At 68.9% G+C, this 54,836-nt stretch carries 56 protein-coding genes (2 of these 56 running past the window's edge); 32 read left to right on the forward strand and 24 right to left on the reverse strand.

Features of this window, described 5'->3' with window-relative positions; translation table 11 throughout:
- The 5 genes from BP05_RS12475 to BP05_RS12495 form a co-directional block, all read left to right on the forward strand.
- Positions 1–443, forward strand: the 3' portion of a protein-coding gene (locus tag BP05_RS12475) for an ATP-binding protein (RefSeq protein WP_496363926.1). Its footprint begins 2,173 nt before the window's first position; 443 of the gene's 2,616 nt are visible here — the last part of the coding sequence; its start codon lies beyond the left edge, outside the window; it ends in the stop codon at positions 441–443.
- A 105-nt stretch (positions 444–548) separates the two neighbouring features.
- Positions 549–914 (forward strand): DUF4242 domain-containing protein, encoded by a 366-nt coding sequence (locus BP05_RS12480; protein ID WP_496363928.1) that lies wholly within the window; start codon positions 549–551, stop codon positions 912–914.
- A gap of 46 nt (positions 915–960) precedes the next feature.
- Positions 961–1,233 carry a DUF4242 domain-containing protein gene (locus BP05_RS12485; RefSeq protein WP_496363930.1) on the forward strand — a complete coding sequence of 91 codons (273 nt, stop codon included), beginning with the start codon at positions 961–963 and terminating at the stop codon, positions 1,231–1,233.
- Between the two features lie 16 nt (positions 1,234–1,249).
- The gene (gene mddA / locus BP05_RS12490; protein WP_496363932.1) at positions 1,250–2,029 is read left to right on the forward strand and encodes a methanethiol S-methyltransferase; all 780 of its coding nucleotides are present in this window, start codon (positions 1,250–1,252) and stop codon (positions 2,027–2,029) included.
- Between the two features lie 149 nt (positions 2,030–2,178).
- Positions 2,179–2,766, forward strand: coding sequence for a TIGR03118 family protein (locus BP05_RS12495; protein ID WP_496363934.1), 588 nt, complete (start codon positions 2,179–2,181; stop codon positions 2,764–2,766).
- A 162-nt stretch (positions 2,767–2,928) separates the two neighbouring features.
- Here BP05_RS12495 and groL read toward each other — a convergent pair whose 3' ends face one another.
- Positions 2,929–4,569, reverse strand: a complete 1,641-nt coding sequence (gene groL, locus BP05_RS12500) for a chaperonin GroEL (protein WP_496363936.1) — start codon at positions 4,567–4,569, stop codon at positions 2,929–2,931.
- A gap of 58 nt (positions 4,570–4,627) precedes the next feature.
- Complete coding sequence (groES, locus tag BP05_RS12505) at positions 4,628–4,915, reverse strand: co-chaperone GroES (protein ID WP_496363938.1); 288 nt, start codon at positions 4,913–4,915, stop codon at positions 4,628–4,630.
- A gap of 564 nt (positions 4,916–5,479) precedes the next feature.
- Here groES and BP05_RS12510 point away from each other — a divergent pair.
- From BP05_RS12510 to fis, 11 genes are all read left to right on the forward strand, one after another.
- On the forward strand, positions 5,480–5,875 hold the full coding sequence (locus BP05_RS12510; protein WP_496363940.1) for a helix-turn-helix domain-containing protein: 396 nt from the start codon (positions 5,480–5,482) through the stop codon (positions 5,873–5,875).
- Between the two features lie 89 nt (positions 5,876–5,964).
- A complete protein-coding gene (locus BP05_RS12515; RefSeq protein ID WP_496363942.1) occupies positions 5,965–7,716 on the forward strand; it encodes an endonuclease in 1,752 nt (583 codons plus the stop codon).
- A 98-nt stretch (positions 7,717–7,814) separates the two neighbouring features.
- On the forward strand, positions 7,815–8,150 hold the full coding sequence (cutA, locus tag BP05_RS12520) for a divalent-cation tolerance protein CutA (protein WP_496363944.1): 336 nt from the start codon (positions 7,815–7,817) through the stop codon (positions 8,148–8,150).
- Positions 8,151–8,177: 27 nt separating this feature from the next.
- A complete protein-coding gene (locus tag BP05_RS12525) occupies positions 8,178–10,514 on the forward strand; it encodes a protein-disulfide reductase DsbD family protein (protein WP_496364444.1) in 2,337 nt (778 codons plus the stop codon).
- Complete coding sequence (locus BP05_RS12530) at positions 10,511–11,110, forward strand: TlpA family protein disulfide reductase (protein WP_496363946.1); 600 nt, start codon at positions 10,511–10,513, stop codon at positions 11,108–11,110. The genes BP05_RS12525 and BP05_RS12530 overlap by 4 nt, the downstream gene beginning before the upstream one ends.
- Before the next feature lie 156 nt (positions 11,111–11,266).
- Positions 11,267–11,704: a type II 3-dehydroquinate dehydratase gene (gene aroQ / locus BP05_RS12535; protein WP_496363948.1), complete on the forward strand. Its 438-nt coding sequence runs from the start codon at positions 11,267–11,269 to the stop codon at positions 11,702–11,704.
- Positions 11,705–11,759: 55 nt separating this feature from the next.
- Positions 11,760–12,239, forward strand: coding sequence for an acetyl-CoA carboxylase biotin carboxyl carrier protein (accB, locus tag BP05_RS12540; RefSeq protein ID WP_496363950.1), 480 nt, complete (start codon positions 11,760–11,762; stop codon positions 12,237–12,239).
- Positions 12,240–12,337: 98 nt separating this feature from the next.
- Entirely contained in the window at positions 12,338–13,705 is a 1,368-nt protein-coding gene (accC, locus tag BP05_RS12545) for an acetyl-CoA carboxylase biotin carboxylase subunit (RefSeq protein ID WP_496363952.1), read from the forward strand.
- Between the two features lie 205 nt (positions 13,706–13,910).
- The gene (gene prmA / locus BP05_RS12550) at positions 13,911–14,834 is read left to right on the forward strand and encodes a 50S ribosomal protein L11 methyltransferase (RefSeq protein WP_496363954.1); all 924 of its coding nucleotides are present in this window, start codon (positions 13,911–13,913) and stop codon (positions 14,832–14,834) included.
- A gap of 32 nt (positions 14,835–14,866) precedes the next feature.
- Entirely contained in the window at positions 14,867–15,610 is a 744-nt protein-coding gene (locus tag BP05_RS12555; protein WP_496363956.1) for a DUF3426 domain-containing protein, read from the forward strand.
- 133 nt (positions 15,611–15,743) lie between these two features.
- Complete coding sequence (gene fis / locus BP05_RS12560) at positions 15,744–16,016, forward strand: DNA-binding transcriptional regulator Fis (protein WP_496363958.1); 273 nt, start codon at positions 15,744–15,746, stop codon at positions 16,014–16,016.
- 30 nt (positions 16,017–16,046) lie between these two features.
- Here the strand turns inward: fis and BP05_RS12565 are convergent, their stop codons facing one another.
- Genes BP05_RS12565 through BP05_RS12580 form a run of 4 tightly spaced genes read right to left on the reverse strand, consistent with a single transcriptional unit; the run spans position 16,047 to position 18,873 of the window.
- Positions 16,047–17,021 (reverse strand): phosphatidate cytidylyltransferase, encoded by a 975-nt coding sequence (locus BP05_RS12565; protein ID WP_496363960.1) that lies wholly within the window; start codon positions 17,019–17,021, stop codon positions 16,047–16,049.
- Positions 17,018–17,665: a lysophospholipid acyltransferase family protein gene (locus tag BP05_RS12570; protein WP_496363962.1), complete on the reverse strand. Its 648-nt coding sequence runs from the start codon at positions 17,663–17,665 to the stop codon at positions 17,018–17,020. Before BP05_RS12570 ends, BP05_RS12565 begins: the two co-directional genes overlap by 4 nt.
- An 18-nt stretch (positions 17,666–17,683) precedes the next feature.
- Positions 17,684–18,247, reverse strand: a complete 564-nt coding sequence (locus tag BP05_RS12575; protein ID WP_496363963.1) for a hypothetical protein — start codon at positions 18,245–18,247, stop codon at positions 17,684–17,686.
- A gap of 8 nt (positions 18,248–18,255) precedes the next feature.
- On the reverse strand, positions 18,256–18,873 hold the full coding sequence (locus BP05_RS12580; protein WP_496363965.1) for a CDP-alcohol phosphatidyltransferase family protein: 618 nt from the start codon (positions 18,871–18,873) through the stop codon (positions 18,256–18,258).
- Positions 18,874–19,089: 216 nt separating this feature from the next.
- Here BP05_RS12580 and purH point away from each other — a divergent pair, with 216 nt between their 5' ends.
- Both purH and purD read left to right on the forward strand, forming a co-directional pair.
- Positions 19,090–20,676, forward strand: coding sequence for a bifunctional phosphoribosylaminoimidazolecarboxamide formyltransferase/IMP cyclohydrolase (gene purH, locus BP05_RS12585; RefSeq protein ID WP_496363967.1), 1,587 nt, complete (start codon positions 19,090–19,092; stop codon positions 20,674–20,676).
- A 203-nt stretch (positions 20,677–20,879) separates the two neighbouring features.
- A complete protein-coding gene (gene purD / locus BP05_RS12590; RefSeq protein ID WP_496363969.1) occupies positions 20,880–22,172 on the forward strand; it encodes a phosphoribosylamine--glycine ligase in 1,293 nt (430 codons plus the stop codon).
- Between the two features lie 97 nt (positions 22,173–22,269).
- On the opposite strand, the gene BP05_RS12595 is transcribed toward purD, so the two are convergent.
- Positions 22,270–22,563 (reverse strand): hypothetical protein, encoded by a 294-nt coding sequence (locus BP05_RS12595; RefSeq protein ID WP_496363971.1) that lies wholly within the window; start codon positions 22,561–22,563, stop codon positions 22,270–22,272.
- Positions 22,564–22,666: 103 nt separating this feature from the next.
- A complete protein-coding gene (locus BP05_RS12600; protein ID WP_496363973.1) occupies positions 22,667–24,445 on the reverse strand; it encodes a diguanylate cyclase domain-containing protein in 1,779 nt (592 codons plus the stop codon).
- A 264-nt stretch (positions 24,446–24,709) separates the two neighbouring features.
- Here BP05_RS12600 and BP05_RS12605 point away from each other — a divergent pair, with 264 nt between their 5' ends.
- Together BP05_RS12605 and BP05_RS12610 are read left to right on the forward strand one after the other, a co-directional pair.
- Entirely contained in the window at positions 24,710–27,325 is a 2,616-nt protein-coding gene (locus BP05_RS12605) for a hybrid sensor histidine kinase/response regulator (protein ID WP_496363975.1), read from the forward strand.
- A 141-nt stretch (positions 27,326–27,466) separates the two neighbouring features.
- Positions 27,467–28,270, forward strand: a complete 804-nt coding sequence (locus tag BP05_RS12610) for an isocitrate lyase/PEP mutase family protein (RefSeq protein ID WP_496363977.1) — start codon at positions 27,467–27,469, stop codon at positions 28,268–28,270.
- 3 nt (positions 28,271–28,273) lie between these two features.
- Here the strand turns inward: BP05_RS12610 and BP05_RS12615 are convergent, their stop codons facing one another.
- Positions 28,274–28,795: a hemerythrin domain-containing protein gene (locus BP05_RS12615; protein ID WP_496363979.1), complete on the reverse strand. Its 522-nt coding sequence runs from the start codon at positions 28,793–28,795 to the stop codon at positions 28,274–28,276.
- 82 nt (positions 28,796–28,877) lie between these two features.
- Positions 28,878–29,801: a diguanylate cyclase domain-containing protein gene (locus tag BP05_RS12620; protein WP_496363981.1), complete on the reverse strand. Its 924-nt coding sequence runs from the start codon at positions 29,799–29,801 to the stop codon at positions 28,878–28,880.
- A 179-nt stretch (positions 29,802–29,980) separates the two neighbouring features.
- On the opposite strand from BP05_RS12620, the gene BP05_RS12625 reads away from it, so the two are divergent.
- Positions 29,981–30,379: a response regulator gene (locus BP05_RS12625; RefSeq protein WP_496363983.1), complete on the forward strand. Its 399-nt coding sequence runs from the start codon at positions 29,981–29,983 to the stop codon at positions 30,377–30,379.
- Positions 30,380–30,395: 16 nt separating this feature from the next.
- Here BP05_RS12625 and BP05_RS12630 read toward each other — a convergent pair whose 3' ends face one another.
- A complete protein-coding gene (locus BP05_RS12630) occupies positions 30,396–30,956 on the reverse strand; it encodes a DUF4136 domain-containing protein (RefSeq protein WP_496363985.1) in 561 nt (186 codons plus the stop codon).
- Positions 30,957–31,262: 306 nt separating this feature from the next.
- Between BP05_RS12630 and BP05_RS12635 the strand changes: the two genes are divergently transcribed.
- Together BP05_RS12635 and BP05_RS12640 are read left to right on the forward strand one after the other, a co-directional pair.
- Positions 31,263–31,475: a hypothetical protein gene (locus tag BP05_RS12635; protein ID WP_496363987.1), complete on the forward strand. Its 213-nt coding sequence runs from the start codon at positions 31,263–31,265 to the stop codon at positions 31,473–31,475.
- Between the two features lie 188 nt (positions 31,476–31,663).
- Positions 31,664–32,692, forward strand: a complete 1,029-nt coding sequence (locus tag BP05_RS12640) for a CorA family divalent cation transporter (protein WP_496363989.1) — start codon at positions 31,664–31,666, stop codon at positions 32,690–32,692.
- 2 nt (positions 32,693–32,694) lie between these two features.
- Here BP05_RS12640 and BP05_RS12645 read toward each other — a convergent pair whose 3' ends face one another.
- Together BP05_RS12645 and BP05_RS12650 are read right to left on the reverse strand one after the other, a co-directional pair.
- Positions 32,695–32,907, reverse strand: a complete 213-nt coding sequence (locus tag BP05_RS12645) for a hypothetical protein (RefSeq protein WP_496363991.1) — start codon at positions 32,905–32,907, stop codon at positions 32,695–32,697.
- A 58-nt stretch (positions 32,908–32,965) separates the two neighbouring features.
- The gene (locus BP05_RS12650) at positions 32,966–33,175 is read right to left on the reverse strand and encodes a hypothetical protein (protein WP_496363993.1); all 210 of its coding nucleotides are present in this window, start codon (positions 33,173–33,175) and stop codon (positions 32,966–32,968) included.
- A 178-nt stretch (positions 33,176–33,353) separates the two neighbouring features.
- On the opposite strand from BP05_RS12650, the gene BP05_RS12655 reads away from it, so the two are divergent.
- Complete coding sequence (locus tag BP05_RS12655) at positions 33,354–33,668, forward strand: hypothetical protein (RefSeq protein WP_496363995.1); 315 nt, start codon at positions 33,354–33,356, stop codon at positions 33,666–33,668.
- Between the two features lie 16 nt (positions 33,669–33,684).
- Here the strand turns inward: BP05_RS12655 and BP05_RS12660 are convergent, their stop codons facing one another.
- Positions 33,685–34,515 carry an NYN domain-containing protein gene (locus BP05_RS12660; RefSeq protein ID WP_496363997.1) on the reverse strand — a complete coding sequence of 277 codons (831 nt, stop codon included), beginning with the start codon at positions 34,513–34,515 and terminating at the stop codon, positions 33,685–33,687.
- 155 nt (positions 34,516–34,670) lie between these two features.
- On the opposite strand from BP05_RS12660, the gene BP05_RS12665 reads away from it, so the two are divergent.
- The gene (locus BP05_RS12665; protein WP_496363999.1) at positions 34,671–36,803 is read left to right on the forward strand and encodes a catalase; all 2,133 of its coding nucleotides are present in this window, start codon (positions 34,671–34,673) and stop codon (positions 36,801–36,803) included.
- A gap of 3 nt (positions 36,804–36,806) precedes the next feature.
- Here BP05_RS12665 and BP05_RS12670 read toward each other — a convergent pair whose 3' ends face one another.
- Together BP05_RS12670 and BP05_RS12675 are read right to left on the reverse strand one after the other, a co-directional pair.
- Positions 36,807–37,688 (reverse strand): pseudouridine synthase, encoded by an 882-nt coding sequence (locus BP05_RS12670; protein ID WP_496364001.1) that lies wholly within the window; start codon positions 37,686–37,688, stop codon positions 36,807–36,809.
- A gap of 49 nt (positions 37,689–37,737) precedes the next feature.
- Positions 37,738–38,814, reverse strand: a complete 1,077-nt coding sequence (locus tag BP05_RS12675) for an SDR family oxidoreductase (protein ID WP_496364003.1) — start codon at positions 38,812–38,814, stop codon at positions 37,738–37,740.
- Positions 38,815–39,010: 196 nt separating this feature from the next.
- Here BP05_RS12675 and BP05_RS12680 point away from each other — a divergent pair, with 196 nt between their 5' ends.
- From BP05_RS12680 to BP05_RS12690, 3 genes are all read left to right on the forward strand, one after another.
- The gene (locus BP05_RS12680; protein WP_496364005.1) at positions 39,011–39,220 is read left to right on the forward strand and encodes a hypothetical protein; all 210 of its coding nucleotides are present in this window, start codon (positions 39,011–39,013) and stop codon (positions 39,218–39,220) included.
- The gene (locus BP05_RS12685; RefSeq protein WP_496364007.1) at positions 39,189–39,833 is read left to right on the forward strand and encodes a DNA-3-methyladenine glycosylase; all 645 of its coding nucleotides are present in this window, start codon (positions 39,189–39,191) and stop codon (positions 39,831–39,833) included. Before BP05_RS12680 ends, BP05_RS12685 begins: the two co-directional genes overlap by 32 nt.
- A 99-nt stretch (positions 39,834–39,932) precedes the next feature.
- Complete coding sequence (locus BP05_RS12690) at positions 39,933–40,454, forward strand: DUF6622 family protein (RefSeq protein WP_496364009.1); 522 nt, start codon at positions 39,933–39,935, stop codon at positions 40,452–40,454.
- A gap of 67 nt (positions 40,455–40,521) precedes the next feature.
- Here the strand turns inward: BP05_RS12690 and BP05_RS12695 are convergent, their stop codons facing one another.
- From BP05_RS12695 to BP05_RS12725, 7 genes are all read right to left on the reverse strand, one after another.
- Positions 40,522–41,481 (reverse strand): SOS response-associated peptidase family protein, encoded by a 960-nt coding sequence (locus BP05_RS12695; RefSeq protein ID WP_496364011.1) that lies wholly within the window; start codon positions 41,479–41,481, stop codon positions 40,522–40,524.
- A 90-nt stretch (positions 41,482–41,571) separates the two neighbouring features.
- A complete protein-coding gene (locus BP05_RS12700; RefSeq protein WP_496364013.1) occupies positions 41,572–42,282 on the reverse strand; it encodes a DUF429 domain-containing protein in 711 nt (236 codons plus the stop codon).
- Positions 42,283–42,343: 61 nt separating this feature from the next.
- Positions 42,344–43,198 (reverse strand): ribonuclease H-like domain-containing protein, encoded by an 855-nt coding sequence (locus tag BP05_RS12705; protein WP_496364015.1) that lies wholly within the window; start codon positions 43,196–43,198, stop codon positions 42,344–42,346.
- 232 nt (positions 43,199–43,430) lie between these two features.
- Positions 43,431–45,866, reverse strand: coding sequence for a DEAD/DEAH box helicase (locus tag BP05_RS12710; protein WP_496364017.1), 2,436 nt, complete (start codon positions 45,864–45,866; stop codon positions 43,431–43,433).
- A 135-nt stretch (positions 45,867–46,001) separates the two neighbouring features.
- Positions 46,002–46,580, reverse strand: a complete 579-nt coding sequence (locus BP05_RS12715; protein WP_496364019.1) for a hypothetical protein — start codon at positions 46,578–46,580, stop codon at positions 46,002–46,004.
- 308 nt (positions 46,581–46,888) lie between these two features.
- On the reverse strand, positions 46,889–47,269 hold the full coding sequence (locus BP05_RS12720; RefSeq protein ID WP_496364021.1) for a hypothetical protein: 381 nt from the start codon (positions 47,267–47,269) through the stop codon (positions 46,889–46,891).
- On the reverse strand, positions 47,266–47,733 hold the full coding sequence (locus BP05_RS12725) for a hypothetical protein (RefSeq protein ID WP_496364023.1): 468 nt from the start codon (positions 47,731–47,733) through the stop codon (positions 47,266–47,268). Before BP05_RS12725 ends, BP05_RS12720 begins: the two co-directional genes overlap by 4 nt.
- A gap of 208 nt (positions 47,734–47,941) precedes the next feature.
- Between BP05_RS12725 and BP05_RS12730 the strand changes: the two genes are divergently transcribed.
- The 3 genes from BP05_RS12730 to BP05_RS12740 all read left to right on the forward strand — a co-directional run bounded on the left by BP05_RS12730 (position 47,942) and on the right by BP05_RS12740 (position 53,533).
- Positions 47,942–51,235 (forward strand): bifunctional diguanylate cyclase/phosphodiesterase, encoded by a 3,294-nt coding sequence (locus BP05_RS12730; protein WP_496364025.1) that lies wholly within the window; start codon positions 47,942–47,944, stop codon positions 51,233–51,235.
- Positions 51,236–51,306: 71 nt separating this feature from the next.
- On the forward strand, positions 51,307–51,453 hold the full coding sequence (locus BP05_RS12735; RefSeq protein ID WP_496364027.1) for a hypothetical protein: 147 nt from the start codon (positions 51,307–51,309) through the stop codon (positions 51,451–51,453).
- A 31-nt stretch (positions 51,454–51,484) separates the two neighbouring features.
- Complete coding sequence (locus BP05_RS12740; RefSeq protein WP_496364029.1) at positions 51,485–53,533, forward strand: hypothetical protein; 2,049 nt, start codon at positions 51,485–51,487, stop codon at positions 53,531–53,533.
- A 437-nt stretch (positions 53,534–53,970) separates the two neighbouring features.
- On the opposite strand, the gene BP05_RS12745 is transcribed toward BP05_RS12740, so the two are convergent.
- Positions 53,971–54,438, reverse strand: a complete 468-nt coding sequence (locus BP05_RS12745; RefSeq protein ID WP_496364031.1) for a hypothetical protein — start codon at positions 54,436–54,438, stop codon at positions 53,971–53,973.
- 392 nt (positions 54,439–54,830) lie between these two features.
- On the opposite strand from BP05_RS12745, the gene BP05_RS12750 reads away from it, so the two are divergent.
- Positions 54,831–54,836, forward strand: partial view of a hypothetical protein gene (locus BP05_RS12750; RefSeq protein WP_496364033.1) — the 5' end (the start) only. It continues 375 nt past the right edge of the window; only the first 6 of its 381 coding nucleotides appear in the window; it begins with the start codon at positions 54,831–54,833; the stop codon falls past the right edge of the window.

The following is a 54,836-nucleotide window of genomic DNA, read 5'->3' on the forward strand; positions in this document are numbered from 1 at the left end:
CGTTCGCATTGCAATTCGCCGGCCAATGGCGCGAAGCCGCGGAGGCATGGCACGCGCTGGGCTGTCCGTACGAGGAGGCACGCGCACTGGCGGAGGGCGACACGCAGGCGCAGTTCAATGCGCTGGCCGCGTTCGAACGCCTGGGCGCGGCACCGATGGCCGAGCGCCTGCGCCGGCAACTGCGCGATTCCGGCGTGCGCGGCATGCCGCGCGGGCAACGCGCGTCGACCCAGGCCAATCCGCATGCGCTGACCGCGCGCGAGATCGAAGTGCTGCGCCTGCTGTGCGATGGCTTGCGCAACGCGCAGATCGCCGAGCGCCTGAGCCGCTCGGTGCGCACGGTGGACCACCACGTGGCCGCCATCTTCGCCAAGCTCGGGGTGAGCACCCGCACCGAGGCGATGGCCGCGGCCCTGGCCGCCGGCATCCAGCCGCCAAAATAGGCAGCCGCCGCGCGCAATCTGGGCAAGCCTGCCGACGCCGTGCCGTTGCCGTCTCCGTAGCCTTCGGATCGCAGCATTCCGCTGCTCCCCCAACGGAGACCCCCGATGAAACCCCTCTCGATCAAGCCGCTGCGGCTGCTGGCCTGCATCGCCCTGTATGGCATCACGATGTCCGGCCTGGCCCTGGCCGATGCCGCGAACGCCGCCACCAGCCAGCACCGCTACGTCATCCAGCGCACCTTCCCGCAGGGCGCGCTCACTGGCCTGGATGCGGCCGCCAAGGCCAAGGTCAACCAGACCAACGCCCGCTTCGGCGTGAAGTGGCTGATGTCGTTCGCCAACGGCGACAAGACCAAGACCTTCTGCATCTACGAAGGCCCGACCGAGGACGCCATCCGCCTGGCCGCCGCGGCCAACCATCTCCCGGTGGATTCGGTCACCGAAGTCCCGGTCACGCTGGAAGCCAAGTAAGCCATCGCCCGCGGCCGTGGGCCGCTCATCTGCTGGAGACAACGACATGACCCGCTACGTGATCGAACGCAACTTCCCCGCCGGCCTGCACATCCCGGTGAACGACGAAGGCGCGCAGGCCTGCCTCGGCGTCGTCGACGCCAATGCCAGGGACGGCGTGACCTGGGTGCATTCCTACGTGAGTGCCGACAAGACGAAGACGTTCTGCGTCTATGACGGTCCCAACCCCGAGGCCATCCGGCGCGCCGCCGGCAGCACCAACCTGCCGGTGGAACGCATCACCGAGGTCCGCGTGCTCGACCCTTACTTCTACCGCTAGTCATCCGAGGCCCGCCATGTCCCGCCTGCTTGCCCTGCTGTACGGCGCCGCGTGCTACGCGGTGTTCCTGGCGACCTTCGTGTACGCCATCGTCTTCGTCGCCGGCTTCGGCCCGCTCAAACACATCGACAACGGCAGCCAGGCGCCCTTCCTGGCGGCGCTCGGCATCGACCTGGCACTGCTCGGCCTGTTCGCGGTGCAGCACAGCGGAATGGCGCGTCCGGCCTTCAAGCGATGGTGGACGCGCTTCGTGCCCGCGCCGATCGAACGCAGCACCTTCGTGCTCGCCAGCAGCCTCGTGCTGATCCTGCTGTTCTGGCAGTGGCGGCCATTGCCGCAACTGGTATGGAACGTCGATGCCGTCGCCGCGCGTTGGGCCTTGGTCGCCCTGTCGGGACTGGGATGGCTGCTGGTGCTGGCCGGCACGTTCGTCATCAACCACTTCGAGCTGTTCGGCCTGCGCCAGGTGTGGTTCCACGCGCGCAAGCGCATGGCGATGGACGAGCCGTTCGTCACCCGCGCGTTCTATCGCATCGTGCGGCACCCGCTGATGCTGGGCTTCCTGATTGCCTTCTGGGCCACGCCGACGATGACGCTGGGGCACGTGCTGTTCGCGGCGGTGACCACGGGCTACATCCTGGTCGCGGTGAAGTTCCTCGAGGAACGCGACCTGGTTGCGCTCTACGGCGACACCTACCGCGAGTACCAGCGCCGGGTGCCCATGCTGCTGCCGTGGCCGAAGCGACGCGCTGCCCCGGAAACCGGCGCAACGGCGCCACAGCCTGCGCAGCAATGATCGGTTCGCGTGGCGCACCGCATCCGCACGGGTGCGGTGCGCCGCGCGCAGTCATGCGGTCGCCGCGATCTTTCGCAGGCGGATGAAGGGGAATCGCCCGAGACCGCGCTGTGCCAGCACCTCGCGCGCCGCGATCTCGCCCGCCCTCCATGAAGCCCTGCGTCTCCAGTGCACAGTGTTCGCCGGCGAAATTCCACGCCCGAATCGACGTGTTCGACAGTACGTTCCAGCCGGTGCAACTGCCACCTGGCGCATTCACCGACCCAGGCATCCCCGGCGGCTTCGCGCCATTCGGCATCCAGGCCATCGGTGGCGACATCTACGTCACTTATGCCAAGCAGGACGCCGCCATGGCTGACGAGGTGGTCGGGCCGGGACTGGGCTATGTCGACGTCTACACGCCCAACGGAGCACTGATCCGGCGCGTGGCCAGCCGCGGACGCCTCAATGCGCCCTGGGGCATCGCGCTGGCGCCGGCGCGGTTCGGCACCTTCAGCAACGCACTGCTGATCGGCAACTTCGGCGACGGCCGCATCAACGCCTTCGAGCCGGTGTTCGGTTTTCCGATGGGGCCATTGCGCGACAGCCGGATGCGTCCGATCGAAATCGAAGGCCTGTGGGGCATCGCCTTCGGCAATGGCTTCGCCAACCAGCCGGTGAACACGCTGTTCTTCGCCTCGGGCCCGGACGACGAGGAGCATGGGCTGTATGGACGACTCGACCTGATCGAGCGATGAGCCAGGAGCCGCTCCGCGGCACGACGCATCGGCCAAAAAGAAAAGCCCTGCATCGCTGCAGGGCTTTTCCCGATTCGGACTCCGCCGCGTTGAGCCGCCGCTCCACGGCGGCTCCAACGCGGCGAGTTATCCGGCGGCTTCAGCCGCACGGATAACAGGAACTTAGAAGTCCATGCCGCCCATGCCGCCCATGCCGCCGGCGCCCGGCATCGCCGGTTCGTCCTTCTTCGGCAGCTCGGCGACCATCGCTTCGGTCGTGATCATCAGGCCGGCGATCGACGCGGCGTTCTGCAGCGCGGTGCGGGTGACCTTGGTCGGGTCGAGGATGCCGGCTTCGAGCATGTCGACGTACTCGCCGGTGGCGGCGTTGTAGCCGAAGGCGCCCTTGCCTTCGATGACCTTGTTGAGGATGACCGACGGCTCTTCGCCGGCGTTGGTCACGATCTCGCGCAGCGGCGCTTCCATCGCGCGCAGGGCGATGGCGATGCCGTGGTTCTGGTCTTCGTTGATGCCCTTCAGGCCGGCGATCGCCGCCTTGGCGCGCAGCAGCGCGACGCCGCCGCCCGGGACGATGCCTTCTTCCACGGCAGCGCGGGTGGCGTGCAGCGCGTCTTCGACGCGGGCCTTCTTTTCCTTCATCTCGACTTCGGTAGCGGCGCCGACCTTGATGACGGCCACGCCGCCGGCCAGCTTGGCCACGCGCTCCTGCAGCTTCTCGCGGTCGTAGTCCGAAGAGGTCTCTTCGATCTGCGCCTTGATCTGCTTGATGCGCGCCTCGATGCCCGACACTTCGCCGGCGCCGTCGATGATGGTGGTGTTTTCCTTCGAGACCTGGATCTTCTTGGCGCGGCCGAGGTCCTTGATCGTGGCCTTCTCGAGCTGCAGGCCGACTTCCTCGGAGATCACGGTGCCGCCGGTGAGGACGGCCATGTCTTCCAGCATCGCCTTGCGACGGTCGCCGAAGCCCGGGGCCTTCACCGCGCAGACCTTGACGATGCCGCGGATGGTGTTGACGACGAGGGTGGCGAGGGCTTCGCCTTCGACTTCCTCGGCCACGATCAGTAGCGGCTTGCCGGCCTTGGCGACGCCTTCAAGCACCGGCAGCAGTTCGCGAACGTTGGAGATCTTCTTGTCGTGCAGCAGGATGAACGGATCTTCCAGTTCGGCCTGCATCGACTGCTGGTTGTTGATGAAGTACGGCGACAGGTAGCCGCGGTCGAACTGCATGCCCTCGACGACGTCGAGTTCGTTCTCCAGGCCCGAGCCGTCCTCGACGGTGATCACGCCTTCCTTGCCGACCTTGTCCATCGCCTGCGCGATCAGGTCGCCGATGTTGGCGTCGCTGTTCGCGGAGATGGTGCCGACCTGGGCGATTTCCTTCGAGGTCGACGACGGCTTGGAGATCTTCTTCAGCTCTTCGACGGCCGAGACCACGGCCTTGTCGATGCCGCGCTTGAGGTCCATCGGGTTCATGCCGGCGGCGACCGCCTTCATGCCTTCGCGGATCAGCGCCTGCGCCAGCACGGTGGCGGTCGTGGTGCCGTCACCGGCATTGTCGGAGGTCTTGGAAGCGACTTCCTTCACCATCTGCGCGCCCATGTTCTCGAACTTGTCGGCCAGTTCGATTTCCTTGGCGACGGACACGCCGTCCTTGGTGATGGTGGGAGCGCCGTAGCTCTTCTCGAGCACGACATTGCGGCCCTTCGGGCCGAGCGTTGCCTTGACGGCATTGGCGAGCACGTTGACGCCGCGCAGCATCTTGGTGCGCGCGTCCTCACCGAAACGGATTTCCTTGGAAGCCATTGCGGATTACCTCAAAAAAGAATTCAGTCGAAAAGAAAAGAGCAGGAGCGACGTGCTATCAGGCGATGACCGCGAAGATGTCGTCTTCCTTCACCACCAGGTATTCGGTGCCGTCGAGCTTCACCTCGGTGCCGCTGTACTTGCCGAACAGGACCTTGTCGCCGACCTTGACCTTCGGGGCGCGGACGTTGCCGTTGTCAAAGACCTTGCCCTCGCCGACGGCGACGACTTCGCCCTTGATCGGCTTCTCGGTGGCCGAGTCCGGGATCACGATGCCGCCCGCGGACAGCTTTTCTTCTTCCATGCGCTTGATGACCACGCGGTCGAACAGCGGCTTGATGTTCATGGCAACCCTCACATAACTGGTTGATTGATCGGAAAAAAGACCCGGGCGTTGGCAGTCGCTTGCGGCGAGTGCCAGACCTGGGACGTAGAAAGACCCGGACGAGCCGGGACTGCGAGCAGATGGGGGCAGGCACCGGGCTTTCAAGCGCCGGAAAAGAAAAAAGTCCGAACGGGGGACGTTCGGACCTTGGAGAGCGCAACTGGGCGGGCCAAAAAGAAAGAAAGAGCGCGGACAGGGGTTCGCGCTCTTTCTGGTTTGGAGATGGCCGTCCTCAGCTTGGCGCAGTCCCGCGCCGCGTCTCCTTACCTGACCTCTTGTCGACGCCGACATCCTTGCCGGACGGGGCCAATTTGTGCTCGCGGTAGCGGCTTGTCCAGTATGAAATCGTAGTCATTTGTTGACTATCGGTATCGCTTTGGCGGCCAACTTTAGATTAAGTGTTTGATATCTAAATGTTTAACTTTTATTTAGGAGACCACCGGCGCACACCGCTTGGTGTCTGTTGATGTCTAGGTGACTAGCGGTAACACTTCGCCCATTTCCGGCCTCGGGAATCACGCTGACATGACGCCGCAGCAACGTATCCGCCTGGCCCGGCGTCACGCCGGCCTGTCCCAGTCCGCCCTTGCCGGCACCATCGGCGTGCAGCGCAGTGCAGTCAGCCACTGGGAAACCAACAACGGCAAGCACCCGAGCGTCACCCACATGCGCGAAGTGGCGCTCGCCTGCGGCGTCCAGTTCGAGTGGCTCGCCACCGGCCGCGGAAAGATGAGCCTGTCCAGCGATACCGCGCTGGACTCGGTCGCCGCCGCCGATGCGCTGCTGATCGAAGACCCGATCGAACTGCGCCTGATCCTCGCCTTCCGCGACGCCCCGACGCGCTCGCGCGCGCCGCTGGTGGAAGTGGTGGAGCAACTCGCCTCGCTACGCACCGGACGCAAGATCGGCAGCGCCCGCTAGCGCTGGCGAGCCCGCGGTGCGGCGCTGCCGCATGCGGCTGTCACATCACCCCGTTAGAGTCGCCCCTTCTTTCGGGAGGGGAGTCCTGCATGACGCTGTCGGTTTCCGGCGCAAAGCGCCGCGTGTTCGCCGCCGTACTCGCACTGACGCCATGGGCGGCGTCGGCCGAAGTCTTCATCAACGAGATCCATTACGACAACACCGGCAGCGATACCGGCGAACGCGTTGAAGTCGTCGCCACCGCCGGCGAGAACCTCGCCAGCTATCGCCTGTACCTCTACAACGGCTCCACGCCGTCCGCCGCGACCTACTACGACAACGACCTGTTGCCGGCTGGCAGCACGGTCACCTGCGGCGGCAGCGTGCGCATCGCCACGCTCAGCTACGCGGCCAACGGCATCCAGAACGGCGCCAACGACGCCATCGCGCTGGTCAATGGCAGCGGCCAGGTCGTGCAGTTCCTCAGTTACGAAGGTGCGGTGACGGGCTCCAACGGCCCGGCCAGCGGCCTCACCAGCAGCAACCTGCCGGTGTCGGAGAACGAGTCGCCCAGCAACACCTCGCTGCAACTGGGCGGCACGGGCACCGGCTACGGCCAGTTCACCTGGCGCGCTTCGGCGACGCAGACCTTCGGCGCCTGCAACAACAGCCAGAGCTTCAGCGCACCCAATCCGCCGCCGACGGTGGTGTCCACGTCGCCCATTGATGGCGCCACCGGCGTCGCCCCGGCGACCGACCTGGCCGCCACCTTCAGTGAGGCGGTCACGCTCGCGAGCGGCGCGTTCTCGCTGCAGTGCACGCAGTCCGGCGCGGTCGCGCTGACCTATCCCGCCAGCGGCACCAGCTTCACCATCACCACCGGCGCGACGCTCGCGGGCAGCGAGTCGTGCACCTTCACCATCGACGCCACCAAGGTCACCGACACGGGTGGCGCGAAGCTGGCGCAGAACAAGGTGGCGACCTTCACCGTCGCCGCCAGCGGCGGCACCGGCTACTACGCGCACGTCAACGCCAGCAGCGCCAGCCAACTGCGCTGCTCGCTGCACGAGACGATCAAGAACCACACCGCTTATCCGTACAGCGGCGGCACCACCAACACCTGGAGCATCCTCGAGATCGCCGACGAGGATCCCAACAACGCCGGCCGCATCCTCGACGTGTACCGCAACCGCAGCTACATCAAGGGCAGCGAACGCGCGGGCACCGGCACCGGCCTGACCTACAACCGCGAACACACCTGGCCGAACTCGCTCGGCTTCGGCACCGCGACCGGCGACAAGGGCCTGCCCTACTCGCCCTACACCGACACGCACATGCTGTACCTGAGCGACGCGACCTGGAATGCCGACCGCGGCAACAAGCCCTACGCCGACTGCACGCTGGCCAGCGGCTGCGGCGAGCGCGCCACCGAGGCGAACAACGGCTTCGGCGGCGGCAGCGGCATCTACCCGGGCAACTCGAACTGGGTGAAGGGGCCGGACGGCAACAGCGGCTCGTTCCAGGTCTGGGGCCACCGCAAGGGCGATGTCGCGCGCGCGGTGCTGTACATGGCGATCCGGTACGAAGGCGGCGTCGACCAGAACGGGCAGGGCGAGCCGGACCTCGAAGTCACCGACGACCGCAGCAAGATCGTGATCACCTCGGCCTCGCCGGCCTACATGGGCCTGCTCTCGACCCTGCTGGCCTGGCACCAGGCCGACCCGCCCGATGCCGGCGAGCGCGAACGCAATGAAGTGATCTACAGCTTCCAGGGCAACCGCAACCCCTTCATCGACCATCCGGAATGGGCCACGTCGAGCCTCTTCACCTCGGCCAAGCCGGCCAGCTGCCAGTTGAACTGAGCCCACCGGGCCCGCTGACGAAGAGCCCGGGGGCGACCCCGGGCTTTTCCGTTGGTGCGGCAAACAGGCCCGATGGCGCGGGCCGCTACAATCGCGCCATGTCCGTCCTGCTTGCCTACAGCACCTGCCCCGATGTCGCGAGCGCCGACCGGATCGCGCGGACGCTGGTCGCCGAACGCCTCGCCGCCTGCGTGAACCGGCTGCCCGGGGTGCACTCGACCTACCGTTGGCAAGGCGAGATCGAGCAGGCCGCCGAAGTCATGCTGCTGATCAAGACCACGGCCGACCGTCTGGACGCCATGACCGCCCGGCTGCGCAGCCTGCATCCCTACGAACTGCCCGAGCTGGTCGCGGTCGAAGTCCGCTCCGGCCTGCCCGCCTATCTCGAATGGGTAGTGGCCGAGACCGCCCCCACCTCCGCCCAAGGCAGCTAGATCCGAATGTCCGTTTCCGCCCTGCGCCTGCGCGCTCTGCGTCCTTTCCTATATCGCGTGCTCGCCTCTGCCGCGCTCCTCGCAGCCTGCACGGCGCCCGCCTGGGCCGCGCCCTCGTGCACCGACCGTGACAACCTGCTGCCGGTCGAGTCGGCGTTCGTCCTGTCGACACAGGCGATGGCCAGCGATCGCATCGAACTGCACTGGACGATCGCCCCGGGCTGCTACCTCTATCGGCACCAGCTGCGCATCCAGAGCGATGGCGGTTTCGAGGCCGCGCCGCCACAGATCCCGGCCGGCGTGCCGCACACGGACGAGATCTTCGGCCGCGTCGAAACCTACCGCGATGACCTGACGGTGGTGCTCGCGGGCAAGGCACGCGCCGCCACGACCACGCTCAAGGTGCGTTACCAGGGCTGCGCCGACGCCGGCATCTGCTACCCGCCGCAGACGCGCAACGTGACCGTGTCGTTGCCCAAAGCCGTGGCTGACGACGAGCCGGTCGTCGCATTCGGCAACAACGCCGCACGCGGCGTGCCACTGGGTGGCGGCCTGCTGGGCAAGCCGGGCGCGGCTGCGGTCGACGCGGCCGCGTTGCCGGCGGAACAGGCGTTCGCCTTCGAGGCGATCGTCGGCGACGGCAACACGCTGCTGCTGCGGTTCACGCCCGCACCGGGCTATTACCTCTACCGCGACAAGACGACCCTGAAGTTCGATCCGGCCGCCACCCGCGCCGGCATTGCGCCCGGCGCGCCCAAGTGGCCGGCGGGCACGCGGCATCACGACGAACACTTCGGCGATGTGATCGTGTTCTTCGACCAGGTCGATGTGCCGCTGCCGCTGCTGCGTACGCGCGGCGGCGCCGCCAAGGTGGCGGTGACGGCTACGTTCCAAGGCTGCCAGACCGACGGGATCTGCTACCCGCCGATGGCGCGCACGGTGACGCTGGACGTCCCGGCGGGGACGATCACGCCCAAGGCGGAGTCCACCGCCACGCCCTTGCCCGCCGACGCCACCGCGACCGCTTCGGCGACAACGGGCGAGGGCGAGGCTTCGACGCCGGCCGGGTCCGCCGCGAGCGAGGCGACCGCTGCCAGCGCGCCGACAAAACCGGGCGATGCAGCAACCCGGCGGCATGCGGACCTCAACCTTTTCACCGCCCTGCTGCTCGCACTGCTCGGCGGCATGGTCCTCAACCTGATGCCGTGCGTGCTGCCGGTGCTGTCGCTCAAGGCACTGTCGTTGGCCGGCAACGGCGAGGATCCCGCGCGCGCGCGCCGGCATGCGCTCTGGTACACCGCCGGCGTGGTCCTCAGCTTCATGCTGCTGGGCGGGCTCGCGCTGGGGCTGCGGCAGGCCGGGCTGGCGTTGGGCTGGGGCTTCCAGCTGCAACAGCCGGTGGTGGTCGCGACCCTCGCGTTGCTGATGTTCGGCCTGGGCCTGAGCATGTCCGGCGTCTGGCACGTGGGCGGCCGCTGGACCGGCATGGGCCACGCACTCACCACGAAAACCGGGCCGCTCGGCGACTTCTTCACCGGCGTGCTGGCGGTCGTCGTCGCTACGCCGTGCACCGCGCCCTTCATGGGCACCGCGCTGGCCTGGGCATTCACCGCTCCGACCGCGGTCGCGCTGCTGGTGTTCCTGGCGCTGGGCCTGGGCCTGGCGCTGCCGTTCCTCGTCATCGGCTTCGTGCCGGCGCTCGCCCACCGCCTGCCCCGACCGGGCGCGTGGATGGAAACCTTCAAGCAGGCGCTCGCCTTCCCCCTGTACCTTACCGCCGCGTGGCTGGCCTGGGTGCTGGCGCGCCAGCGGGGCGCCGACGCGATGGGTTGGTGGCTGCTGGCCGCGGTGCTGCTGGCCTTCACCGCCTGGGCCTGGACCCGTGCGCGCACCACCGGCCACCGTTGGGCCATGGCCGCCGCGGCATTCGCCGCTGTCGCCTTGATCTGGCCGTTGCGAGCGATCCATACGCTGCCGCGCCCGGCGGCAACCACGATCGCCGCGCCGAACGAAGGCATCGTCGCGGTGCCCTTTACCGAGCAGCGCCTGGCCGACCTGCGCGCCAGCGGGCGCGTCGTCTTCGTCAACGTGACCGCCGACTGGTGCGTGACCTGCAAGGCCAACGAGCGCGCGGTCTTCCGCACAGATGCCTTCCGCGATGCCATGGCCGCCACCAATGCGGTGTACATGGTCGGTGACTGGACCGACGTCGACCCGGCGCTCACCGCGTTCCTGCAGCGCTTCAAGGCGGTGGGCGTGCCGCTGTACGTCGTGTTTCCGCGCAATGGCGGCGAGGGCCGGGTGCTGCCGGTCGTGCTGACCGGCGACTCGGTGCGCGAGGCGCTGGCCGAAGCGGCGCGATGAAGCTGGGACCCACCGGCAAGCTGCTGCTGGTCGCTGTGCTCGCGGGCGGACTGGGGGTGGTGGCCGGCCTCTGGCGCAGCGGGCCGGGGCCACTGATGCACACCGAGGTGGGCCAGCGCGTCCTGCAGGAGGCCATGTCGGCCTCGGCCCCGAAGCCCCCGGCCGGGCTGAAGATCGCCGAACGCGGGCAGATCGTGCCCGCATTCGCGCTGCACGCCCTCGACGGCGCACCTGTTGCCATCCCGGCGGCCTATCGCGGCCGCCCGGTGCTGCTAAATCTGTGGGCCAGCTGGTGCGGTCCGTGCGTGCGGGAAATGCCCGAGCTCGAGCGTTTCGCCCGCAAGCAGGGGGCGAACGGCACGCAAGTGGTTGGCATCGCCTTGGATGAGGCCGACGCGGTACAGGCCTTCCTGCAGCGCATCCCCGTGAGTTACCCCGTATTGATCGATGCGCCAGGTGCCAGCGACGCCGGTGTCCGCCTCGGCAACCCCAAGGGCGTGCTGCCCTACTCGGTGCTGCTGGACGGCGACGGACGCGTCCTCAAGCAGAAGATCGGACCGTTCGAAACAGGCGAAATCGAGGCGTGGGCGCACTGATCCGCGCGGAAACCGCCAAGAGCGTCGCGGTTCTAGAGTGACCGCTCCAACAACTGGTTAACTCCGTCCAACTTCGCCGATACGGTAGCGAACGTCTGGACACGCCGAAGGCCTTGGGCCACACTCCCGGCCTTCGCTCTCCGGACCCGCCCCGCCATGGCCAAGTTGCTGGTCCTGCACGGCCCCAATCTCAATTTGCTCGGCACGCGCGAGCCGGAGGTCTATGGCACGACCACGCTGGCGCAGATCGACGGCTATCTCCGGCAATTGGCGGACAAAGCCGGGCACGAACTGCACAGTTTGCAGAGCAATGCCGAGCACGAACTGGTCGAGCGCATCCAGGCCGCGCGCGACGACGGCACCCGCTTCATCGTCATCAACCCGGCCGCGTTCACCCACACCAGCGTGGCGATCCGCGACGCGCTGGCCGCAGTAGCTATTCCTTTCATCGAAGTACACCTGTCCAACCCGCACGCGCGCGAACCGTTCCGCCACACCAGCTATTTCAGCGACCTCGCGCTGGGGGTGGTCGCCGGCTTCGGCGCCGACAGTTACCGCTACGCGCTCGACGCGGCGCTCGCGCGGCTGCATTGACGGCTGCGGCCGCCTCCCACCTCTTTTCCATTTCCAAAGTACCCAGAGGCCCACCATGGACCTGCGCAAGATCAAGAAGCTCATCGACCTGCTGGAAGAGTCGAACCTCGCCGAAATCGAGATCAAGGAAGGCGAAGAGTCCGTGCGCCTGGCGCGCACGCCCAAGGGCAGCGTCGCCATGGCCGCGCCGATGATGCAGATGCAGGCGGCGCCGGCCGCCCCCGCCCCGGTCATGCCGATGGCGGGCCCGACCGACGCCGCCAGCGGCGGCACGCCCAAGGGAGGGCTCGACCTGCCGCCGGGCCATGTCGTGCGCGCGCCGATGGTCGGCACCTTCTACGCCTCGCCGGCGCCGGACAAGCCGCCGTTCGTGGCGCAGGGCCAGTCGGTCAAGCAGGGCGAGACCCTGGGCATCATCGAGGCGATGAAGATGTTCAACCCGATCGAAGCCGACGTCGCCGGCACCATCGTCAAGGTGCTCGTCGAGAGCGGCCAGCCGATCGAGTTCGACCAGCCCCTGTTCGTGATCGGGTGAGCGAAGGCTGCGCGCGGCGCCCGCCGCGAGCCCGCGAACGCCAGTCGACCGTGTGGCCGACCGGCCGGAACGAATTCCAGAATCCATGAGATCCACCCATGCTCGATAAAGTCGTCATCGCCAACCGTGGCGAAATCGCGCTGCGCATCCTGCGCGCGTGCCACGCGCTGGGCATCCGCACGGTCGCGGTGCATTCCACCGTCGACCGCAACCTCAAGCACGTCGCCATGGCCGACGAATCGGTGTGCATCGGCCCGGCGCCGTCCACCGACAGCTACCTCAACATGGCGCAGATCATCGCCGCCGCCGAGGTCACCGACGCGCAGGCGATCCATCCGGGTTACGGCTTCCTCAGCGAGAACGCCGACTTCGCCGAACGCGTCGAGCAGTCCGGCTTCATCTTCATCGGCCCCAAGGCCGACACGATCCGCCTGATGGGCGACAAGGTCGAAGCGATCCGCGCGATGAAGTCGGCCGGCGTGCCCTGCGTGCCCGGCAGCGGCGGCCCGCTCGGCGACGACGCCGCGACCAACGTCAAGATCGCGCGCGAGATCGGCTATCCGGTGATCGTGAAGGCCGCCGGCGGCGGCGGCGGCCGCGGCATGCGCGTGGTCCACACCGAGGCGCACCTGAGCTCGGCGATCGCGACCACCAAGACCGAGGCCAAGGCCGCGTTCGGCAACGACATGGTCTACATGGAGAAGTTCCTGGAGAACCCACGCCACGTGGAGATCCAGGTGCTCGCCGACGGCCAGGGCGGTGCGATCCACCTGGGCGAGCGCGACTGCTCGATGCAGCGCCGCCACCAGAAGGTCGTGGAAGAAGCGCCCGCGCCGGGCATCACGCCGGAGCAGCGCGCGGAGATCGGCAAGGTCTGCGTGGAGGCGTGCAAGCGCATCGGCTACCGCGGCGCCGGCACGTTCGAGTTCCTGTACGAGAACGGCCGCTTCTACTTCATCGAAATGAACACCCGCATCCAGGTCGAGCATCCGGTCACCGAAATGGTCACCGGCATCGACCTGGTGCGCGAGCAGCTCAACATCGCCGCCGGGCACAAGCTGTCGCTGAAGCAGGAAGACATCGTCCTCGAAGGCCACGCGATCGAATGCCGCATCAACGCGGAAGATCCGGAAACCTTCATGCCTTGCCCCGGCCTTATCCAGCACTTCCACGCGCCGGGCGGCCCCGGCGTGCGCGTCGACAGCCACATCTACGAAGGCTATCGCGTGCCGCCGAACTACGACTCGATGATCGGCAAGCTGATCGTGCACGGCCCCGACCGCGAGACCGCGATCGCGCGCATGCGCGTGGCGTTGTCGGAAATGGTCGTCGACGGCATCAAGACCAACATCCCGCTGCAGCAGCGGATCCTGTCCGACGCCGGCTTCCAGCAGGGCGGGCAGAACATCCACTACCTCGAGAAGCGGCTGAAGGAACAGAAGGAAAAGTCGATCTCGATGGCGTAAGCCAACACGGTTGCGACACATGCGAGCCCGTCTGTCACCAGGCGGGCTTTTTTCCGTGTCGCCCGCGCCCGCCTCAGCGATGGCCTCGGGCGGTCCGGCCCGGCCAGCCAGTCCCCACCGCGCGCTGCGGCGCGCCCATTCGCAGCGCGACTCCAAATGGGCCGCGGCGCGGGATAATGCGCGCCAGTTTCCGCGGCGCGCGCCCATGCCCTTCCTCGAGCTCTCCCTGCCCTGCACCGAAGCCCGCCAGCCACGCTACGAGCGCGCGCTGGAAGATGTCGGCGCGCTTGCGGTCACGCTGGCCGACGCCCACGCCGACGCCCCGGACGAGCAGGCGATCTTCGAGCCGGGCGTCGGCGAACAGCCGCTGTGGGGCGAACTCATCCTGACCGCGCTGTTCCCCGAGGACACCGACGGTCTGGTGCTGCTCGCCGCGCTGGAAGCGTTCGACGAGGAGCTCGACTGGACCCAGGCGCGCTTTCGCAAGGTCGAGGACCAGGACTGGGAGCGCGCGTGGATGGACCAGTACGTGCCGCTGCGCTTCGGCGCGCGCACCTGGATCGTGCCGTGGAACAGCGAGTTGCCCGAGGACGCGCAGGCGGGCGATGCCGCGATCGTGCGCCTGGATCCCGGCCTCGCCTTCGGTTCGGGCACGCATCCCACCACCGCGTTGTGCCTGCAATGGCTCGACCAGCTGGCGGCGGCGAACCAGCTGCAGGGACAACGCGTGCTCGATTTCGGCTGCGGCAGCGGCATCCTCGCATTGGCGGCGCTCAAGCTCGGCGCGGGACAGGCGGTCGGTGTCGACAACGATCCGCAGGCGCTCATTGCCACGCGTGACAACGCGCAGCGCAACGAGGTCGCCGAGCGTCTCGCGGTGTACCTGCCCGAGCACGAACCGGCGGCCACCTATCCCATCGTGGTCGCCAATATCCTTGCCTCGGCCCTGGTGGCGCTCGCCGACACGCTGACCGCGCGCGTGGCGCCGGGCGGGCGGCTGGCGATGTCCGGCATCCTCGCCGGGCAGGAAGACGAAGTGATCGCGCGCTATGCCGGCAATTTCGAGAACCTGAAAGCGGAGCGCCTCGAGGACTGGATGCGCGTCACGGGCACGCGGCGCCGCGGCTGACCGCGAACGCGCCGGCATGCTTGAATAGGCCCATGTTCGTCGCCTGCCCGCACTGTGGTTTCCTCGTCGCCGCGCACGGCGCCGCGACCCAGCGCTGCCCGCGTTGTGGCAGCACGATCGACCCCAGGCTGGCCAAGCCGCTGGTGCGGACCGATGCAGTGGCGCAGGCGCCGGCATCGGCGCCTGGCGTCGCCACCACCACCGACGATGCCGCGCCTGCGGCCACCGCTGCCGCGCAAGCGGAGAAGCCACGCCGTCGCCGCGGCATGCACGCACCGAGCTTCGCCCGCCTGCACGCGCCCGCGCCGGTGCGGGCGACGCACTGGCGCAACTGGCTGGTCATCGCGGGCCTGGCGTTGCTGCTGGGCATACAGATCCTGCTGTCGCAACGCGAATCGCTGGCGGCGGATGCGCAGTGGCGGCCGCTGATCAGCGGCGCGTGCTCGGTCCTGCATTGCGACGTGCCGGCGTGGCGCGAACCTGCGGCTTTCACCATGCTCCAGCGTAGCGTGCAGCCCAAGCCGGGCGAGCGCGGCGTCCTGCACGTCAGCGCGAGCTTCCGCAACGACGCACGCTGGGAACAGCCGTGGCCGACGGTGCTGCTGACGCTGTCGGACATGGACGGGCGCCAGGCCGGACAGCGCGCGTTCGCACCCTCGGACTACCTGGGCAAGCGCGAAACCGGTCGCATCGCGCCGGGGCAAAGCGCCACCATCCAGCTCGACGTCGTCGAGCCCGCACAACAGGTTGTCGCGTTCACTTTCGATTTCATGTGACCGGCGCGCGGCGTCAATCGCGATCTGCGACGGCGGCGCCAGTTCTTGTTGTTGCCTGCGACGGCGCCGCGCTAGACTCCCCGTCCCGTTGCGCCGGCTGGCCCCGCGACGGACGAATTCCGGGGGGAACCGCTTGAACGCCGCTGCCGATCGCCACGATCAACGCTCGAAACCGCGCCCCCCGCTGCGCGACCACGTCGCCACTTCCATTCGCCGTTACCTCGGCGACCTCAACGGCAGCGGCACCGAGAACCTCTACGAGATCGCCTTGCGCGAACTCGAGATCCCCTTGTTCATCGAAGTGCTCGCGCACTGCGACGGCAACCAGAGCCGCGCTGCCTCGATGCTCGGCATCCACCGCGCCACGCTGCGCAAGAAGCTGCGCGAATACGGCCTCGAGCAATAGGCCGCTGCCAGCCTGGGTTGGGCGCAGGGCTCATCCCGGCACCGCGAACCAGTAGCGGGTGAAGTGGAAGAACACCGGCGCCGCGAAGCACACCGAATCCAACCGGTCGAGCATGCCGCCGTGGCCCTCGATCATGTGGCCCCAGTCCTTGATGCCACGGTCGCGCTTGATCGCCGACATCACCAGCCCACCGAAGAAGCCCATCACGTTGACCACCAGCGCCATCCCGGCCGCCTGCAGCGGGGTGAACGGGGTGATCCACCACAACGCCGCCCCCAGCGCGGTGGCCGAGAGCACGCCGCCGACCAGGCCTTCGACCGTCTTCGAGGGCGACAGCCTCGGCGCGACCAGGCGCCGGCCGGCGAGCTTGCCCCACACGTACTGCAGCACGTCCGAGGACTGCACCACGATCACCAGGAACGCGATCAGCAGCAGGTTGCCTTCGTAACCGGGAATCTTGAGATTGAGCAGCGCCGGCACGTGCGAGATGCAGTACACGCAGATCATTAGCCCCCACTGCACCTTGGCCGTGCGTTCCAGGTAGCGCGTGGTATCGCCGCCGGAGGTGGCCAGGATCGGCAGGAACAGGAACGCATAGACCGGAATCAGCAGCGTCGCCAGCCCGTACCAGCCGGTGTACACCAGCCAGTACTGCCACGGCAGCACCACGTAGAACGCCGCCACCAGCGCCCAGTAATCGCCGCGCCGGGTCGGGGTGAGGGTGATGAACTCGCGCAGCGCGAACAGCGACACCAGCGCGAAGAACACGGTGACACCGGCGCGCCCCAGCGCGAACGCCGCGCCGACCAGCGCCGCCATCACCCACCACGCGCGGATCCGCGCGACCAGGTTGTCGACCACGGAACTGGGCCTGCCGCGGGTGCGCCAGCGCAGGAACTCGGCGATCAGCGTGGCCAGCAGCAGGACCCCGGCGATGCCGAGGAACAGCCATTGCATCCGCGATCCGGGCAGCGTCTGCGCGTGGAAGGCAACGTGTTCGTTCATGCCGCGCGCTCCTGCGCCTGGGCGACGAATTCCGGCGGCGCCAGCGCCAGCAGCGCATCGCGCGCGCGTTGCAGGAACGCCGCCTTCTCCTCGCCCGCGTGCAGGCGCAGCGGCTCGCCGAAGGTCGCGGTGCACAGCAACGGCAGCGGCAGCACGCGGCCCTTGGGCATCACCCGCGCCAGGTTGTCGAGCCACACCGGCACGAACTCCACCTCGGGGCGCTTGCACGCCAGATGGTAGATGCCGCTCTTGAACGGCAGCAGCCCGTCGCCGGGATTGCGCGTGCCTTCGGGAAACAGGATCAGCGAGGCGCCGCCGTCGACCGCCTCGCACAGGGTCTCGATCGCATCCTTGCTGCGCTTGTCGGGGTCGCGCTCGATCAACACCCCGTTGAACACGGCGTTGATGATGTAGCGACGCAGCGCGTCGCGGTTCCAGTAGTCCGCGCCGGCCACGGGCCGCACGCGGCGGCGCAGCGCCGGAGGCAGCGCCGACCAGATCAGGACGAAGTCGCCGTGGCTGGCATGGTTGCCGTAGTACACGCGCAACTCGTCCGAGGGCGCACAGCCGCGCCACAGGCCGCGCGCGCCGGTCAGGGCGCGGATGGTGAAGCTGATGGAACGGGCGATCAGGCCTTCCAGCATCGTTGCGGTGTCCTTTGGTCAGTTCGGCATGCGCAGCCAGTACAGCGTGTAGCCCGCGACCCACAGTCCCAGCCACGTCGCCAGCACCGCGCGCGCGCCGATCCGCGGCGTGGCCCAGCGCGCGATCAGGTGCGCAAGCAAGGCGAAAACCACGAAGCGCGCGCCGCGCGCGAGCACGCTCAGCGCCACGAACAGCGGCAGCCCCACGAAGCCCGCCGCCTGCGCCGCGTAGAGCTTGTACGGCACGCCGCTGAAGGCCCCGACCAGCGGCGCCCACACGCCCAGTTGCTGCCAGCGCGCACCGATGCTGTCGATCAGGCCGGGACTGATCGCCGGCAGTGCGTCGAAGGCCGCGCGCACGGCCTGCGGATCGCGCGCGCCCCACACGTAGACGAGCGCGCCACCCGCCATCGCACCGGCGATCGCGCAGGCAACCGCGACCAGGCTTTCGCGCCACGAGCGCAACGCGACGCGGGTGATCCACACATCGGGAATGACGAAGAACAGCGTCGCCTCGGCGAAGCCCCACAGCAGGGCGATCGCGCGCCAGCGCCGGAACCTGCGCCGACTCGCCGCATCCATCGGCTCCCTCACGCCGCGTCCCGCGCCTGGCGCAGTCCCGCGCGCACGCGGTTGGCCACCGTGGCCGCGCACAGCACGCAGGCGACGCCCAGCACGATCGCCACCCACGCCCCCGCAGGCACGCCGCAGGCCAGCAGCAAGCCGATCGCGCCGACCACGAAGGCGCGATCGCTCTTGCCCATCGGCCCGTCGTAGCGCCGCTGCGCCCCGACCATCACCCCGAGCACGCCCGCGTACTCGGTCAGGGCCGCGAGCCAGGCGAACAGCCACGGCAGCCACGCGGGCAAGCCGGGGATCGCTAGCAACGCCAGGTACAGCGCGGTATCGGCGATCACGTCGCACAGTTCGTTGAGGTACGCGCCCAGGCGCGACTGCTGGCCGAACTCGCGCGCCAGCATCCCGTCGATTGCATTGAGCGCCATGCGCACGAACATCCACGCCGGCAGCAGCGCGAACCACAGCGGCTGGGCGGCGGCCACGCGCCAGACCACGGCGGCCACGGCCAGCGATACCAGCATCGCCAGCACGGTCACCTGGTTGGCAGTGACACTTGCGCCATGCAGGCGCCGCACCAGCGGCCGCAGCAAGGCCTGGAAGCGTCCCTTCAGTGCGTAGATCGATGCCAAGGCCCCATTTCCCCAATTGGTTCCGTCGGGGCGCAGCTTAACGTTTCGTTCCATCTGCGCGCAGCGGCGGGTGCGCTCGCGGCGTTTCGTTTTGGCGTAGGCACGGGATCGGGCAGAACGCGCTTGCACCCGAGCGGCGGCGCGCTTCAGTCCAGCGCCGGGCCTCCTGCGACCCCGCCGTATAATTCCGCCTCTTTCTCCGCTTCCCCCGCCCCCATGACCACCGACCGCCAGCCCGGCACGCCTGTCAAAGTCAGCCGTGCCCTGCTTTCCGTTTCCGACAAGACCGGCCTCATCGACCTCGCCAAGGCCTTGGCGGCGCGCAACGTGGAGTTGCTGTCCACCGGCGGCACCGCCAAGGCGATCCGCGACGCCGGCCTGCCGGTCAAGGACGTCGCCGATGTCACTGGCTTCCCGGAAATGATGGACGGCCGCGTCAAGACCCTGCACCCGATCGTGCACGGCGGCCTGCTCGGCCGCGCCGGGCTCGACGACGACGTGATGGCGCAGCACGGCATCGGCAGGATCGACCTGCTGGTGCTCAACCTGTATCCGTTCGAGAAGGTTTCGGCCGACCCGGCCAGCACGATGGAAGACATCGTCGAGAACATCGACATCGGCGGCCCGGCGATGCTGCGTTCGGCCGCGAAGAATTTCGCCCGCGTCGCCGTCGCCACCGATCCGGCGCAGTACGCCGGGATCGTCGCCGAGCTCGCCGCGAACGACGGCGCGCTTTCGGCGCAGACGCGCTTTGCCCTGTCGGTGGCCGCGTTCAACCGCGTCGCCCAGTACGACGCCTGCATCAGCGACTACCTGTCGGCGATCAACCAGGATGGCTCGCGCGCGCTGTTCCCGGCGCAGCAGAACAGCAACTTCGTCAAGGTGATGGACCTGCGCTACGGCGAGAACCCGCACCAGCACGGCGCGTTCTACCGCGACCTGTGGCCGGTGCCCGGCACCCTTGCGACCTTCACCCAGCTGCAGGGCAAGGAGCTGAGCTACAACAACCTCGCCGACGCCGATGCCGCGTGGGAATGCGTGCGCCAGTTCGAGCAACCCGCGTGCGTGATCGTCAAGCACGCCAATCCCTGCGGCGTCGCCGAGGGCGCCGGCTGCCTGGATACCTACGAAGCCGCGTACGCCACCGATCCGACCTCGGCCTTCGGCGGCATCATCGCCTTCAACCGCACGCTCGATGCCGCCACCGCGAAGACCATCCTCGACCGCCAGTTCGTCGAGGTGCTGATCGCGCCGGACTACGAGGCAGGCGCGCTGGACTACGCGAAGAAGAAGGCCAACGTGCGCGTGCTGCGCATCCCGCACGGCGCTGGCAAGAACAACATGGATGTGAAGCGCGTCGGCTCGGGCCTGCTGATGCAGACCGCCGACATCCGCGAAGTGACCCCCGACGAACTCAAGGTCGTCACCAAGGTCGCGCCGACGCAGGAGCAGCTCGGCGACCTGCTGTTCGCCTGGCGCGTGGCCAAGTTCGTCAAGTCCAACGCGATCGTCTACGCGAAGAACAAGCAGACCGTCGGCGTGGGCGCCGGCCAGATGAGCCGCGTGTATTCGGCGCGCATCGCCGGGATCAAGGCGAACGACGCGGGCCTAGTGGTGCCGGGCTCGGTCATGGCGTCGGACGCGTTCTTCCCGTTCCGCGACGGCATCGATGCCGCCGCCGAGGCGGGCATCAAGGCGGTGATCCAGCCCGGCGGCTCGATGCGCGATGCGGAAGTGATCGCGGCGGCGGACGAGCACGGCATCGCCATGGTGTTCACCGGCGTGCGCCATTTCCGGCATTGAGGCCGATCGCAACGCCGGCATCGTGCCTGCCGCGCGAGGGCTCCTGGCCAGGAGCTGGTGTCGGCGCGCGGTTCCGCAACAAACGTAGGATGGGTTGAGCCGGTGGCGATACCCATGCCATGTCCCAACGACGGGGCGCGCCGCGTTCTACTCGATATCGGTGTCGCTGCGCTCAACCCGTCCTGCAGACGAAGGATGTGCCCATGAAAGTCCTGGTCATCGGTTCCGGCGGTCGCGAGCACGCCCTCGCCTGGAAGCTCGCGCAATCCGCGCGTATCAGCGAGGTGCTCGTCGCCCCGGGCAATGCCGGCACCGCGACCGAACCCCGCTGCCGCAACGTCGCCGTCGCCGCGAGCGACCTCGACGGCCTGCTGGCGCTGGTGCAGGAGGAAGGCGTGGCGGTCACCGTGGTGGGGCCGGAGGGCCCGCTGGTGGCGGGCGTGGTCGACAAGTTCCGTGCCGCGGGCCAGCGCATCTTCGGACCCACGGCACGCGCCGCGCAGCTGGAGGGCAGCAAGGCCTTTGCCAAGGACTTCCTCAAGCGCCACAAGATCCCCACCGCGCACTACGCCGTGCACACGCACATGGACGAGGCGCTGGAATACGTGCGGATCAAGGGCGCCCCGATCGTGATCAAGGCCGATGGCCTGGCCGCGGGCAAGGGCGTGATCGTCGCGATGAGCCTGGCCGAGGCCGAGGCCGCGATCACCGACATGCTGGGTGGCTACGCATTCGGCGCCGCGGGCGCACGCGTGGTGATCGAGGAATACCTGGAAGGCGAGGAAGCCAGCTTCATCTCCATGGTCGACGGCAAGACCGCACTGCCGATGGCCACCAGCCAGGATCACAAGCGCGTCGGCGACGGCGACACCGGTCCCAATACCGGTGGCATGGGCGCGTATTCGCCCGCGCCGGTGGTCACGCCCGAGGTGCACGACCGCATCATGCGCGAGGTGGTGCATCCCACCGTGCAGGGCATGGCCGAGGACGGCGTGCCGTTCACCGGGTTCCTCTACGCCGGCCTGATGATCGACCCGAGCGGTGCGCCCAAGGTGATCGAATTCAACGTGCGCTTCGGCGATCCGGAAACCCAGCCGGTGATGATGCGCCTGGACAGCGACCTGCTCGACCTGGTGGAAGCCGCCACCGACGAGCGCCTGCACGAGGCCAGGGCGACCTGGAATCCGCGGCCCAGCCTGGGCGTGGTGATGGCGGCGGAGAACTACCCGGGCACGCCGCGCCTGGGCGACGTGATCAACACCATCGACGCCCCCGAACTGGACGACACCAAGGTGTTCCACGCCGGCACCAAGCTGGAAGGCGAGCACATGGTGACCTCCGGCGGCCGCGTGCTGTGCGTGTGCGCGCTCGGCGACAGCGTGGCCGAGGCCCAACACCTCGCCTACGAAGCCGTCGCCGGCATCTCCTGGCACGGCGAATTCCACCGCCACGACATCGGCTGGCGCGCGATCGAACGCGAGAAGGCGTTCGCTTGAGGCCGTTGGCCGTCACAAACAACGGTCAGCGCCAGCAACAGCTAAGTTCCTTCTCCCCACTGCCGGGGAGAAGGCGGCGCGCGAGCAACCCGCTCCGCTAGTGCACAGTGCCGCCCGACGGCTGCGCTTCCTCGTCCGTCGCCGGCTGCAGCTGCTGCACCAGTTCCTCCAGCGCCGAGATCTCCGCTTCCAAGGCGTCGTGCAGCTCGCCCTGGCGCGTCATCAACTCCTCGATGTTCTCGGCCTGCTTGAGCTTCTTGAGCTCGCCGTCGAACAGCAGCCACTGCGCCGTCAACCGCTCCACGTTGTTCTTCGAGTAGTGGCGCATTTCCTTGAGCTGGGCGAGCGTGTCATTGACGCGCTCGAATGGCGTCTTGGTTTCCGCGGACATGGCGACCTCCTCTTGCAGGGTTCATCGCAGGGTAGCCACGCGAAGCTGGCCGGAAACGAAATGGCGCGCGCAAGCGTGGACGCAACGTGAAAACCCCGGCGTTTCAGCGCTCGGCCACTTCGCCCTCGCGGAGCGGGCCGGCGACGGCCTGCATGCGATAGGTGTTGCGGCCGGCCTGCTTGGCCGCGTACAGCGCGGCATCCGCGGCCGCCAGCAGCGTCGTGGTCTCCGTCGGCGCGGTCGCGAAGCCGATGCCGATGCTGGTGGTGACCGTGAGCGCGGTGCCGCCGACGTCGATGCAGTGGTGCATCTCCGCGATCAGCTTGCGCGCGATCGACTCGGCCGCGGCCGGCAGCGTCGCGTCCTCGACGACGACCACGAATTCGTCGCCGCCCAACCGCGCCACCAGGTCGGTCGCGCGCACGCAGCGCATCAGCCGCGCCGCGAACGAGCACAGCACCTTGTCGCCCGCGGCGTGGCCCCAGGTGTCGTTGATGCGCTTGAAGTGGTCGACGTCGAGGAACATCAGCGCGACCGGGGTGCCGTGGCGGCGCAAACGCCCCAGCGCCAGGTCCAGGCGTTCGTCGAGCTGGCGGCGGTTGGCCAGGCCGGTCAACGCATCCACGCGCGCCAGCCGCTCCAGTTCCCTGCGGCTCGCCTCCAGCGCCTGTTCGGCGGCGACGCGCCGGCTAATGTCGCGGCCGGTGTAGATGATGTCCATGCCGCCGCCGTCGGTGCTCGGGATCGTGCGCGTGACCGCCTCGATCCACACGTAGTGACCGTCCTTGTGCTGCACGCGGTAGGTGGCGGTGCGCGCCTCGCCGCTGGCGATCACCTCGTGCATCGCCTCGAGCTGGCGGGCGCGGTCGTCCGGATGCACCAGGTCCCAGCGCGATCCGAGCATCTCCAGCGGCGTCCAGCCCAGGATGTCGCGCGCGGACGGGGACACGTACAGGCGCTGGCCATCGGGCCGCATGCGCACGATCACGTCGTGGGAATAGTCCGCGAGCAGGCGGTAGCGCAGTTCGCTCTCGCGCACGCGGGCGTTGAGGCGCTTGCGTTCGGACATCGCCAGGGCCACCGGGATCGTCATCAGCGAAGCGCCGGCGATGTACAGCTGCAGCAGGACGACGTGGCCGGCGGTGCCCAGTTCCGGCACCAGCATGATCGGACCGCGCCCGAGCGTGGTGGCGACGCTGCCGATCACCCCGACCAGCAGGATGCCCACCGCCACGCCGGGGAAGCGGAAGCGGAAGGCCCCCATAAGCAGCGGCGGATACACCAGGAACAGCACCGGGTAGCGCACGCTGAACACGAGCAGGCTGACCACGGCTACGAGCAGCATCGTGGAGGCGAACGCCAAGCCGCGCCCGTCCGCGGAGAACAGGCTGCGACCCTCGCGCTGCAACACCAGCGTGCTGGTGCCGCAGATCACCATGCCCACCACGTGCGCTGCGTACCAGGTGAGGAAGCTGGTGCCGAACCGGCCCTCGTTGAGCGCCAGGTTGACCGCCGACGCCAGCAGGCCGGACACCGCGCACGCCAGCAGGGTGGCCGCGGTCGCGATGCCGCCCAGGCGGATCCAGTGCTGCGGATCGCCGATGTCGGGCACGCGGCTGCGCACCGCGCCGGCGATGACCAGCACCTCCACGAGGTTGCAGGCGGCGATCGCGAAGGCATACACCGCGCCGTCGCGGGCGATCAGTCGCGCCAGCACTTCCGCCGACAGCCCCGCGAGCACATACAGCGGCCACAGCGAAGTCGGCCGCGACAAGAGCCAGCCAGCGAGGATGCCGTTGCCGAACCAGACGGCCGCCAGTTCGCCGGGTCCGCGCGCGAACTGGATCGACAGCCAGCCCAGCACGAAGATGACCGCTGCCATGAGGAGGCAGTCTTGCCAGAACCGCGACGGTGCCGGAATGGCTTTACTCATGCCGACCTCTCTTCCAGAGAGTTGTGCGCACATGAAAACGCTGAGCGCGTTATTTGAAGTGATGACGCAGCGGCCAGCATCGGGCAAAACACCCAGAACGCGCATTCATGCGACGTCCTCTTCACCAAGCCGACCCGCGGCGGCATGTGAAAGCCGCCTTCACGTGACAGGAAGATGATTTTCCTTCCCCGGTCCCGAGATGCGCCCCGCCCCATGACACGTACCGGTGAAGACGAAGGCGGCCTGGTCAGCTTGCACCGGCCGCTGCATGCGTCCCTGGATGCGTTGCCGGTCGAGGAGCTGCCCCGCGCCACCGCGGCGGAACTGGAGCACGCGCTGGCCGCCGGTCGCGTCGGCGCCTGGCACCAGAACCTGGCTACCGGCGTGCTCACCGCCAGCGATATGTGCAAGGCCAACTTCGGCCTGCCGCCGGACGCGGCGCTGACGCTGGAGACCGGGATGCGGGTCGTGCACGAAGACGACCGCCCGCTCGTGCAGCGCGCGCTCGACGCCGCGCTCGCCGGCGCCACCGAATACGACATCGAGCACCGCGTGGTCTGGCCCGATGGCTCGATCCACTGGATCCACGCCCGTGGCAGCGTGATCGGGCCGAGCCAGCCGCACTGCCTGCACGGCGTGACCGTCGACATCACGCGGCCGCGACGCGCCGAAGCCCTGGCACTGGCGCAGAACGCGCTGCTTGAGCGCGTGGCGCTGGGCCACCCGCGCGCCGAGTGCCTGCGCGCCGTCAACGACGCCATCGCGGCGCTCGATCCGCACGTGCGCGGCTGCTTCGTGCTCACCGATGCAGGCCGCACGCGGGTGATCGAGGCCGTGGCGCCGTTCCCGGCCGATGCGATCGCGCAGCTGTTCGCGATGCCCGTGGGCAACGCCTCGTTCGGCACCTGCTGCGCGGCGATCTGCCACAACCGCCCGTTCGCCAGCCGCGACATCGAGCAGGACGACGCCTGGCAGGCGGAATGGCGCGCGCTGTGCCTGGCCCACGGCGTGCGCGCGGCCTATTCGGTGCCAGTGCTGCGCCCGAACGACGGCGTCGCGATCGGCTCGTTCTGCATGTGCCTGGACGAGGCGCGCCCGCCCGAGGAATGGGAGACGCAGATCGCGGTGTTCGGCGCGCAGCTGGCCAGCACGCTGGTGGAGCGCGACCGCGTGATCGAGGCACTGCATGCGGGCGAGGCGCAGCTGGCCCGTGAGCTCGCCGACGCACGCATCCTCCACGAGGTCAGCGTCGAACTGGTCGCCGAGGACGACGTCGCGGAGATCTACGAGAAGATCGTCGACGCGGCGTGCGCGATCATGCATTCGCAATGCGCCAGCCTGCAGATGCGGCATGGGCCCGACCGCCTGCAGTTGCTCGCGCACCGCGGCTTCACGCCCAAGGCCGCCCAGGGCTGGCAATGGGTCGAAGCCAGCTGCGCGACCTCGTGCGGACAGGCCCTGAGCACCGGGCGCCGCATCTCTTACAGCGACGTGCGCACCATGGTCGACACACTTGGGCCCGAGCTGCTGGAGACCTACCGCGATACCGGCATCGTGGCGATCCAGACCACGCCGCTCAAGTCGCGCACCGGTCGCGTCGTCGGCATGCTGTCCACGCACTGGGCGTATCCGCACCATCCTTCCGAACACGAACTGCGCCTGCTCGACATCCTCGCCCGCCTCGCCGCCGACCTGATCGAACGCCGGCAGACCGATTCGGAATTGCGCGAGGGCGACCGCCGCAAGGACGAGTTCCTCGCCATGCTCGGCCACGAGTTGCGCAACCCGTTGGCGCCGCTGCGCAACGCCTTGCACCTGCTGCGCATGGAAGGCGCGGCCAGTGGCGACGATCGCGCGCTGTACGACATGATGGACCGCCAGCTCAACCAGCTGGTGCGGCTGGTCGACGACCTGCTGGAGGTGTCGCGGATCACCCGCGGCCACATCGAGCTGCGCCGGCGCCACAGCGCCCTGAGCGACATCGTCACCACCGCGGCCGAGACCAGCCGGCCACTGCTGGATGCCTACGGCCACCGCTTCAGCATCGACCTGCCCGAGCAGCCCGTGGTGCTGGACGTGGATCCCATCCGCATCGCCCAGGTGCTGTCCAACCTGCTCAACAATGCCGCCAAGTACACGCCTGCCGGCGGCAACGTCGTCCTGCGCGCGCGCATCGCGGGCGGCAAGCTGCGCATCAGCGTGATCGACGACGGCACCGGCGTCGACCCGCGCCAGCAGGCGGCAATCTTCGAGCTGTTCACCCAGGGCGAGCACCGTCGCCACCAGGCCCGTGGCGGCCTCGGCATCGGACTGACCCTGGCCCGCAACCTCGTGCTGCTGCATGGCGGCGCCGTGTCGGTGCAGAGCGAGGGCATCGGCAAGGGCAGCGAGTTCATCGTCGAACTGCCGCTGTCCGACGCGCGCGCCGCGGTCGGCGAGCCCGATCCGCCGCGCATCGAGCCCAGCGCACGATCGCGCCGCATCCTGATCGTCGATGACAACAGCGCCCACGCCGATTCGCTCGCGCAGCTGCTGTCGCTGGGCGGCCACGAGGCGCATACCGTCTACGACGGCGACGACGCCCTGTCGGTGTTCGAGGCCATTGCCCCGGACGTCGTATTGCTCGACCTGGGCATGCCGGGGATGGACGGCTGCGAAGTGTGCCGGCGCCTGCGCGCGCTGCCGAGCGGGCGCGACATCGTGATCATCGCGGTGACCGGCTGGGGCCAGCAGGCGGACCGTGCGCGCACCGCGGCGTTCGGCTTCGACGCGCACCTGGTCAAGCCGGTGAATCCACTGGAAATCCTGCAGCGCCTGGAGACGGCCTGAGCGATAGGCCGCGCGCTGCCTGGGAAGCCGGTGGGAATGCCGGCACCCGCCGCGGCGACGGATCGATGTCCGAATACGGCCGGTATCGCCGCGCACGCCGTGCGACGCTTGCGCCTTCGACCTTCCCAACCCTGAAGCGCCATGCACCAGGCCGACCGCGCCGCCGACTTCCGCCGCCTGCACACGCAAGGCGTCCTGCTCCTCGCCAATGCCTGGGACGCCGGCAGCGCGCGCCTGATCGAGAGCCTGGGGGCCGCCGCAGTGGCGACCACCAGTGCCGGCGTGGCCTGGAGTTGCGGTTACCCCGATGGCGACGCCCTGCCCTTCGCCAAACTGCGCCAGGCGGTCGCGGAAATCGCGCGCGTGCTGCGCGTGCCGCTGAGCGTGGACGTGGAAGGCGGTTATGCCGACGATCCCGACGCGGTCGCCGCGCACGTCGTGCAGCTGGCCGAGCTCGGCGTGGTCGGGATCAACCTGGAGGACGGCCGCGGCACGCCCGAGATGCTGTGCGCCAAGATCGTGCGCATCAAGCAGGCGCTGGCCGCGCGTGGCTTCGACGTGTACGTCAACGCGCGCACCGACGTGTACCTGCGCGCGCTGGCGCCGCCGCTGCAGCGCGTGGCGGTGGTGCTGGAACGCGCCGCGCTGTACCGCGAGGCCGGCGCCGACGGCCTGTTCGTGCCGGGCCTGGCCGAGGCGGCGGAGATCCGCGCGATCGCCGCGCACGCCGGGCTGCCGCTCAACGTGCTGCTGCGGCCCACGCTGCCGCCGCTGGCCGAACTCGAAGCGCTGGGCGTGCGCCGGCTCAGCGCGGGCTCGGACCTGGCCGAAGCCGTGTTCGCGCACGCCGCAAATCTTGCGCGCGGCTTCCTCCGCGACGGCCGCGCGGTGGCGGCGCCGCGGACGGACTACGGTGCGCTCAACGCGCTGCTGGCGCAGCGCTGATGCTCAGCTGTTGAGCGAGCGGACCGCGCCCTTGAGCCCGGCCTTGGCCTTCTCCGCGATCATGAGGTTGGCGGCGGCGTCGGACTGCTTCCACGCCTCATAGGCCTCGTCGAGCTGGGCTCGTTCCTCCGCGGAGAACATCTCGCGCGCCATCTTGAACATGGTCTTCTCTTCTTCCTTGGCGTGGTGGTCGACCAGTTCGCCGAACACCTTGGTCCGGCCGGCGAATTCCGGCGTGCCCGGCTCGGCCGCGTGCACTTCCGGGATCACCGAACTTTCCACCGCGTGGTGCTCGGCCAGCGCCTCGGCATGCGTCTGCAGGCCGTCGCGATCGGCGCGCTCCTTGAATGCGGGATAGAACACCTGTTCCTCCCATTTCGCGTGCGGCAGCAGGCCGGCCTCGATCTCCTCGAGCAGGCCCTCACGCTTCTTCACGCCGCGGTCGGTGGTTTCCTTCAGCTCAGCGAACAGCGCGCGCAACGCGTCGTGCTCGTCTTTCAGCGTCTTGAGGATGTCGCGTGCCATGGCTGCTCTCGCTTGATGCGGGACATCCACCTTCGCTCCGCGGCGGTGGATGGAGCGTGTACACCTACGGCCGCTTGCCGCGTCACGACGCGCCGTTGGCCAAGGCCTGCGCGTCGTACACGCGGTAGCGGTTGCGCCCGGCGGCCTTGGCCTGGTACAGCGCGACGTCCGCGTTGTTCATCAGCTGCTCCATGTCGCCGGCATCGCTGGGGTAGACGCTGATGCCGATGCTGCCCGACACCTGCGCCCGGCCGTCGCCGATCTCCACCGGCGTCGCGAGCTCGTGCAGCAGCTTTTCCGCGACCACCACCGCGGCATCGAGCGAATGCGCGGTCGGCTGCAGCACCGCGAACTCGTCGCCGCCCAGCCGCGCCAGCAGGTCGGTGGTGCGCAGTGCCGCGCCCATGCGGTGGGCCAGTTCGACCAGCAGCGCGTCGCCGGCCTGGTGGCCGAGCGAATCGTTGACTTCCTTGAACCCGTCCAGGTCGATCAGGTGCAGCACAAGCAGTTCGTCATGGCGTTGCGCGGTGCCCAGCATGTCGGCCATGCGCCGGTACAACTCGGCGCGGTTGGGCAGGCCGGTGAGCGCATCGACGAAGGCGAGGCGCTCGTATTCGTCCTCGCGCAGCTTCTGCTCGGTCGCATCGCGCAGGATCTTCATGAACGCGACGTGCGCACCCTGCACCCGCACCGGATACATCATGCCGTCGGCCCAGAACGTGGTGCCGTCCTTGCGCAGGTGCCAGCGGAAGTCGCCGGCGCAGCCTTCCTTGCGTGCCTTGCGCATTTCCCGCGCCGGCACGTGGTTCTTGCGATCGAGCGGCACGAACAGCTGGTCGGTGCTGGCCCCCACGATTTCTTCCGCGGCGTAGCCGAAGATCCGTTCCGCACCGGTGTTCCACAGCATCACGTGGCCATGGAGGTCGGTGACCACGATGGCGTGGCTGCTCGGACTGTCCAGCAACGCCTGCAAGAGCTCACGGTCGTCCAACGCTGTCGCCTGCATGAACTGATGGGATGGTTCTCCTGCGGCGGCTAGTGGCCCGTGAAGCAGACGCCAAATCGCACTGAAGCATTCAGCCGAGGTGCCTGAACCCGTCGTTGCGCGGCCTTCACTGACGCGACGCATACGAGGCTTCGGCGAGGCTCGCATCGTCGACCGCAAGCCAAGCTCCAACTGCCTGCATGAAGAACGTACTGATCGTTGAGGACGACCCCCTGCTCGCGCTGATGCTGGGCGACGTACTGGTGGACGCCGGATACGACGTCGAGCATGCGGCCAACCTCACCCAGGGCGAGGAACTGCTGGCGGCCGGACCGATCGACGCCGCGATCCTCGACATCCGCATCGGTGGCGGCGTGTCGTACCCCTTGGCGCGCGCGCTCGATGCGCGGCGCATTCCCTACCTCTTCGCCTCGTCGATGCGACGCATCGACATGCCTCCCGACCTGCGCTGGACGCCCCTGATCGGCAAGCCGTACACGCCGGGCCAGGTGATCACCGCGCTGCAGGCGCTGTGCGGCGACATCTGCACGGGCGCGGAAAGCCCCGCCGCCGTGCGGCAGGGCCATCCATCGGTCTGAGTCGGCGCCGTGCGCGCTAGCGCGCCGGCGCGCTGCCCGGCGGGAAGTCCGCGAACATCTTCGCCACCGCCACCTGGATGTCGGCGGTCAGCTTTTCGGGCTTGCTCGGCACGGTGCCTTCGGCGGTGCCGCGCCAGATCGCCTGCTGGGTCTTCGCATCGAACATGTCCAGGACCAGCGTGCCGACGGTGTAGCTGCGCACGCGGGTGGTGTTGAAGCCGGCGCGCATGCCCCACGACGGGCCCCATCCACGCCAGCCCCAACCGCCCCAGAAGGGATCGTCGTAGAAGGTGTCGAGTTCGTATTCCTGGCGGCTGGCGACGTGCGCGGCCAGGACCACGTCGCCGCCGGCCGGCGCCAGGGTCCAGCCTTTCGCGCGCAGCTGCGCATCGACCGCATCGACGATGCGCTGCGCGACCAGCGGCGGCGCCTTCTCCGCCTTCTCGCGCCAGCTGTAGCTGTGGTACTGGCCAAACTGCGCGGCCGGGTCGTGGTCCGTGTACACGCGCGGGGTGGCGCACGCGGACAATACCAGCAGGAGGACTGGCAACAAGATCGGGGCGAGCATGCGTTTCATGGTTCTGCTCCGGTGAATGGGCGTCCATCGAGACGGCGGCTCGCGTGCCCGCGCGCCGCGGGATCGCGGGTCTGGATCCTGACCCCAGCTTCCGCGCGCCAGGGTCGTGCCTTGGTGAACGCGGGCTGCGCCGGCGCTTAACCATTAAGCCGTCGGCGCCTGGGTGAATGCGCGAGACGGCCGCTTGCGCGCAGTCATCCGGCGGATGTTTGCGGAATGTTCGCGCACCGCTCACCGCCGCCTTATTGCCGCTCGCGCACCATGCGCGCACCGACACGAGTCGGCAAACGCAGGAGAAGATCGCAGATGGGTAACAACACCATGGGCAACAATCCGAACCGCGACAGCAGCGGCAAGAGCAACGAACGCCGCGAAGGCATGGGCAAGGACCAGGACCAGACTCAGCGCCAGGCCGGTCAGCGTAGCGACCAGTCCAGCCGCCAGAGCCCGAGCCAGGGTAACCAGAGCAACCAGGGCAGCCAGGTCGGCAAGACCAGCCCCAGCCGCGACCAGCACTGACGCGTCCGGTTCACAGCACAGCAAGGGCCCCGCGACAGCGGGGCCTTTGCCATGGGCGCGCTGGTTCGCCTGACCTTCACCGCATTCGCCCGAAGCTGCCGCCATGAGCACGCGTGAACCGATCGATCCAGGCCCCGTCCGCCGCCGGCTGCGCCGCGACGGCCAGGGCGGCCTGCCGTACTGACGCGATGGCCGCACTGCCGTCCGTGCATGGCCGGACCCCCAACGACAGCTCGCTGCCGCAACCCGGCAAGGGCGGCACGTATGCGCTGCTGTTCGATGCCGACGGCAACGATCGCGAGGCCGCGCTCGAGCAGGTCGATCTCGCCGCATTGTCGGAGCGCCAGCTGCTGTGGATCGACCACGAGGGCCACGGCCTGCGCCCGCTGCTGCAGCGGCTGGGCCTCGGCGACGCGGTGCCGGCGCTCGACGAGAACGGCCATGGCCAGCCACGCGTGCAGAACTTCGGCGACTGGTTCCTGGTGCGCGCGATCGCGGTCGCGCCCGGCGAGCACCTGGAATGCGCCGCGCAGCCGCTGCTGATCCTGGCCGGACGCAACTTCGTCATCACCCTGCACCGGGAACCGCTCGAATACCTGGCGCAGCTGCGCGATCGCGAGCGCGCCGACACGCGCATCGGCGTGCTCAGTGCCGAGAGTTTCACCGCCTCGCTGCTGGACTGGCAGCTGGGCACCTACTTCGACGCGGTGGCGGAGCTGGAAGCGGACGTCGACGAACTCGAAGTGCAGTTGCTGTCGCGGCCGCTGCCGCGCGGCTACGTGGCCGAGCTGGCCGTGCTGCGGCGCGCGGCCTCGCGCCTGCGTCGCATGCTGGCGCCGCACCGGCAGGTGTACGGTGCGATGGCCCGCCCGGACTTCCGTCCCGACGCCGGCAAGGAAGCCGACGTGCTGTTCCGCGGCTTGAACCAGCGCTTCGAACGCACCCTGGACGCGGTCGAGGGCGCGCGCGAACTGGTGATCGGCAGTTTCGAACTGTTCGCCACCCACACCGCGCAGCGCACCAACGACATCATGCGCACGCTGACCTTCGTGACGGTGCTGCTGGGCACGCTGGCGGTGCTGGCGGGCGTGCTCGGCATGAACTTCGAGGCGCCAATCTTCCGCACCGGCACGCGCGGCTTCGTCACCACCATCGTGCTAATGGCGGTGCTGGTGGTGGTGTCGATGGTGCTGGCGAAGCGGCGGCGCTGGTGGTGAGGCTAGTGCAGCAGGCCCCTGCCCTCGCAGACGATGCGCACGCTGTCGGCGACCTCGGCCCAGGCCGGGCACTCCGGGCTGCGGAAGCGGTTCCAGATCCGCGCCATCACCGGTTCGAGGTCCTGCCAGCGGCCGTTGAAGCAGCGCTCGCGGGCGACGCTGAGGACGGCGTCCAGGAGGATCCGGTCATCCGATGGAGTTGCCTGCCGTGACATGCCCGCGCCCCTCAGTGCCTCGCACCTGAGTGGTACGCCTGCGCGTGTGCAAACGCGGTCAACGCGCGCTGGTCATCAGCTCGAAGTACTTGCGCACCTGCGCCGCGACGTCGCTCCACTGCGGGCACTTGGGCGTGCGCAGGCGCTCCCAGGCGGAGGCCAGCACGGGCTCGACCTCGTCCCAGCCACCCTGCACGCACGCACTGCTGATCATCTGCTTGATCGCATTGACCAGTGCGTCGCCGTCACAACCGAACAGGTCGGCCATAGCCGTAGATCCCCCGGGCAGCACCCGAGGTGATGCTACGCCTGCCCCGTACAGCTGGGTAGAGCGGGGTTCACCACGCGTAACGGTTCAGCTTCCGCGCACGCCGTAGCATCGCCGCGGTGCTCGCTGGGCCGGCATTCGCGCAAGAATTCCGGTTTCTGCCTTTGGGGGAAGGACAGTGCTGATCTCGCTTTATTCCGGAGCCGCCTGCTGGCTGCTGTTGCCCAGCGACCAGACGCCGCCGGCCGCGGCCGTCGCCCTCGTCGGCCCGCTGATCCTCGAAGCCACGATTCCATCCGACGTGCTCATCGCATCGGTGTGGCGGCGCATGCAGCTGGAGATGCAGGACCACGGCTACTGCTGCATCAGCGAGGACCTGGCGCTGCTGCTGCTGGACGACTGCCTGAAACGCCACGGCGCGCTCACGATCGCGCCAGCGATCCCGGGCGACGGCGAGGACGAGGGCGAGACCCCGGTGATCGCGGCGACCTGACCCGCGCGCGCAGCGCTCAATCCAGCGCGCGCACGTACAGCGTCTTGCCGACGCTGCCCGGCGCCGAGCGCTCCTCGACGGTGAAGTGGCGCGGATGCTGGCGCAGCAGGTCGCTGAGTTTCTTCTGCCCGTACAGGCGCGGATCGAAATCCGGGCGGATCTTGTTCAAGTAACTGCCCACGCTGCCCAGGTGCGCGAAGCCCTGTTCGTCGGACGCTTCCTCGATCGCCTGGCGCACCAGTTCCACCGGCAACGGCAACGGGCCGGCCGGCTTGGCGGCGGGTGCGGGCGCGGCCGGCGGCGCGGGCTTGCCCGCGGGCGTGGCCACCTTCCTGGTCGCGACCTTCGCCGCCTTCTTCGCCGGCGGCGCGGGCCGGGGTTCCTCGGCGCGCAGCACCTCGGTGTAGATGAACTTGTCGCAGGCCTGGACGAAGGCGTCGGGCGTCTTGCGCTCGCCGAAGCCGTACACGGTCAACCCTTCCTCGCGCAGGCGCTGCGCCAGGCGGGTGAAGTCGCTGTCGCTGGAGACCAGGCAGAAGCCGTCGAAGCGCCGCGTGTACATCAGGTCCATCGCGTCGATGATCAGCGAGCTGTCGGTGGCGTTCTTGCCGCTGGTGTAGGCGAACTGCTGCACCGGGTTGATCGAATGCTGCAGCAGCGCCTTCTTCCATTGCGACTGCTGGTTGGAGGTGAAGTCGCCGTAGATGCGCTTGACGCTGGCCACGCCGTACTTGGCCACTTCCGCCAGCAGCCCCTCGATCACCGCCGGCTGCGCGTTGTCGGCGTCGATGAGCACGGCGAGGCGGCGCTGTTCGTCGTCCTGTTGCGTGGTGGCGCGGGCTTTCATGGCGATTCCTTGCGGGGCGCGGGCGTGCGCCGATGGCGTGCAGCATGCACCAGCGCGCATTCAGCCCGCCAGCGCGGCGCCGGCGCCGCCGCGCCAGACGCTGCATTAACGCGCCGGTCCCCAGCATCCGACGACACCTTGCCCGGAGTGCCGCCATGGCCATGCGTTCGAAGTCCCGTTCCAAAGCCTCCGCGCCGGCCAAGGCCACCAAGGCCACGCGCAAGCCGGCCGCGCCCGCCGCGCGCGAGACCCGCGGCAACGGCGACGAGCTGCAGCAGTACGTCGGCGGCGCGCACGCCACCCTGACCACCAACCAGGGCGTGCCGATCGCCGACAACCAGAACTCGCTGCGCGCCACCCCGCGCGGGCCGACGCTGCTGGAGGACTTCATCCTCCGCGAGAAGATCACCCACTTCGACCACGAGCGCATTCCCGAGCGCATCGTGCACGCGCGCGGCTCGGCCGCGCACGGCTACTTCGAACTGGACAAGTCGCTGGCGAAATATACCACCGCGCGCCTCTTCACCGAGGTCGGCGCGCGCACGCCGGTGTTCACCCGCTTCTCCACCGTCGCCGGCGGCGCCGGCTCGGTCGACACCCCGCGCGACGTGCGTGGCTTCGCGGTGAAGTTCTACACCCAGGAAGGCAACTTCGACCTGGTCGGCAACAACATCCCGGTGTTCTTCATCCAGGACGCGATGAAATTCCCCGACCTCGTGCACGCGGTGAAGATGGAACCCGACCGCGCCTTCCCGCAGGCGGCGTCCGCGCACGACACCTTCTGGGACTTCATCTCGCTCACGCCCGAAGCGCTGCACATGATCATGTGGGCAATGAGCGACCGCACGATCCCGCGCTCGCTGCGCATGATCGAAGGCTTCGGCGTGCACAGCTTCCGCCTGCTCGACGGCAAGGGCCGCTCGACCTTCTGCAAGTTCCACTGGCGCCCGCGCCTGGGCCTGCAGTCGACCTGCTGGGACGAGGCGGTGAAGCTGCAGGGCGCGGACAACGATTTCCACCGCCGCGACCTGTTCGAGGCGATCAGCGCCGGCAACTTCCCCGAGTGGGACCTGGGCGTGCAGCTGTTCACCGAGGAGGAGGCCGAGGCGTTTCCGTTCGACCACCTCGACGCGACCAAGCTGATCCCCGAGGAACTGGTGCCGCTGACGATGATCGGGCGCATGGTCCTGGATCGCTGGCCGGACAACTTCTTCGCCGAGACCGAACAGGTCGCGTACTGCCCGGCCAACCTCGTGCCCGGGATCGACTTCAGCAACGACCCGTTGCTGCAGGGCCGGTTGTTCTCCTACCTCGACACCCAGTTGCTGCGCCTGGGCGGGCCCAACTTCCACCAGCTGCCGATCAACGCGCCCAAGTGCCCGTTCGCCAACCAGCAGCGCGATGGCCACATGCAAATGCAGGTGCCGCGCGGCCGGGTGAACTACGAACCCAGCTCGCTCGACCCGGCCTCCGCGCGCGCCACGCCGGCCGGTTTCCAAAGCGCCGCCGAGCGGCCCGAGGATGCGGGCAAGGGCCGCATCCGCAGCGCCTCGTTCGCCGACCACTACAGCCAGGCGCGACTGTTCTACCGCAGCCAGACCGACGTCGAGCAGGCGCACATGGCGTTCGCGCTGGTGTTCGAACTGTCGAAGGTGGAGACGCCGCATGTGCGCGAAGCGATGGTCGGCCACCTGCGCCACGTCGACGCCGACCTCGCCCGCCGCGTCGCCGACGGCCTCGGCCTGGACAAGCTGCCGCCCTCGCCGCAGGCCGCGGCGCCGGTGATCGACATGCCGCCGTCGCCGGCGCTGCAGATCATCGGCAAGATGAAGAAGACGCTGGAGGGGCGCGTGGTCGGCATCCTCGTCGACGACGGTTCCGACGCAAAGACCGTCGCCGCGCTGCGCAAGGCGGCCGAGGACGCGGGCGCCACGGTCAAGATCGTCGCGCCCAAGATCGGTGGCGCGCTGCTGTCGGGCAGGAAGCAGCAGCCGGCCGACGGCCAGCTCGCCGGCACGCCGTCGGTGGTGTTCGACGCCGTGGCCCTGGTGCTGTCGCCGGACGCGGGCGCCAGGCTGGCCACGGAAGCGGCCGCCGTGGATTTCGTGCGCGATGCCTACGGCCACCTCAAGGCGATCGCCTTCGATGCCGGCGCGGGCGCAGTGCTCGACGCCGCGGGCATCGCCGTCGATGCCGGCGTGGTCACGGCGGGCGACAGCGCGAAGTTCATCAAGGCCGCGATGACCCGGCAGTGGGCGCGCGAACCGAAGCTGCGCACGCTGCCGTAGGCGTTAAAGCCGCTGCAGCGACAACCCGCTCTCGAAGCGGCGCGCCTGCCCGCTGAGCGGATCGGCGAAGGCCAGCGCGCGCGCCAGCAGCTGCAACGGCTGCGCGTAATCGTCGGCGGCGTCGGGCGCCAGGTGCGGGTACAGGCGGTCGTGGCGGATCGGCGCGCCCAGCGTCGCCATGTGCACGCGCAGCTGGTGCTTGCGCCCGCTGACCGGTTCCAGCGCGTAGCGCCACAGGTCGCCGGCGCGTTCGAGCACGTCGATGCGTGTCTCGCTGTTGGGCGCGCCTGCGACCTCGCGCATGCGGAAGAACGGCTCGCCGGGCTCCAGCCGCGAGGCATGCACCCGCGGAAACGCCGCGTCGCGCAAGGCCGGCGCGATCGCCTCGTAGCGCTTGAGGATGCGGCGCTCGCGGAACAACGCCTGGTACGCATCGCGCGTGGCGGGATCGGCCGAGAACAGCACCAGCCCCGCGGTGTCGCGGTCGATGCGGTGCAACGGCGCCAGGTCGGGATTGCCGAGCCGCCGCACCAGCCGGGCCAGCAGCGTTTCGCGCACGAAGCCGCCGGCCGGGGTCACCGGCAGGAAGTGCGGCTTGTCGGCCACCACCAGGTGCGCATCCACGTGCAGCAGCGTTTCCCGGAAGGGCAGCTCCGGCTCGTCGGCGACTTCGCGGAAGTAGCGGATCTCCGCGCCCAGCCGGTACGGCGCGTCGGCCGCCAGCGCCGCGCCGTCCGCGTCGAGCACGCGCCCGCGGGCGAAGCGGTCGAGCCAGACGTCGCGCGCGATCGCCGGGAAGCGCGCGCACAGGCAATCGAGCACGCTGCGCCACGGACCGGGCGGCAGTTGCAGGCGGCTGGGCGGCAGTTCGTTCGCATCGCGCATGGCCCCATTGTCGCCGCTGCGACGCGGCGGCGTAGGCTGCGTGCGCGCCTTAACCGTGCGGACCGCCCATCACCGGCAGGATCACGCCGCTGACGTAGGACGAGCACACCGGCGAGGCCAGGAACACGAACGCGGGCGAGATCTCCTCCGGCTGCGCGGGCCGGCCCATGTCGCTGTCCTCGCCGAACTTGGCCACCCGCTCCGCGGGCGCGTCGGCGGGATTGAACGGCGTCCACACCGGGCCCGGCGCGACGCAGTTCACGCGGATGCCGCGTTCGAGCAGGTTGCTCGCCAGGGCCTTGGTGAAGGCATGGATCGCGCCCTTGGTCGCGGAGTAGTCGAGCAGGTGCTTGCTGCCGAAGATGCCGGTCTCCGAGCCGGTGTTGATGATCGACGCGCCCTCGCCCAGGTGCGGCAGCGCGGCGCGCGCCATCTGGATGTAGCCGGCGATGTTGGTCTGCAGGGTTTCCTGCAGGTGCGCGTCGGTGATGTCCTCCAGCTTGGCGCTGTGCTGCTGGAAGGCGGCGTTGTTGACCAGCACGTCGAGGCGGCCGAACCTGGCCACGGTTTTTTCCACCGCCTCCTCGCAGAAACGCGGATCGCGCACGTCGCCGGCGAGCAGCAGGCATTCGCCGCCTTCGGCTTCCACGTGCTCCCGGGTCGCCTCGGCATCCTCGTGCTCGCTGAGGTAGGCGACGGCGACGTTGGCGCCTTCGCGCGCGAACAGGACCGCCACCGCGCGGCCGATGCCCGAGTCCGCGCCGGTCACCAGCGCGACCATGCCTTCGAGCTTGCCGCTGCCGCGGTAGTCGGGCGCGAGGAACCGCGGGGCTTCCTGCAGCTCGTGCTCGTTGCCCGGCTTGCGCAGGTGCTGCGCCGGCATCGGGTTTTGCGGCTGCTCGGCCACGCCGGCCTGCACCGGCGGCTGCTTTTCCTTCCTGGCCTGCGCGCCCTTGCGCGCATCCTGGCGGTCGACCTTGGCCTGGATCGCCTGTTGCCGCTGCACGGTGGCGCGGATCGCGTCGGCGTGCGGTTGCTTGCCGTTGCCCGAGGCGGACTTGCCGGGTGAGGACTTGCCCGTCGAGGACTTGCCCGATGGGGAGTTGGAGGAATGCGCGCGTGCCATGGCAGCTCCCGGAGTGTTCCTGTCGCGCGGATCGTCGCACCGGCGCAAGCAAGGGATCGTCAAGCAGGGGATCGTCAAGCGCGCGGCGCCGGCGTCGCTGAACAGGCGTGTGCGTTTGCAGCTTCATCAGGCACCGCGCCTTGATCCGGCCATGCCGCCATCGCGCCCATACTCGACTGCCCGAACGGAGCCCGCGATGCCGCTCAGCCGCGACCAGATCGAGGAATGGCTGCAATCGCTGGAGACGCGCGTGCCGGCGATGTTGCGCGATCGCAATGCCTTCCCGCGCCTGTTCGAGGACCAGGTGGAACTGCTGCTCGGCCGCGTGGCCGCGAACGACCGCGCGTATGCGCTGGCGCAACTGGAGGCGATCGTTGAGCGTTCCGGCTTCAACCGCCAGGCGTAGCCGCAAGCCGCTGCCGCGCGCCTTCTACCGCCGCGATCCGCGCGTGGTCGCGCCGGAACTGTTGAACAAGATCCTGCTGCGCGACGACGGCCGCGCCGGCCGCATCGTCGAGGTCGAAGCCTACGCGGGCGCGGAAGACCCGGCGGCGCATTCGTTCCGCGGCAAGACCGCGCGCAACGCGACCATGTTCGGTCCGGGCGGACACCTGTATGTGTACTTCACCTACGGCATGCACTGGTGCGCCAACGCGGTGTGCGGCGAGGTCGGCGAAGGCCACGGCGTGCTGCTGCGCGCGCTGGAACCGCTGGACGGACTCGAACTGATGCTGCAGGCGCGCAACTTCCCCACCCGCCTGCGCGATGTCGCCAGCGGTCCCGGCCGGCTCGCCCAGGCGATGGGCATCGACCGCGCGCTGGATGGCGCGGACCTGGTGCGCGGCGATCGCGGCATCCGCATCGTCAGCGATGGCATGCCGCCGCCGGAGCGCCCGGTCGCCGGCCCGCGCATCGGCATCCGCCACGGCGTCGAACATCCGTGGCGCTGGCATGTCGAGGCGCACGAGCACGTGTCGCGGACCCGGGCCGGCGTGCCGCCGGTGCGCAAGCGGCGTTGACGGCACGGGCCCAAAAACTGGTGACTTCCGGCACCTCAGTAATTCGCGCGGCAACCCGACGATGGCGCGGCCCGACAGCGGGCGTTGCGGGAGTCGATCGTGCTGGTCCAGATGCTGAAGCACACGCCGTGGTGGGTCTTCGGCCTGTTCGTTGGCCTGGCGTACCTGGGTTACCTGCAGAGCAGGGCCCGGTTCGTTTCCCGCAAGCGCCTGGCGGTCTTGCCGCTGGCGATGCTGGGCCTGTCCTTCCTCGGGGTGTGGTCGTCCTTCGGTCCCGATCCCCTCGCCTCTGGATCGTGGACAGTCGCATTGCTAGCCGCCATTGCGGTGGGATTGGCCCTGCCGCCGCCGCGAAACGTTGCGTATTCGCCCGAAGCCAGGATGTTCGCGGTGCCCGGAAGCTGGGTGCCCCTGGCGCTGATGATGTGCATCTTCTTCACCAAGTACGCGGTGGCGGTGATGCGGGCCGTGACGGCAAGCGCGTCGAACTCGATCGCATTGACTGTCGTTACTTGCACTGTATGCGGGCTATGCAGCGGCATCTTCTTCGCGCGCGCCCTGCGCGTGGCAAGGACCGCCATGCAACCGCGGCCGGCGCTGCCGGTTGGCGCCTCGGCCTGAGCAGTCGTTCACGCCGGCGCGGCTGCGCGGCCGGCGTGTTGCGGGCGACGCCAATCCACTGCGCGCCTCAGGCGGCGAGGCGATGCTCGTAATACGGCCGGTCGCGGTCGTCGAGGATGGCGTACAGCGCGGCCAGGTCGTTGCGGTCCGGATTGAGCCAGGCGTCGATGTGCTCGGGCTTGATCGGGATGATGCAGCGGTCGTGGCCGGCGGCGGCGATCTCCGGCGGCGGCTCGTCGGTGATCGCGGCAAAGGACAGCAGCTCCGGCGCGCCCTCGCCCTGCCAGTGCGACCACAGGCAGGCGACCAGCATGTCGTGCGCCGGGCGCGGGCGGAATTCCAGCACCACGTTCTCTTCCTTCTCGCCGGGCGCGAGTTCGCGGTGCTCGACGTCGTGCTTGGCGACGTTCTCGTAGAACGCGTTGACCACCATCAGCCCGTGGCTGACGCCGAACTGGCCGCGCCAGAACTTCTCCAGGCTGTCGCGGCGCGCGTTGTAGGTGCCGGGGAACTTGATGTCGTAGGCCGCCGGCGTGCCTGCGACGCGGCACTGGTAGCGCATCGGCTTGACCACGCGGCGGCCACCCTCGCTGACGATCACCGGCGCGTACCAGCCGGGGAAGATGCGCGAATCCTCGTCCACCAATGTGGTCCGGCGCAGGTCGGCGAGCTTGCCCAGCGCCCACTCGACCTTGGCGGTGGCGATGCGCTGGTCCTCCAGTGCCTTCTTCGTGGTCTTCGTCTGCAGGCTGCGCTGCGCATCGGCCAGGCGCTTGCGTTGCTTGAACAGCTCCTGCTCCAGCTTGCCCGCCTCCATGCGGTCGTACTCCGCGATCCACTGCCGCACCTGCTCGCCTTCGGCCGACTGCGCGCGGGCGAAGCTCGCATCCATCGCCTTGGCGGTCCTGACCTTGGCGCCCTCGCGCCGGTCCCAGTACAGCTTGACGAAGGTGGCGATGTCGATCACCGCGCCGTACTCGCGCACGAAGCGGTCGAAGTCCTGGCGGATCTGGGCGGAGTAGCACATGGAACCTCCGGATTGCGTCCCGCGGTTTGCAACCGCAAAGAACGGTGCAGCAAGCGGCGCGTCCACTCGTGTGACGATTGTGGACGCGGGTCAGTAGTGGATGGCTGTCGGGATGGCGCAGGAGTCGAATGTCACCGGAGACGGCAGCGATCCGGATGCACCCCGCTGGATTCGCTCTGCGCTCCACAGCGCCGCCAATGCATCAAGCACGTCGTCACGCGCGGCCAGTCGCCGCGGCACGGCCGCGAGCAGCGCCTCAATCTCAGCGGCCTGGAACGCCGCCGATAGCAGCCGCTGGCGAGCCTCGGCGCCGGCGGCGCTCTTTTTTCCATCAGCCAATCCGTGGTTGCCGTTCAACACCGCGAACGAGACCTCAGGGTGAATCTCGTGCACTTGCCGGCGCGCGAGCGGGTCGGCTTGCAGCAGGCTGTCCCACTCGCGGATCTTGGACAGGATCGCGAAGGCCTGCGCGCCAAATCCGCGGCCGTCGATCTCGCGATGGCGGCGCGACGCCTCTGGCTGCGACTCCGCATCAAGGATGCCGCGGACCGGCGCAGAGAAGATGCTGCTTGCGCGCTTCCCACCGACGAAAGTGCGGGCCAGCACGTCAGGCGCGCGGGGCCCGAGATCGGACAGCCCGATGGGAATGTCGACGGCGATGACCTGCGCGCGTCGATGCACGGCCGCAAGTTCACCTGCGCTTGAGTAGACGTTGAACTCAAGCCCGGCGGGATGGCGCCAGACGCCGATCCATCCGCGCTTCGCACCGTCCACGCCCACGCAGTAGCTCGAGGAATTCATGCGCCTCCTTCGACAGTGGTCGACCGGCCCATGCGACGACCTTGCATGGGCGGAGTACGTGTCACTGGCCGCATTCTGACGCCAATCCGTCTCCGAGTGCGCTCAGATGTCGCAGCAGCCGGGCCAGCGAGACCACGTCCTGGTGGTTGTGCGCGAGCACGCGGCGCAAGGTGTGCGCGCTGCCGCCGCGCAGGTACGACAGCCACGCGGCGGGCGCTTCCGAACCGGGCAGGTCGTCCTCGCGCAGCACGCGCAGGACCTGGCGTTCGATGGTGGCGAGGCGGCAGTTCTCGTACACGCCGCGCCAGTGCCGGCGCGAGGGATAGAGCAGGTCGACGTGCATCAGGCCGGCGAGCGGATTGGCGCGCCGGGCGAGGCGGTAGCGCGTGGCCAGCAGCGGCGCATCAAAGCACTTGCCGTTGTAGCTGACCAGGATGGTGTCGGGCGTCAGCCACGTGCGGAACGCGTCGAGCATCGCCGCCTCCGCCGCGGTGGTGGCGATGGTGAGCTGGCGCACGCGCAGTGCGCCGTCGCACCAGTCGGCCGCACCGATCATGAAGGCGCGCGTGCCGGTGCCGCCGGCGAGGCCGGTGGTTTCGGTGTCGAAGCACAGCAGGTGCTGCGAGGCGAGCATGTCCTTGCGGTCGAAGGCGCCGCAGAACTGCGCGGGCACGGCGCCGTCGGCGAGGTGCTCCTCGCGCAGGAACAGGCCGGGCGCGATCTGCGTGCCGGGGATGTCGCGATCATGATGCGGCGCGATGAGCGGGCGCTGCGGCGCACGCACGCGCAGCAGTTGACGCAGGTGTTCGATCGAGGTGTGTGCGTTCGGTACCGCGATGGCTGGCGTCGGCGTCAACGCCGCCGCACCGCCGGCCTGGCGCTTCAGCTGTTGCAGCTTCGCCAGGGTCAGCGACATGGCGATGCTCCCGAAGCTTCCGTAGCCCGGGTAAGGCCGTAGGCCGCACCCGGGGTTACCGGGAGTGCGTCCCGGGTGCGGCTTCGCCTTACCCGGGCTACGTGGCTGCGATGGAAATGAAGTGCGGGAATATGCAACGCGCCGCTGCGCGCTGGGAGATTCAACCTGCTCACCCCGGGTGCGGCCTGCGGCCTTACCCGGGCTACAAGTGCTACGTCCCCGTCAGGCGCGCTCATGCCGCCTCCAAGGCCGCCAACACGCTCAAGGCCAGCCCCTTCGGCGACGTGTCCGCATCCTCGTGCACCGCCAGCACCGGCCCCACGCAGGCCGGACACCCGCTCCTGCAATCGCAGCGTTGCACCAGCTCGCGCGCGCGCACCACCAGTTCGCGCTGCCGCCGCCACAACGGCTCGCTCTGCCCGACGCCGCCGGGGTAGTTGTCGTACAGGTACACCGTGGGCACGAAGCGGTCGTGCGCGCCTTCGCCCAGCAGGTCGATGTCGACCGCACTGCCATCGACCGCGCGCAACTGCCCGCGCCCGCGCCCGTCCGCGGTGGCGAACCACGCGCCATCGCCGCTGCCCACCGCCTTCTGCAGGTCGGCCGCATCGGCCATCACCGCCACCTTGGCGACCACGTGCAGCGCATACGCCGCGCCGAGGAAGCCGTCGAGCGCGTCCTGCCGCGAAGCAAAGCGCGCATCCAGCTCGGCTTGCGGCAACTGCCACCACAACGACGTGGTGTGCATCTCCTGGTCCGGCAGGTTCACCGGCCCGTAGCCGATGTTCTCGTGGGTGTAGTAGCGGATCTTCTTGTAGCCGGCCACGCGCCGCACCACGTGCACTTCGCCGTGGTGGCAGGTGCCCGATCCGGCCACGCAGCCATCGAAGCGCTCCAGCACCTTCAGCTTGGTGTAGTCGATCGCGTCGGTGTAGTAGTCCACGAAGGTGCGGGTGACATAGGCCTTGCGTCCCTCCCAGTCCAGCCGCTCCACCTGGTACGGCGTCGACTGCACCATGTGGATCGCGCCCTCGTACAGCATCAGCGGCGCGGAGGAGAAATCGACCTCGGCGATGATCACCTGGCGCCCGTCGGTGCGGTCGACCACGACGAAGTTGCCGTCCGCCACCGAGCGCAGGCTCACCGCATTGGCCGGATAGCTGTCGGCGATCCACTCCCAGCGCTCGCCTTCCGCATGGACCACGCCGTCCTCGGCGAGCAGCTGCAGGTACACCTCCGGATCCACGCCCAAGGGCGCGGCCGGGCCGAAGCGTTCGCCCTTGAGGAACGGCAGCTCGAACGCCGCGCAGCGGATGTGGTCGAGCAGGATCACCGGCTGGTCCGGCGCGATCCGCGCCTGCTCCGGCGTCGCCGCGGAGAAGAATTCCGGATGCCGCACCACGTACTGGTCGAGCGGATCGGAACTGGCCACCAGCACGCCGACCGAGGCCTGCTGCCGCCGCCCGGCGCGGCCGAAGCGCTGCCACGTCGCCGCGACCGAACCCGGATAGCCGTTGAGCACCACGACATCGAGCGCGCCGATGTCCACGCCGAGCTCCAGCGCCGAAGTCGAGACGATGCCGTCGATGGTGCCCGCGCGCATCGCGCGCTCGGCCTCGCGCCGCTCGGTCGGCAGATAACCGCCGCGGTAGGCGCGGATCCGCGCCGGCTTGCGCGGGTCGGAGTCGAACACGTCCTTGAGGTACTTGGTCAGCACCTCGACCATCGTGCGCGACTGCGCGAACACCAGCGTCTTCAGCCCCGCCTTGATCGCGGTGCGCGCGATCTTGTTGCTCTGCGAGCGCGCCGACGCGCGCAGGCCAAGGTCGGGATTCACCACCGGCGGATTCCACAGCAGCACGTGCTTGTCGCCGCTGGGCGCGCCCGAATCGGTGATCGCGTGGACGTCGGCTTCGAGCAGCGCCTCGGCGTGGTCCTTCGGGTTGCCGATGGTGGCCGAGCACAGGATGAACTGCGGCGACGCGCCGTAGAACGCGCACACCCGCCGCAAGCGCCGCAGCACGTTGGCCAGGTGCGAGCCGAACACGCCGCGGTAGCTGTGGATCTCGTCGATGACCACGTACTGCAGGCCCTCGAAGAACTGCGCCCACTTGGTGTGGTGCGGCAGGATGCCCTGGTGGAGCATGTCCGGATTGCTCACCACGATGTCGCCGTTGAGCCGGATCGCCTGGCGCTGGTCGCCCGGCGTGTCGCCGTCGAACGTCGCCGGCCTTAAGCCCAGATCGCCGGCCTTGTTGAGCTCCAGCAGCTCCGCCACCTGGTCCTGCGCCAGCGCCTTGGTCGGGAAGAGGTACAGCGCCTTCGCCTGCCGCGTCATCGCGCCCGCGACGACCGGCAGCGTGTAGCACAGCGACTTGCCCGACGCCGTCGGCGTCGCCACCACCACGTGCCCGCCGCGCTGCACCGCGTCCCAGGCCTCGCGCTGATGGGCGTAGAGCTGCGACACGCCGCGCGCGCGCAACGCGGCGGCGAGGCGTTCGGGGAGTTCAGTGGGCAGCTCGGCGTAGCGGCCGTCGCGCCCCGGCTGGATGAAGTGGCCGGTGACCAGGCCGCTGTGCTTGCCGGCGAGGCGGGTGGCGAGCGCACCGCCATCGGCCTTGGGCGCGGGCAAGGGCGGCGGGGCGAACAGACTCAGTGCGGATGACATCGCAGGCTCCAGAGGAAGCCTGCGTTGTAGGGGACGCAGGTCTCAGCGGCTGAGACTGGCAACGGCGCGGGCGCAGCCCGGCGAGGCGTCGCTACGACCGGACCGGATTCGCCGGCCCGGCCGCGCAGCGCTCCCTTAACCGCCGGCGATCACCACCGAGCGGATCGCCGCCACGGCCGCGGTGTGGTCGGCGCCGCTGCAGCTGGTCGAGCCGACGGAGATCACGTAGGCCATCGTTTCGGTCTTGATCACCGAGGTGGTCACGCACTGGTACTTGCGGCCCTCGAACACCGGGAAGATCGCTTCCTCGCCCGGCGCGGCCACGGTCATCAACGCACCGACGTAGCCCGTGCCCTTGAAGGTGGGTTCCTCGTCCGTGCTGTACGGCTTGCCGCCGAGCATCACGTACTGCATGGACGCGTTCATGACATCGAACTTGACCTTGTCCTCCTCCGAGACGTCCTTCAGCAGGCCCATCATCGCGGCGTTCGACTCATCGGCTTGCTTGGGCTTAGGAAAGCCGGTGACCGCCATGCGCAGGTCGCCCGAAGTGATGCGGAAGTTGATCGCCCCGCGCACCGGCATGCGGTAGGACTTCGCCTCCCAGCCCGCCGGAATGGTGAGGCTGGCCTGCTTGTCGAGCGCGACCTGCTGCGTGGCGGCCGCAGGCGCCTCGGCGCCCAGCGCGAAGGCGAGTAGCAAGGAAACGATCATGCAATCCCCATTGGTTGTTCGATCCTGGAAGTGGCCGGCGCGTTTCGCTGAAGAAGCGGCGCGAGCGCGAATAAAACCGCCCGCGGTCACCGGTGTACCGGCGCCGCGATGCCTGTCCCCACAGGCGGATGCGGTCGGGCGATTCTAGCCGAGCGTCCGCGGCGAGCGTCCGCGCGGCCGGGCGGGCGCCACTGCGCACTCGGCCGGGCGACATCGCAACGGCTGCGTCATATGTGGATGGACCCACGCCGACCACGACACGCGCTAGCGCAGCAGCGCCTCGTAGCTGTCCATGCCGAATCCGCCTGTCATGCCTGCGGCGGCGTGGCCGCGATCGCGGCCAGGATGGCCGCCGCGTCCTCGCGCACCTCCGCATCGGCGTGGGCCAGGAGCGACTGCGCGTAGGGACGCGCCTCCGCGCCGCAGGCGATCATGCCCCACTGCCCATGCAGCCGCAGCGCATGCTGGCGCTTGGCCTGCCCCCACCCCCCACGGGTCGGCGCGAGCGAGGCCTGGTACATGGCGATGTAACGCGCCAGCGGCGCGGTGTAATAGCGCAGGTCCGGACGGCCCGAACGTTCCACCGGATACAGCGATTCCCGCGGGCGTTCAGCGATGACGCACGCCAGGGCGTGCAACAACGCGCCATGCATGCGCAGCCACCACCCTGCTGCCTCGCTCGCCCTCATGCGCCCGCCCCGACCGCCGCCAGACGCAACAGGCGTTCACCGATCTCCCGCGCGTGCAGCAGGGGATTGAACGAGACCGACAGTTCCAGCTCGGGATCGCCCGGGTACACGCGCGTCGCGCGGACGATCGCGTTGGACGGATTCAGCCCCTCGCAGCGGATCGCGGTGTAGTCGCGTTCGAACGCCTTGATCGACGGCAACCCCGACGCGCGGTAGGCCGGCCACTCGGATTTCTTCGTCGCGACCGGGCCATCCCCGCGCACCGAGAAGGCGTCGAATGCCGACCGGAACGCCGCGCCCAGCTCCGCGGGCTCGCCCACCTCGACGACCATCGGTTCGGCCTGCTCGTAATGGATGCCCGCGTCGTTGACGTGCATCGGCGCGACGATCCAGCGCGTACCGGCGCCGTAGAGCTGCACGAGGCGCGCAACGGACGCACGGCGGTTGAACAGGGAGGCCAGCATGTGGGTATCCGTGGGCCAAGGGGACGGCGGCGGCTGATGGTATCCATGCCGCATGCCACGCGACAGCGGATACGCCCGGCTCGCCCGGGCCGCGGGGCTTGTCCGGGTTTCGCAGCCGACGAAGCCTTCACGCCACGCCGCCACAACACGCCCCCGCAACAGCGGCCCCGGCACACTCCGGCGCTGGATCCCCCGCGGGGTGGCCGGCATGCAGCAGCTGATGCGGTTCGCGATCGTCACGGCCTGCTACTGGGCGGTCGCGTGGGCCACGTTCCAGATCGAGCAGGCCAGTGGCGGCGTCACCTCGATCTGGATCGCGGACGCGCTGGTGGTCGGGTATGCGATGCACCGGCCCGCGCGGGACCTGCCGTGGCTGCTGGCGGCCGTGGTCGTTGCCGTGACCATCAACGGCACGCTGCTGCAGGGTCGGCTGGACCTCGCCTTCCTCGGCGGACTCAACAGCGCATTCGAGGTGGGCGCCATCTGCCTGATCCTGCGGCGCCTGGGCTTCCGTCCGGGCGCACCGCTGGGCGACCGCGACGTGTTCGCGTTCCTGGTGCTGTGCGTGCTCGTCGTCCCCGCGGCCGGGGCCGCCTTCGGCGCCACCACGCGCTGGGTCGTCACCGACGTGCCCTGGCTGCGGCTGTGGATCGACTGGTGGCGCGCGGACGCGTTCGGCATGTTCGTCGGCCTGCCGCTGGTGTGGACGCTGGAACGCGCGACGTTGAAGCGGCTGGGCATCGGCCCCTTGGCGATCGACTTCTGGAGCCTGGCCACCCTGACCGTGCTGGTGGTCATCGCCAGCCTGGCCTACGCGCGCTATCCGTTCGTGCTGATTTCGTTGCCGCTGCTGATGGTGGCGGTGCGCACCGGCGTGCTCGGCACCGCGCTGTGCAACGCCTTGATGATCGTGACCGTGCTGGTCGTGGTCGAGGCCCACCATCGCGGCCTCATGCCGTTGCGGGCGGCCCGCGACGGCATGGCGCTCGCCGACATGTGGCTGGGCAGCTGCCTGAGCGCGGTCGGCCCGCTGCTGGTCGCGCTGATGAGCGACCAGCGCGACCGCGAGCGCACGCGGGTGATGCAGGTGAGCGAACGCGTGCGCGTGCTCACCGACGCGCTGCCGGCATTCGTGGCGGAGATCGACGCCGACATGCGCTACCGCTTCGTCAACGCGAAATACCGCGCCACCTACGGATTGCCGCCCGAAGCCATCATCGGCCAGCGCCCGCAGGACCTGCTCGGCGAGCAGGTGGCGGCGCAGATCACGCCGCACCTGGAACGCGCGCTGGAAGGCCACCCGCAACGCTTCGACGTGACCATGGGCGACGGCAGCGTGCTCGAGGCGGTGTACGAGCCGCTGCCGAGCACCGCCGGTGTGCTGGTGCTGGGCCACGACGTCACCTGGCGCCACGAGGCCGACCGGCGTTTCCGCAACCTGCTGGAGTCGGCGCCCGACGCGATGGTCGTGGTCGACGTGCCGACCCGCCACATCGTGCTGGTCAACGAGCAGACCGAACGCATCTTCGGCGTGGCGCGCGACGCGATGCTGGGGCAGTCGATCGGCCGCTTCATCGACGATCCCGAGCGCCTGGCCGCGGCGATGGCCGCGACCCACGAAGACGATCCCGACCGGCGGGCCTGGGAAGTGCTGGCCTTCGAAGGCTGCCGCCCGGACGGGCGCCGATTCCCGGTGGAAGTGGTGCTGAGCCGGCTCGCCGGCAGCGCCACTGCCCAGGTCGTCGCCGGCATCCGCGACGTCAGCCTGCGGCACGAGACCGAGGATGCACTGCGCCGCGAGCGCGAGCAGGCGCGCGTGACCCTGCAGTCGATCGCCGATGCGGTGCTCACCTACGACACCGCGCTCACCGTCACCTCGCTCAACCGCGTCGCCGAGGACATCACCGGCTGGTCGCGCGAGCAGGCGGTCGGCAAGCCGCTGCGGCAGGTCGTGTGCCTCTACGATTCCGCCGAGCCGGGCGCCGCGCCGGTGCAGACCGACGCGCGCCGCGGCCCCGGCGACGGCATCTTCGAAGCCGCGCTGCTGCTGCGGCGCGCCGGTCGCGACGACCTCCAGGTCGAAGTGTCGGATGCGCCGCTGCGCGACGACGACGGCGAGGTCATCGGCGGGGTGATGGTCGTGCGCGACATCAGCGAGGCGCACGCGATGGCGCAGCGCATGGCCTACCTGGCGCAGCACGACCACCTGACCGGCCTGCCCAACAGCCGGCTGCTGCAGGACCGCCTGGCCGAATGGATGCGCACCTGCGAGCAGGCGCTGGAGGCCTGCAATGGCGCGCTGCTGTTCGTCGACCTGGACCTGTTCAAGCACATCAACGACTCGCTCGGCCACCACGCCGGCGACTGGGTCCTGCGCACGATCGCCGGCCGGCTGGTGCGCGCGGTCGGCGAAGCGGACACCGTGAGCCGGCAGGGCGGCGACGAGTTCGTGCTGCTGCTGACCCGGGTGGCCGACCAGGAACAGCTCGAGCGCACCGCCGAAAACCTGATCCGCACCATCGAGCAGCCGCTGCACTACGGCAAGCGCGCGCTGCACGTCTCCGCCAGCGTGGGCATCACCCTGTTCCCGCAGAACGGCACCGACCCCAAGACCCTGGTCAAGCAGGCCGATACCGCGCTCTACCACGCCAAGCAGGCCGGCCGCGGCCGCTTCAGCCTGTTCACCGCGGCCATGGGCGAGCGCGCCGACCAGCGCCTGCAACTGGAGACGGAACTGCGCACCGCGATCCAGGAAGGCCAGCTGTACCTGGAATACCAGCCGAAGGTGCGCTACCCCGAGCGCGACCTGGTCGGCGTGGAAGCCCTGGTGCGCTGGCGCCATCCACGCGGCACCGACGTCGCCCCCGGCGACTTCATCCCGGTGGCGGAGGAAACCGGCTTGGTCACCGCGATCGACGAATGGGTGCTGCGCGAGGCCTGCCGCCAGGTCGGCGCCTGGCACGCGGCGGGACTCGCGCCGGCCCCGGTTGCGGTGAACATGTCACTGGCGCGCGCCGACGTCGACCGCCTGGTCCGCAACATCGAACGCGCCCTCGCCGACGCCAGGCTGCCGGCGTCGCTGCTGGAAGTCGAATTCACCGAAAGCCAGATGCTCGGCCAGAACGTACGCGCCCGCCAGCTCGTCGACCGCATCCGCGCCCTCGGCGTGCGCCTGTCGGTGGACGACTTCGGCACCGGCTACTCGAGCCTGAGCTACCTCGCCGATTTCCGCTTCGACACGATCAAGATCGACCGCGCCTTCGTCCACGGCCTGCCCGACGAGAACGAAGCGCGCGCGGTGATCCAGGCGATCCTCGGCATCGCCGAGTCGCTGGAGTGCGACGTGGTGGCGGAAGGCGTGGAGACCGAAGCGCAGGCCCGCGCGCTAAGCGAGATGGGGTGCCGGCATATGCAGGGGTTCTTGTTTGCGCGGCCGTTGTCGGCGGGGGCGATTGAGCAGGAGCTCGGTGGTGGAAGTGCGCAGGTAGCCCGGACAGCCTGAAGCATCAAGGTTCGGCGATGCCGGGCTCTTGAGTCGGGCCTGTACGATTGCCCGGAAACTGGGGATCCACCATGACGACAGACATCGAATCGCTTCGGCTCGCACTTCGCGACTTCGCTGCAGAGCGGGACTGGGATCAGTTCCACTCCCCGAAGAACCTGGCGACGGCACTCGCCGTCGAGGCCGTGCCGTTCGACCGTGACGCGACCTACGTGTGAACCCAATGACACCTGCACAGGAATCAAAGTAATGAAGCGCCTTCCAATGATGCGATTTCTGCGTAGCGCGCTCGCGGCGCTCGTTCTGGTGGTGGGAAACGCGGGAGCCCAAGCACGCGCCGACTGGGGCCTGTACGGTGAACTCGAGGGCGCCTCGCGACAGGCCGCCGGTGGATATCGCCTGCAGTGGGAGCGCGAAGGCGAGACGTTGTACGAGCGTTGGATCAACCCTGCCAATGGCAAGGTCATCGGGACTACTGCGATCACCCGCGACCCGACGACCGGCCATTTGAAGCTCGACGGGCGGTACTTCGCACGCCACACCTGGGACGGAGTCGTTGGCGCCGATGGAAGCGTCGTATGGACGGTGGAAGGGAAACCCAAGCTCGGCTACTTGGTCCGGCGCGGCGCGAACGGCGCCATTGACGTCGAGAATCGGGGGCACGTAACGCACTACTTGCCAAGCGACGCGGCGTTCAGCACCCCGGACAAGCCGATGGCCTCGAACCAGTCCACTCGACCGGCGCTCGGGGCCGCCGCGCCCGTGGGCGGCGGAGCTATCGCTGCCGCCGACGCGCCTTCTGTGCACGCCCGCCTCAACCGCGAGCTCTATCGACGCCTCGCCGAAGGCCCGGATGGAACCGCGGGCGTCTGGATGCTAGTCGACTCGTCAAACCCGTCGACCCTTACCGACCACGCGACCAGCATGACGTATACGCTCAGCGTCGACGGCGTCGAGATGCGTTCTGTCGACCCCGACGATGCTGGACAGCCGCGACCCTCGCTGGTGCAAAGGATCTTTTTCGACGACGCACGGGGAGTGCTGGTCGATCGCACCGTCCAAACGCTGGCGCTGACGCGGCGGGTGGAAAGGGTTGGTGAAGGTCAATATGTAATCAAGACACTTCCGGGGCCTGGTATCACGGCTGATGTCGCCGCCCAAGTCACGGAAACACACGTTTTTGCCGGGAATCGGGTGCTCCAGAGCAGCGGGTCGGCGTCGTATGCGTATCAGTGGATGAGCGCAGCGGATGCGCATGCGCGCCAGATCGCGGCGGTAGCCGCACGCAAGGCCGCCGCGGATGCGCGGGCCCGCGCCGCCCAGCGTCTGCGCGCGCGGACGACGCCGATGGATGGCGACTACGCTGCAGACAGTTCCGGCGAACAGGTGATCATCGAAGAGCCGTTGCACGGGCTGATCCTTGAGGCAGCCGGCCGCCGTTTCGCATACGGCGAGCAGGGCGATGGGATGTACAAGCACAAAGACGATGCCGGTAATTTCGATGCGTATCTCCGCATCGTGGACGACAACACGATCGAGTCGAACCGCATTCCGGCGACGGCGCCGCCGGCCATTTACAGGCGTATGGGGGCGGCATACTCCCGGCAGTACGCGGAACAGCTGCAGGAGCGCCGCTTCCAAGAGCGGTTGGAAGGTTACGACGCGGAGAACGCGCGCCGGGAACAGGAAGACGCCGAACGGGATGCCGAAGTTGCTGCATTGCGCCAACGCGCAGCCGGGGAGAAGGCACAGCGAGAGGGTGAACTCGAGGACAGCCTGCGGCGCCTGCAGCAGACCGCGGATCGGTCCATGGCTGTGCAGGCCGAGGCTCGCCGGCGCGCCGAGCAGGGGGAAGCCGACCGGAGGCAGGAGAGTGCCAACGCGCAAGCGGGTCGCGATGCTGACTACGCCCGCCAATCAACCGAGCGACAGTATGAAATCGCGAGGGAACGTGAGGGGCGACGGGACGCGGATCAAACTCGCGTTGACCCGACAACCCGGGATGCAACTGTCGTCGGTTCGCATTCGACGGTTCGGGATAACGAAATGCCATCGCAGCAAACACCCCTGGGCGCGCCAGTGAGGAACGGCGCCCAGATGAAGGTTTGTACGCATCCGGCCCACGAGACCACTGTTTTCGATCAGAAGGCCTCCATGCAATCACGGATCGCCAACGCCTGCGGGCGAGCCACACCTGCCGTGGAGAAGCAGGAATGCGATGCCACGGGCTGGTGCAAGGCATGGATCCAGTGTTCTGCGTGGGAGTCCGAGTGTCCCTCCGCTGCATCGAGCCAGTAGCAGGCGCACCACACCTCGGATCCAGGCTTTACGTGGAGCCATAGATGGCGGTCTTGGTCCGCCTTCTGGCCGGTAGCAGTCATCCATCTATGTAGTCTGTGGCGCTGCAGCGTCCTCATCTGACTTTCTCCCTGGCGCAGAGGAGGAAGGAGTCTGCAATCCCGATGACGTTCGAGGCCGCATCGATGAGGCATTTTGCTTCAGAGGTTGAAGCGTGGCGATTTGACGCTTATGCAGATTGCTTCGACGTCCAAGCTCCCCTGCCGCAACGTCGAGGCACATTGCTTCAACGTCAAGGCCATTCGGCTCACGTCAAAGGCTCTCCGCCTCACCGTTTCGAGCGATTTGCGCGGCCCACCAAGCAAAAAGCCCAGCGGATGAGGCTCCCCCGCCTCACCCGCCAGGCTCCATCAGTCAACGGCTATTCCGCGCCGGCCTCAGGCCGCGGCAACGGGCTCCGCGGCCTTGCTGCCCTTGGCGAAGCGGGCGGACAGCTCCTTGCGGGCGCCCTTCAGGGCCTCGTTCTTGCCCGACACCTTGAGCAGGCCGTAGCCCTCCAGGGCGACGGTGATGATGTCGCTGCCCAGGGCCAGGGCGGTGTCGTCGGCGCGTTCGACCAGTTGCTCCAGCTGCTGCAGGCGCGGGCGTAGCTGGTCCAAGGCGGCGAGGTCGGCCTGGGCTTCGGCGAGGTTGAGGCTGGGCGGGATGATCTGCGGGTTGGCGGCCAGCACCGACAGCGTCTGCCGGCAGAAGACCTCCGACTTGTCGCCCATCTTGTACAGGTCGCGGCGCTGGCTGGGCTGCAGGGCGATCATCTGGGCGAAGACGCGGCGCAGGGTGGCGATGGCGGCGTCGGTGTCGGCGAGGTCCTGCGCCGTCAGGTTGAGCGAAACCAGGTTCTGCATTGGCTATTCCTTATGTCCGTTAGCGAGTCCGGGCATGCCCGCGAGGGCTGGGCCGGACGGTCCGTTGCTCCGCCGCGTTCCGTGCGGTGGCCCATGGCCGAACGGGTCGGCGAGGGAGCGGGTGGAGTTTTGACCGATTGCGTCGATCGAGGCAACGGCGGCCCCATCCGGCGCGGCGCGCCACCTTCTTCCCGCTGCGGCGGGAGACGGGTGGGAATTCAGCCGGGAGAAGGGATCGGGCCGGGAGTGGCGCGCTGCGTATGCCCGGCATCCACAAGGCCCGCAGTAGGCTCGCCGCAGGATTCCCTCCCCCAGGTGCGAAGCCTGATGCCGTAGATCCAATTCCCGCAGCACGACCGCGCTTTTTCCCACCATCCTTTTGGAGACACCGCATGAAC

The organism is Lysobacter oryzae DSM 21044 (assembly GCF_059568595.1).

What these genes read in the sequence shown, in the direction of transcription:
- BP05_RS12480 (WP_496363928.1), top strand. Translation starts at nt 549, where the DNA reads ATGAAACCCCTCTCGATCAAGCCGCTGCGGCTGCTGGCCTGCATCGCC.
- BP05_RS12485 (WP_496363930.1), top strand. Translation starts at nt 961, where the DNA reads ATGACCCGCTACGTGATCGAACGCAACTTCCCCGCCGGCCTGCACATC.
- mddA (WP_496363932.1), top strand. Translation starts at nt 1,250, where the DNA reads ATGTCCCGCCTGCTTGCCCTGCTGTACGGCGCCGCGTGCTACGCGGTG.
- BP05_RS12495 (WP_496363934.1), top strand. Translation starts at nt 2,179, where the DNA reads ATGAAGCCCTGCGTCTCCAGTGCACAGTGTTCGCCGGCGAAATTCCAC.
- groL (WP_496363936.1), bottom strand. Translation starts at nt 4,569, where the DNA reads ATGGCTTCCAAGGAAATCCGTTTCGGTGAGGACGCGCGCACCAAGATG.
- groES (WP_496363938.1), bottom strand. Translation starts at nt 4,915, where the DNA reads ATGAACATCAAGCCGCTGTTCGACCGCGTGGTCATCAAGCGCATGGAA.
- BP05_RS12510 (WP_496363940.1), top strand. Translation starts at nt 5,480, where the DNA reads ATGACGCCGCAGCAACGTATCCGCCTGGCCCGGCGTCACGCCGGCCTG.
- BP05_RS12515 (WP_496363942.1), top strand. Translation starts at nt 5,965, where the DNA reads ATGACGCTGTCGGTTTCCGGCGCAAAGCGCCGCGTGTTCGCCGCCGTA.
- cutA (WP_496363944.1), top strand. Translation starts at nt 7,815, where the DNA reads ATGTCCGTCCTGCTTGCCTACAGCACCTGCCCCGATGTCGCGAGCGCC.
- BP05_RS12530 (WP_496363946.1), top strand. Translation starts at nt 10,511, where the DNA reads ATGAAGCTGGGACCCACCGGCAAGCTGCTGCTGGTCGCTGTGCTCGCG.
- aroQ (WP_496363948.1), top strand. Translation starts at nt 11,267, where the DNA reads ATGGCCAAGTTGCTGGTCCTGCACGGCCCCAATCTCAATTTGCTCGGC.
- accB (WP_496363950.1), top strand. Translation starts at nt 11,760, where the DNA reads ATGGACCTGCGCAAGATCAAGAAGCTCATCGACCTGCTGGAAGAGTCG.
- accC (WP_496363952.1), top strand. Translation starts at nt 12,338, where the DNA reads ATGCTCGATAAAGTCGTCATCGCCAACCGTGGCGAAATCGCGCTGCGC.
- prmA (WP_496363954.1), top strand. Translation starts at nt 13,911, where the DNA reads ATGCCCTTCCTCGAGCTCTCCCTGCCCTGCACCGAAGCCCGCCAGCCA.
- BP05_RS12555 (WP_496363956.1), top strand. Translation starts at nt 14,867, where the DNA reads ATGTTCGTCGCCTGCCCGCACTGTGGTTTCCTCGTCGCCGCGCACGGC.
- BP05_RS12565 (WP_496363960.1), bottom strand. Translation starts at nt 17,021, where the DNA reads ATGAACGAACACGTTGCCTTCCACGCGCAGACGCTGCCCGGATCGCGG.
- BP05_RS12570 (WP_496363962.1), bottom strand. Translation starts at nt 17,665, where the DNA reads ATGCTGGAAGGCCTGATCGCCCGTTCCATCAGCTTCACCATCCGCGCC.
- BP05_RS12575 (WP_496363963.1), bottom strand. Translation starts at nt 18,247, where the DNA reads ATGGATGCGGCGAGTCGGCGCAGGTTCCGGCGCTGGCGCGCGATCGCC.
- purH (WP_496363967.1), top strand. Translation starts at nt 19,090, where the DNA reads ATGACCACCGACCGCCAGCCCGGCACGCCTGTCAAAGTCAGCCGTGCC.
- purD (WP_496363969.1), top strand. Translation starts at nt 20,880, where the DNA reads ATGAAAGTCCTGGTCATCGGTTCCGGCGGTCGCGAGCACGCCCTCGCC.
- BP05_RS12595 (WP_496363971.1), bottom strand. Translation starts at nt 22,563, where the DNA reads ATGTCCGCGGAAACCAAGACGCCATTCGAGCGCGTCAATGACACGCTC.
- BP05_RS12600 (WP_496363973.1), bottom strand. Translation starts at nt 24,445, where the DNA reads ATGGCAGCGGTCATCTTCGTGCTGGGCTGGCTGTCGATCCAGTTCGCG.
- BP05_RS12605 (WP_496363975.1), top strand. Translation starts at nt 24,710, where the DNA reads ATGACACGTACCGGTGAAGACGAAGGCGGCCTGGTCAGCTTGCACCGG.
- BP05_RS12610 (WP_496363977.1), top strand. Translation starts at nt 27,467, where the DNA reads ATGCACCAGGCCGACCGCGCCGCCGACTTCCGCCGCCTGCACACGCAA.
- BP05_RS12615 (WP_496363979.1), bottom strand. Translation starts at nt 28,795, where the DNA reads ATGGCACGCGACATCCTCAAGACGCTGAAAGACGAGCACGACGCGTTG.
- BP05_RS12620 (WP_496363981.1), bottom strand. Translation starts at nt 29,801, where the DNA reads ATGCAGGCGACAGCGTTGGACGACCGTGAGCTCTTGCAGGCGTTGCTG.
- BP05_RS12625 (WP_496363983.1), top strand. Translation starts at nt 29,981, where the DNA reads ATGAAGAACGTACTGATCGTTGAGGACGACCCCCTGCTCGCGCTGATG.
- BP05_RS12630 (WP_496363985.1), bottom strand. Translation starts at nt 30,956, where the DNA reads ATGAAACGCATGCTCGCCCCGATCTTGTTGCCAGTCCTCCTGCTGGTA.
- BP05_RS12635 (WP_496363987.1), top strand. Translation starts at nt 31,263, where the DNA reads ATGGGTAACAACACCATGGGCAACAATCCGAACCGCGACAGCAGCGGC.
- BP05_RS12640 (WP_496363989.1), top strand. Translation starts at nt 31,664, where the DNA reads ATGGCCGCACTGCCGTCCGTGCATGGCCGGACCCCCAACGACAGCTCG.
- BP05_RS12645 (WP_496363991.1), bottom strand. Translation starts at nt 32,907, where the DNA reads ATGTCACGGCAGGCAACTCCATCGGATGACCGGATCCTCCTGGACGCC.
- BP05_RS12650 (WP_496363993.1), bottom strand. Translation starts at nt 33,175, where the DNA reads ATGGCCGACCTGTTCGGTTGTGACGGCGACGCACTGGTCAATGCGATC.
- BP05_RS12660 (WP_496363997.1), bottom strand. Translation starts at nt 34,515, where the DNA reads ATGAAAGCCCGCGCCACCACGCAACAGGACGACGAACAGCGCCGCCTC.
- BP05_RS12665 (WP_496363999.1), top strand. Translation starts at nt 34,671, where the DNA reads ATGGCCATGCGTTCGAAGTCCCGTTCCAAAGCCTCCGCGCCGGCCAAG.
- BP05_RS12670 (WP_496364001.1), bottom strand. Translation starts at nt 37,688, where the DNA reads ATGCGCGATGCGAACGAACTGCCGCCCAGCCGCCTGCAACTGCCGCCC.
- BP05_RS12675 (WP_496364003.1), bottom strand. Translation starts at nt 38,814, where the DNA reads ATGGCACGCGCGCATTCCTCCAACTCCCCATCGGGCAAGTCCTCGACG.
- BP05_RS12680 (WP_496364005.1), top strand. Translation starts at nt 39,011, where the DNA reads ATGCCGCTCAGCCGCGACCAGATCGAGGAATGGCTGCAATCGCTGGAG.
- BP05_RS12695 (WP_496364011.1), bottom strand. Translation starts at nt 41,481, where the DNA reads ATGTGCTACTCCGCCCAGATCCGCCAGGACTTCGACCGCTTCGTGCGC.
- BP05_RS12700 (WP_496364013.1), bottom strand. Translation starts at nt 42,282, where the DNA reads ATGAATTCCTCGAGCTACTGCGTGGGCGTGGACGGTGCGAAGCGCGGA.
- BP05_RS12705 (WP_496364015.1), bottom strand. Translation starts at nt 43,198, where the DNA reads ATGTCGCTGACCCTGGCGAAGCTGCAACAGCTGAAGCGCCAGGCCGGC.
- BP05_RS12710 (WP_496364017.1), bottom strand. Translation starts at nt 45,866, where the DNA reads ATGTCATCCGCACTGAGTCTGTTCGCCCCGCCGCCCTTGCCCGCGCCC.
- BP05_RS12715 (WP_496364019.1), bottom strand. Translation starts at nt 46,580, where the DNA reads ATGATCGTTTCCTTGCTACTCGCCTTCGCGCTGGGCGCCGAGGCGCCT.
- BP05_RS12720 (WP_496364021.1), bottom strand. Translation starts at nt 47,269, where the DNA reads ATGAGGGCGAGCGAGGCAGCAGGGTGGTGGCTGCGCATGCATGGCGCG.
- BP05_RS12725 (WP_496364023.1), bottom strand. Translation starts at nt 47,733, where the DNA reads ATGCTGGCCTCCCTGTTCAACCGCCGTGCGTCCGTTGCGCGCCTCGTG.
- BP05_RS12730 (WP_496364025.1), top strand. Translation starts at nt 47,942, where the DNA reads ATGCAGCAGCTGATGCGGTTCGCGATCGTCACGGCCTGCTACTGGGCG.
- BP05_RS12735 (WP_496364027.1), top strand. Translation starts at nt 51,307, where the DNA reads ATGACGACAGACATCGAATCGCTTCGGCTCGCACTTCGCGACTTCGCT.
- BP05_RS12740 (WP_496364029.1), top strand. Translation starts at nt 51,485, where the DNA reads ATGAAGCGCCTTCCAATGATGCGATTTCTGCGTAGCGCGCTCGCGGCG.
- BP05_RS12745 (WP_496364031.1), bottom strand. Translation starts at nt 54,438, where the DNA reads ATGCAGAACCTGGTTTCGCTCAACCTGACGGCGCAGGACCTCGCCGAC.